The following is a 56,797-nucleotide window of genomic DNA, read 5'->3' as shown; positions in this document are numbered from 1 at the left end:
TGCGGGGCAGGGGCGGGCGCGGGGTCTGCTGCGGGGCTGCCGGCGTCCGCCGGGAGGGCCGGGGCCGAGGGGGCGGGCGCAGGCGCCTGCGGTGCGGCTTCAGCGGCTTCAGGCGCTTCGGCGGTGATGGCGGGCACTGGCGCTGCCGGGGTGTCCTGGGCCGCGGCATAGGGGGCCAGGAGCAGAAGGGCAGCCGCCGCTGCGGACAAACGAAGGGTCATGGACCGGTCTCCAGCCAGATGCGCCGCAAAGGTGCGGCGGCGGGTTTGAGGAATGGCTGGGCGGCCCCTGAGGGAGCGGGGGGTGCCTTGCTGGGTGCGTTTTCGGCCAACGCGGGGCCACGGGTAGGAAAACTGATTGGTTTTGTCAAGAATTGGTGGCGGTCACGCCGCTGCGGAGTGCCAGTCCATGGCCTCGAATTCTTCGCGGAAGGCGAAGCGGGCGAGGTGATTGTCGATGATCTGGCGGGCGTGCTCCAGCTCTTCGGCAGTCGGCGCGGTGACTTCGGCGGTCAGGGTACCGGCGCTGGCGAGGAGTGTCGCGGGCCCCATTCCCAGCGCCACTGTGCCGCGGGAGTCGTCGTGGTCCACCGCGACCTTGTGGGCGAAATGCTTGCAGAGCTGCTGCAGGTATCTGGACGCGTTCGGGGTTTCGAAACGGCCTGTGTCGGTGAGCATGGCATAATTCCTAGTTTTTTACTCAGATTTCGGCACCATACCGCTTCGCCGCGGTGCTGCAAGCAGAAAACCGGCGCGGTTTTTGCGGCGCAGGGGCGATTTTCGCTGCTGACAAGCGGGGCCGGGGTGCCTACAAGGGCAGGGCTGCGGTGCAGGCATGGTCCGCGCCCTTGCCCAATTCAGTCTCTGGTTTCCGGGGCGTCGGGCGGGCGGATACGGCAACCCACATCTCAAGCGGTTCCACGAAAATCCTTGAGAGGCTCCTCATGTTCCGGGCTTTTGAAAACCTTGTCGATCCCTTTGCGTCTGTGCATCAGGCACCGCCGCGGGCCACCTTGAGGGCCTATCTGGCGCAGCAGCTGGCGCCCTACCGCAAATGGCTGCCGCTGATGTTTGCCACCGGAGTGCTGACGGCGCTGATGGAGAGCGGGCTGATCTTCTATTCCGGCCGGGTGGTCGACCTGATGGCGGAGACCGGGGCCGGGGCGTTCTGGGCGCAGCACGGCCGGGAGATGCTGCTGGCGCTGTTCTGCGTGCTGATCCTGCGGCCGTCGCTGGTCGGGCTCAATCACCTGCTGCTGGAGCAGACGCTGTCGTCGAACCTGCAGGAGCAGGTGCGCTGGCAGGCGCACCGGCACCTGCTGGGCCAGTCGGCGGGGTTCTTTCAGAACGACTTTGCCGGGCGGCTGAGCAACCGGGTGATGCAGATGGGGCCTGCGGTGCAGGACAGCGTGCATATGCTGTTCGAGGCAGTGCTGTTTGCCGTCACCTACATGATCGGCGCGGTGGTGGTGCTGTCGCAGATCGACTGGCGGCTGGCGGTGCCGCTGGTGGCCTGGGTCGGGCTTTATGCGGTTTACGTCCGCCACACCGCGCTGAACGTGGCGGCAACGGCGGAGAAATGGTCCGATGCGCGCTCTGCCGCGACCGGGCGGATCGTCGATGCCTATGGCAATATCGAGACGGTGAAGCTGTTTGCCCGCGACGGGCAGGAGCAGGCCTATGCGCTGTCGGCGCTGCGGCGGCTGCGGACGCGCTATCAGCGGTTCCTGCGGATGATGACGCGGCTGGCGTTCGGCAGCATCGCCATCAACGGCGTGCTGATCCTGATCGTGGTGGCGCCGGCGATCTGGCTGTGGATGCGCGGGGCTGTCAGCGTCGGCGAGGTGGCGGCGGCCTCGGCGCTGACGATCCGCCTCAATGGGATGAGCGGCTGGATCCTGTGGGTGACGATCCGGCTGTTTGAGAACATGGGGGTGATCCGCGAGGGGCTGCGGTCCTTGTCGGCGGTGCATGAGGTGACGGATGCGCCGGAGGCCAAGCCGCTGGAGGTGCGCCGCGCCGAGGTGCGGATCGAGGGCCTGCGGCACCACTACGGCAACACGAAGGGCGGGGTGAACGGCATTGATCTGCATATCCCGGCGGGCCAGCGGGTGGGCATTGCCGGGCCGTCGGGGGCCGGGAAATCGACCCTGATCAACCTGCTGCTGCGGTTCCGCGACCCGGAGGGCGGGCGCATTCTGATCGACGGGCAGGACATCCGCGAAGTGACGCAAGAGAGCCTGCGCAGCCGGATCGGGGTGGTGACGCAGAACACCTCGCTGATCCACCGCTCGGTGCGGGCGAATATCATGTACGGCAACCCCGGCGCGACCGAGGCGGAGATGATCGCCGCTGCCAAGCGGGCGGAGGCGCATGAGTTCATCATGGGCTTGCGCGACCAGCAGGGGCGCACCGGCTATGACGCCCATGTGGGAGAGCGCGGCGTGGCGCTGTCGGGCGGCCAGCGGCAGCGGATCGCGATTGCGCGGGTGGTCCTGAAGAACGCGCCGATCCTGATCCTGGACGAGGCGACCTCGGCGCTGGACAGCGCGGTGGAGGAAGCGATTCAGAAGACGCTGCTGGACGTGATGCAGGGCAAGACGGTGATCGCGATTGCCCACCGGCTGTCGACGATTGCGCAGATGGACCGGATTGTGGTGCTGCAGGAGGGCGCAATCGCCGAGGACGGCAGCCACGCGGAGCTGCTGGCGCGGCAGGGGGTCTATGCCGGGCTGTGGCAGCGCCAGGCGGGCGCGGCGGAGCAGGTGCCGGAAGCGGTGTGACGACGCACAGGCGGAATGCAGAAACAGGAAACCCGGCAGGCTGGAAGGCGTGCCGGGTTTCTTTTGTCAGGACCGGGTTCCCGGGTTTTCAGACCGCTTCCGCGGTCTCGGGTACCGCCTGCCGGATCCGGGTGCGGATCTGGGCATTATCGCTTTTCAGGGTCTGGAATACAGCGTCCCCGAACCATTCCAGCGAGGCTTCGCAGGCGGGGTCCTGCGCCATTGCCGCCAGCAGCCGGGTGTAGTCATAGGCGCCTTCGAACAGCGGCACCATGCCGTCGCGGCTGCCTGCGGCGCTGTAGACATTGCCGGGGGCGAAGACGTCCAGCCGGTCGCGGGCAGAGACGTTTTTCAGGTGGTAATGGGCGATGCGGGGCAGAAGGATTCGGCGGGCCTCTACCGGGTCGTCGCCGCCTTCCCAGACGTGCAGCGCGTCGAAGTTGATGGCGAGCGAGTCGTGGTTTGTGGCGTCGATCAGGCCGCAGGTGGCGGCCAGTGAGTCGGCCAGGGTGCCGGGGTGGGTCTCCACCAGCAGCCGCAGACCGTGGTCGGCGGCGATGACGCAGGCCTCGCGCAGGGCGCGGATGGTCTGGCGGCGCTCGTCGGGCGTCGCGGCGGCGCTGGCCTGCTGGCCTGCGAAGGTGCGCATCTTGCCCGCCCCCCAGGTGCGGGCCTGGGCGCAGAGCGCCAGGGTGCGGTCGCGCAGAAGATCCGGGTCATGCAGCGGCAGGTAGTCGCTGATCATCGGCACCGCCAGCCCGTGCGATGCCATCCACTGGGCGTTGTGGATCGCCAGCGGCGGCTGGTTGCGGGCGTGAACGCCCCAGAGCTCGATGCCCTGAAAGCCGTTGTCGCGGGCCCAGAAGGCAATGTCCTTGAGCCCGATCAGCTGATGGCGGAAGGAAATGGTGCAAAGCGAGATCTTCATGCCGGAACCTCCTGCGGCTGGGGGCTGGCCGGCAGGCAAGTCTGAGGATTGGCCTGGGCTGGCAGGTTGGCGGCGCGCCAGTCATCAAACTGGGCGTGCAGCGCGGATTTGATGGTGAACTCTAGCTGGTCCAGCGCCTCCAGCGCCGCGAACAGGTCGGGGATCATGGAGCGGTCGCCGGTATGGGCGATGCGGGCCGCCAGATAGTGCAGGCTGCGGAAGCCTTCGCAGAGTGCCTCGACCCGGTCGCATTCGGCGTCGAAGGCCGCGAAGTCCGTGTCCAGCTCCTGCCAGAAGAAGGCAAAGGCGTGCTCGTAGGCGTATTTGCGCAGGGAGAGCACCGGCATTTCCCGCACTGCGCGGCCCAGGTCCGCCAGCGCCAGCGGCCGGGCGGGATTGCAGTGGTAGTCGAAGATCCGGCGCAGGGCGGAGGTTAGCAGGTTGTCGCCGCCCCGGAAGGTTTCGGTGAAATAGGCGGCCAGGTCGGCGGGCCGAGGTGCCTGCGCGCGGCCGCTGTTCAGGATATAGCCGCCCGCGACGGTGGGCTGCGCCATCGCGTTGAGGATGGTTTCGCGCGGCAGGTCGCCGCGCCAGCGGTAGTCCGGGTCATAGAGATGCCAGAGATCCGGATCGTCTGTCAGCTCGATAATGACATAATGCGGGAAGGGGTTCTGGTTGTACTTGTTCTCGCGCTCCGGCAGGTGGAACATGTCGAGGAAGACCACCAGCTGCTCGTCGCCGGATTTGGTCGACAGGAGCTGTTCGAAGCGGATCAGGTTCGCTTCCTTGGATTTGCCGTGGTCGTACCATTCGCGCACCGGGATGTTGTAGAGCCGCTCGACCCAGTCGGCGAAGTGGTCCTGGGTGATCTCCTCGCTGTGGTAGGCGAGCTGCATCGCGGGCGTCACCGCAAAGCTGCTGTCCCAGGTGCCGAAGTAGAACGGGCGGAAGTTCAGGTGCGCGTGGCGGCGGATCGCGGCGCAGAGGCAGCTGACGAAGCAATGCACGGTGATTTCGCTGGGGGCGGGGGCGTTGGAGGTGTCTTCGGCGGCTTCAGGGGCCTCGCCCAGCAGCATGCGGATCAGCCCGTCGACGGTGGCGAAATCGCTCTTGGACAGCTCGCGCTCCGGCATCTCGATGCCGTGATCGGTTTCCAGATGCAGCATCAGGTTGATCAGGATCACCGAGTCGACGTGCAGGTCGTCGTTCAGCACCGCCTGCGCGGAGAAGTTCTGCATGTGCGGATTGGCGAGCGGACCGGCCAGGGTCTGGCGGATGGCCTCGAGAATGCTGTCGTAGGTCATGCGGGGACGGCCTCCTGTGCGTATTGGGCCGAGACTTCGCGGCGGCTGATCTTGCCGTTGGCCTGGCGGGGCAGGGCGGGGAGGTGTTTGATCAGGGCGGGCTGCTGGTAGTCGGCCAGCGCGTTGCGGCAGGCCTGGCGGATGGTGTCTTCACTTGCGGTGCCGGCATACAATAGGCCGGCGCGGGCGCCGGAGTGCGGGTCGGGCAGGCGGAAGGCGACGGCGTCACTGACGCCGGGCAGCGCCATCACCGCCTTTTCCACGTCCTGCGGATAGACGTTGAGGCCCGCCACGTTGATCATGTCGTCGGCGCGGGCGGTGAACACCAGCATGCCGGATGCGTTCAGATGGCCGAGGTCGCCGGTGTCTATTTCGTGTCCGGCGACGGTGATGCGCACCGCGTCCGGGCTGCCGTCCCGGCCTGCGGCCAGGGCGGCATGCGGCAGCGGATGGCCGACGTCATAGGGGTTCTGAAGGTCCTGGTTGATGGCGACGCAGCCGGCCTCGGAGCAGCCGTACTGCTGGAACAGATGGGTGGTGCGGGCGCGGATCAGCTGGAACCAGGCCTCCGGCAGCACGGTGCCGGAGGTGTTGGCGGCATAGAGCCGCTGGTCCGCGGGCAGCAGGCGGGCCAGCGTGTGCAGCATCGCGGGCGAGGTGTAGAGCAGCGGCTGATCCGTCTCGCGCAGGCGGCGCAGGATGTATTTCGGGTTCAGGCTGTCGAGCACCACCGGCATATGGCCGCGGTGCAGCGCCACGAAAACGCCGGCAATCAGCCCGTAGGAATGGGTGACGGGGCAGGCGATCACCGGCGTCATCGCGGCGCTGGCGGTGAAGAAGGCGGCGTAGCTTTCGACCTCTGCGGCGATTTCGTCCCAGTGGCGCGTGATCACCTTGGCGGCACCGGTGGTGCCGGAGCTCATCTGCACCAGAACGCCGCCGCGCGGGGCGGTGCCGGTTTGCGGCAGGGCGGTCTGTTTCAGCCCGTCACTGAGCATCACGTCGCAGCCCGCGGCCTGCGCCATTTCGCGGGCTGTTTCGGGCGGGATGCCGGCATGGATCGGGAAGACGCCCGCATTCTGCGCCCGCAGGTACAGAAGCGCCGAAAGCGCGGCGCCGGCGTTCTGCATGTGCAGGCCGTAACGGTGCTTGGCAGGGTCTATCAGCACGCGGTCCAGCCGCGCGGCGAGGTCCGAAGGGTCGATGGGGGTGTCGTTCAGAACAAACATGTCGTCAGTCATCCTTTGCGGTGGCCAGGGCATTGGCGATCAGGTGGCCGTGCTGCGGCCTGTCGGGGTCGATCTTGCGGGTGATCAGGCTTTCGGCGCGGATCTGCGGCGCGAAGGGGGCAAATAAGTCCTGGCGGGCCTGCATCCCGTGCTCGGCGGCGTAGCGGTCCAGCCTGGTGCGGACCCGCCGCCAGAAAGTGGCCTCTGCCAGGCCGTAGTGGCGCTGCAGCAAGGCGGAGAGGTCGGCGAGGTTGAACACGAACAGCGTGTCCATCACCAGCCAGCGCAGCTCCTCGGCGCTGGACATCCGGTGGAATTTGTCCGGCGGCGCGTCCGCGTAGGCCGGATCTATTTGAGCGAGGTCCGGGCAGAGGTCCGGGCGCGAGAGCAATTCCGGCACGTACTCCAGGCTTTCATGGAAGTCGCGGGCGATGAGGCCTGTCGGCCAGCCGTTGTCATGGCGCAGGATCAGGTTCTGGCCGTGCGCCTCCAGCCCGATGCCGTGGGCCACCATCAGGTGCCAGATTGGCAGCACCGCCACCTCGATCAGCTGCGCGAGCCAGGCGTCCAGCCCGTGCGCCTCGATCCAGGGGGCAATCAGCGGCCTGCCGTCGGTTTCGGTCAGGGCGAGGCCGTTGAAGGGCATCATGCTGCCGGCGGGCAGGCCGAGCGACTCCGGGCTCTGGCGCCAGATCGCGGCCAGATGCCCGTCCAGCGCGGTGCCGCGGCCGGCGGTGATGGCGGCGTATTCCGGCAGGATGGTCAGCGGGTAGCGGCTGGCGAACAGCGGGTCGCTGTCCAGCACCGCCGCCAGCCATTGGGAGACCGCCGGGGCGACGGCGACCGATTCCGGCGCGAGGGTGCGCAGCGAGGACGTGTTGCGCATCGCCATCGCGGTTTTCACATGGGCGCGGGCAGGGGTTCCCGCGCGCATCAGGGTGCGCACCGACTGGGTGGCGCGGTAGGCTTCGCCGATGGGGCCGGTTTCTGCCAGCCGGCCTGCGGTGCGCCATGCGTTGAACAGCGGATCGTCCTGCAGCTTGGCGTGCTGCCAGGGGTGCAGGGGCAGCAGGCAGTGGGCGCCGAGCGGGGTGCCCCGTGTATCGGCCAGCGCGGCGATGCGGCGCCATTCGGCGGTGCCCAGCTCCTGTTCCCAGAAGCTGTCCGCGGGCAGGGACTGCTGCACCAGCGACCGGTGGAACAGCACGCCGGTCAGGCGGAAGGCCGCGCCGCCCTCCGGCCCGTAGGCGAGGTGGTCGGCATCGGAAAACCCGCTGCGGGCCTTGAAGCAGGGGTGGTAGGGGTGGCCCTCGTGCAGCGCGGTTTCCAGCGCCGAGATTCCCAAACGGTGCCGCCGCGCTGCGGCGGGGATGTGCAGCGCGGTCAGGTCGCTGAGGTGTTCGGTATGGCAGAGGTCGGCGCGCAGGATGTCCAGTGCGGGGGAGGGGGCCGCGGCCGCCGCCAGCACGTCCGCGGCGGCGGCGGGGCGCCAGCGGCTGCCGTCCCGGATCTCGATGCTTCCCTCCTGCAACCGGTAGCGGCCGAAGGCGCCGCGGCGGCCGCGGGCGCGGAACCGGGTCTGGCGCAGCGACCAGCTGACGGTCTGGCCGCGGTCCAGCTGCAGCGCGGCAGCCCAGCCCTCGCAGAGCAGCGCCTCGCACAGCTGGCGCAGGACGCGGGGCGCGGAGGCAGTGCGGCTCAGCGGCTCATGCAGGGACATCGGCAAGCTCCTGCACCAGCTTCGGCCGGGCCGCGGCGATGGGGTTCGGCATCTGCAGGAACAGTCCTTCCTGTGTTTCGGTCTGCAGCTCGTCCACGTTGTGGGCGCGGGTCAGCAGGTTGGCCTTGGCGGTGAGGGACGGGGCGGTCAGCAGGTAGCGGGCGAATTCCGCCCCGGCGCCGGTGAGGCGGTCGGCGGCGGCGGACAGGCGGCGGCGCAGCAGCAGCAGCAGCGCGGGTTCGCTGGCCAGGCCGTCGCGGCCGAGGCGGCGGATCACGGCGAAGATCTGGTTGACCACATGGTAGTACGCCAGCCGCTCGTTGATGTGCGCGCGGGGGTAGACCAGCGCCGGCTGGCCGGCCAGCGAGGGTTCCAGCGCGCAAAGGCGGGGGAAGGCGTCCTGCGCGATGAAATAGCCCTGGTTGTCGCGGTAGTAGCCGCAGGACGGCAGGCCGCTGCCGAGGTCCAGCAGGCTGTTCTGCTGGTGCGCCTCCAGCGCGATGCCGTGCCGGTCGTACAGCTCCAGCACCGGGTCCAGCATGCAGTCGAGGTAGGCGTCGAACCAGCGGCAGGCGGTGTCCCCCGCGGGCTGGCCGCGATCCGATGCCAGCCGTTGGATGATGCCGGTGAGCAGCGCGCTGCGGCCGGGCAGCGGGTCGGCGGTGAGGGCGGCGAGGTTGTAGACCCCCTGGCCTGCGCGGCCGGTAAACGGGTTCTCGCGGAAGATCACCTCGAATCCGCTTTCGCTGCGGCCCGGCAGGTTCAGGGTCAGATAGGCCGGGTCGTTGATGATCCGGAACCTGGGGCTGAGCCTGGCGGCGCCGAGACCGCGCAGCAGCCGGGCCATGGAGACACCGGTTTCGAGCTCGTTGCGCTTGGTCACCCGCAGGGAGTTGGTCAGCCGCACCGGGATCGAGAATTTCAGCATCCAGGGGCATTCGGGGGCAAATAGCGTGCGCATGGAGGAGGTGGCGGCAAAGGCGCAGCCGCCCTCGCCCAGGTCGCGCAGCCGCCCCGAGGCCATCAGCGCCTGCACCGCCGGGTCCAGCCGCAGCATCTGCGCCTGCAGCGGATGCGCCGGGATCAGGGTCTCATGCGGCTGCAGCCGGAAGGCGCTGCCGGCGCCGGGGATCTGGCGGACCAGACCGGCGGCGGTGCCCTGTGCTGCGCCTTGCGCCACAAGGGCGCTGTCGGCGGCAAAGAAGGCGAGGCGGAACCGGCCCGCGTATTCAGGCGCGTAGACCGCCTGCTGCCAGCCGGTCAGCCCGTCCCGGCTTTTGGGGGTGGGGTGCAGCCAGTGGCCGTAGCTGAGCGCCTGCTCTGCGGCCAGGAAGCCGTCCGGCTCCGGCGCGTCGGCATGGCGGCACAGGATCGCTTCGATTTCGGCATTGCTGTTAAAGATGCCGCGCAGGAAGTCCGGCAGCTTGCCTGCGCCGCCGGCATTCAGCCGGGCAAAGCATTCCTGCGCGACCAGGGTGAGCACCTGCACCGGTGCCGCGGCCTGCCAGGCACTGGAGCCCGAAAAGCGGATCTGCGCCGGGCCGAAGCAGTGCGGGCCGGACTGGGAAAAATACTCGATCTGCACGCGCAGGCGGGCGGGGATATGGCTGAGCGGGATTTCGACGGAATCGCGGCTGCCGGCCAGCGTGGCGCTGCCGGCCGCGATTTCGCGCAGATAGGTGTTCAGCAGGGCCTGCAGCGAGGCGGCTTGCGCGGCAGCCGCGGCGCAGGGGCCGGGGTGAATGGCTTGCTGGAGGCTCATCTCGGGCCTCCCGGCAGGGAGGGGGAAGGGGCGGGGTGCATGGTGCTGAGTGGTCCCGTGGCCGTGCCGCGGCGCGCGAAACACCCCGGCACGGAGGCCGGGCCGTCAGGCGGGCGGTCAGTTTTTGACAAGAACTAGCGGGATGGCTGGCTGCGGAGCGGCGCGGGGCAGAGGGCTGGGCGCCGGATGTGAAGGTGCCTTCACGCCCCGTGTCTAGACTGTGCCGCGGGGCGGGAAAAGGGAATTCTTAGTATTTTAGTGGGATTTGCGGTTTCCGGCGGGCAACCGCCGGAAACCGCAGGGCCGGATGGGCCTTAGAACTTGAGCGTGGCAACAACCGAGATGTTGCGGCCCGGTTCGTTGAAGGCGGTGATGGTCGAGGACGTGTATTCAGTGCCGTAGGTCGAGCGGTCGGCGTAGCGCTTGTCGAACACGTTGTCGACGGCGGCGCGGATGGTCAGGTTGTCCAGCGACGGCGGGCTGTATTCGGCAAAGAGGTTCAGCACCCCGTAGCCCGGCTGCTTCTGGGTGTAGCTCTCGTAGACGCCGTTGTCGTTGGACAGCGCCGCCTCGACGCTGCCGCCGACCAGCAGGTTCATCGCGGCGATTTCCTGCTGCAGTTCGAAGGCCAGCACTTTTCCGATCGGGGTGCCGGAGTCGACCAGGAAGAAGCTTTCCGCCGGGCCGCCGTTGAATTCGACATCGCTGTTGTTCATGGTGAAGCGGGCGAAGCCGCTGTCCCAGCCGTAAGTGGCGGCGATGTTGAAGCCCTTGCTTTCGAAGTCGTTGGTGACAACGGCATTGCCGGAGACGCCGCGCACGTTGTCGATATTGGTCTTGAACAGCTCGCCGCCCAGGGTCCAGCTGCCGCGCTGCCAGTCGGCGCCGACGACGATGTTTTTGGCGCGCGAGGATTGCAGGTCGGAGTAGTCCCAGGCCTGATAGAACAGGAAGTTGTCTTCCAGATCGTAGCCGCCGAAGACATTGGAGTAGCCGGCCCGCAGCGACAGCGAGTCGGTCAGGTCATAGACCAGCGACAGGTTGCCGCTTGCGCCCGAGGTGGAGCCGGTGAAGGCGGTGCCGGACTGCGCGAAGTCCTGGCCGGTGAAGTCCTGCCAGTCATAGCGCAGACCCGCCGAGACGCTGAGGCGGTCGGTGGGCTCAAGCCGGGCCTGGGCGAAGATGCCGAGGTTCTTGCTTTCCTCGCCGGTCTTGCCGTTGGTCCAGGTGGCGTTCACCGAGCTTTCGCGGACCTGGTAGTCGACACCTGCCGTGATGGTGTTGCTGTCCGACAGGTGGAAGTCGTTCTGCAGCGTCAGCGCGTAGGTGTTGGAGCTGGTCGCGGTGGAATCCCCGAACGGGTCGCTGGGGCGGTCGACGTTGATTTCGGAAAAGCCGAGGGTCGCCGACGGGTCCCAGAGGCCGGTTTCATTGCCGCTTTCGTAGCGCAGCGAGGCGATGCGGCGTCTGGTGTTGTAGGGCGCGAAGCCGCGGCTGCTGGCGCCGAAGTTGGGCTGGAAGTTGCGGATTTCGTTGTCCTGCACCTCTTGCAGCGACAGTTCGATGCGGTCGCCCTGATCGCCCTCATAGGCGAATTTCAGCAGGCCCGCGGACAGGTTCGCGGCGGAGCCGGACATTTCGTTGCCGTCGCCGTCCTCGTAATTGCCGCCGGTGGCGCGCTTGGCGTAGCCGAGGATTTCAAAGCCGCCGCTGCGGCCTGCCAGGGTCAGCGAGCCCTGGGCGGTGTTGCCGTTGCTGGAATAGGACAGGCGGGACTGGCCGCCGAAGGTTTCGCCGTCCTCCAGGATGTCCTCGGCGTCGATGGTTTCCATCACCACCCGGCCGGCCAGCGCACGGGGTCCGGCATCGGCGGGGGCGACGCCGGGGTCGACGCGCACCGATTTCATCAGGCCGGGGTCGAAGGCGTTGGCGCTGACGTGGTGGAAGGTGCGGTTGTTCTGGCTGACGCCGTCGACCTGCACCGCCAGGTTCAGCATGTCGACGCCGTTGACGAAGATCTTCTGCGCAATCGGGATGCCGCCGCCGACGGAGACCGAGGCGATGCCTGCAAAAAGGTCCTTGAGATCGCCCATTGCGGCGCGTTCGATTTCGGCGTCGGCGACATAGATCGAGGTGGCGCGGTCGGCGGCGTTGCCGATCGGATCGCGCTGCTTGACCACGATCGGGTCGAGCGACAGGATCTCGTCGTCTTCTGCCAGCGCGGCGGAGGCGGTGATGAGTGTGAGCGCGGTGCTGCAGAGCAGCCCGGACAGGCGGATGCTGGAAGTTCGTGCCATGATTAACCCGTGTTCTTGGAGCTGTTAGCTTGGGTTAATTCCTGGCTCGCCTTGTCAAAGGCCTGCGCCTCATAGGCAGGAAATCGCCGGGGTGCAAGGGGGTATTGTTGACTGAATTACTTTGCCATGCGCTGTTGCAGCTTTGCCCCGACGGGCGCGCAGCGGCTGCGGGGCCGCTGCGCGCGGGCGTCACTTGGCGGACGCGAAGGACATCAGCGCATAGGTGATCTGGGCGGTGGTGAACTCCGACACCCGGCTGTCCGCCGTCGGGGCCAGCTCCACCACGTCGCAGCCTGCCAGATTGCGGCCCGCCAGCGCAGAGCGCACGATGTTGAGTGCCTGGTAGTAGCCGAGGCCGCCGGGGACGGGCGTGCCGGTGGCGGGCAGGATGGCCGGGTCCAGCCCGTCGACGTCAAAGCTGACGTAGACGTCCTGCGGGAAATCCTTGGGCAGGGTCACGGACTGGATATTGCCGGTGACAAGCTCCTCGGCGTCGATGGAGACCACGTTGCAGGCGGCGCGGCGGTCGACCTCCTCCTGGCTCATGGCGCGGACGCCGTACTGGGCGATGCGGACACCGTCTTCCTCTGCCAAGAGTTGCATCACCGAGGCGTGGGAGTGGCGTTCGTCCTGATAGGCCTTGCGCAGGTCGGCGTGGGCGTCGATCTGGACGATGCCGACGGGGCGCCCCAGCGCGCGGGCAACACCGCGCACCGCGCCGTAGCTGAGGGCGTGCTCGCCGCCCAGTGTCACCGGCACCGCGCCCGCGGCCACCGCGGCCTCGGTGCGGGCGGCGATGCGCTCCATCACCTGGGGCAGCGGGCCGGTACAGTCAACGGCGTCCTCGGTCACGATGCCGGCGGCGCAGGGTTCGCTGTCGCGGTAGAGGCGTTCCAGCTCGACGCTGGCTTCAAGGATGGCCTCCGGGCCGCCCTCGGTGCCGCCGCCGTAGGAGACGGTGCGCTCCAGCGGCACCGGGATCACCCGGAAGCGGGCAGTGGCGGGATCGCGTTCGGCGTCGCTCAGTTCGCCTTCGAGGAAATAGGTCATGACAGGCGGTCCTTGAAATCGTCATAGGAGGGGGTGCGCAGGAGTTTCAGCGCGTCGGTATCGGAGTTCCACAGCGCAATCGCGGGCAGGGGAACGCCGTTGAAAGTGTTGGTCTTGACCATCGAGTAATGCGACTGGTCGAGGAAGGCGATGCGGTCGCCGGGCTGGGGCGGCGCGGCAAAGCCGTAGTCGCCGATCACGTCGCCGGCCAGGCAGGACGGCCCGCCGAGCCGGTGCGGCGGCACGTCCGACACTTCGCCCAGGAGGTCGGGGCGGTAAGGGGCCTCGATCACGTCGGGCATGTGGCAGGTGGCGGAGATATCGGTGATCGCCAGCGGCATGGCGTTTTCCGCCACATCCAGGATCTCCCCCACCAGGATGCCGGAATGCAGCGCCACCGCCTCACCCGGTTCGATGAAGACCTCGACATCGTAGGTTTCGCGGATATGGCGGATCAGGGCGATCAGCCCGTCGCGGTTGTAATCCGGCATGGTGATGTGGTGGCCGCCGCCGAGGTTGATCCATTTCAGCTGCTTGAGGCGGGCGCCCATCTTCTCTTCCAGCGCGGCGAAGGTGCGCTGCAGCGGCTCGAACAGCTGTTCGCAGAGCGTGTGCATGTGCAGGCCCTCGACGCCCTCCCAGTCCTGTTCTGTCAACTGGGATACCGGCGTGCCGAGGCGTGAGCAGGGGGCGGTAGGGTCGTATTTCTCGTTCCAGCCCTCGGAATGCTCCGGGTTCACGCGCAGGCCGATGGAGATGCTCTCGCCGCCTGCGCGGGCCTCGGCGATCAGCGGTGCGAAGCGGCGGTGCTGGGCCGGGGAGTTGAAGATCAGGTGATCCGACAGGCGGATGATTTCCGGCAGGTCGGCGGCCTTGAAGCCCGCGGAATAGGTGGTGACCTCGCCGCCGAATTCCTCGCGCGCCAGCCGCGCCTCGTAAAGGCCGGAGGCGCAGGTGCCGGACAGGTAGCGCCGGACCAAGGGGGCGACAGCAAACATCGAGAACGCCTTGAGCGCAAGGAGGACATTGGCGCCGGAGGCATCCGCCACCTGTTTCAGGATCGTCAGGTTACGCTCGACCGCGGCCTCATCCACCACGAAACAGGGCGAGGGCACACGGTGCAGGTCGAAACGGGCAAAGCTTTCGGTGGAGAGCGCTTTGATGTCCATGGCGGGGTCTTTCGTTGCGGCGGGAACGGAAAGGGCCGGCTTCTGAAGAAACCAGCCCGAAATGTCTGGCCGCGGGCAGTGGATGCCCGCAGCCGGTGTCTTGGAGTGCCTAGAACTCCGGGTGGCCGTCCAGTTCGACCACCTGCCAGGGCAGGCCGTCGGTGTTCAGCATGTCCATGAAGGCATCCGGGTCCAGCTGTTCGGTGTTCCACACGCCCGGCTCGCGCCAAGTGCCGTTCATCACCATCGCCGCGCCGATCATCGCGGGCACGCCGGTGGTGTAGGCCACCGCCTGGCTGCCGACCTCGGCATAGCATTCCTCGTGGTCGCAGATGTTGTAGATGTAATAGGTCTTCTCTGCGCCGCCGTCCTTGGCCGGGCCGGTGATGATGTCGCCGATGCAGGTCTTGCCCTTGGTCAGCTCACCCAGTTCGGAGGGGTCCGGCAGAACGGTTTTCAGGAACTGCAGCGGGATGATTTCCTGGCCGTTGTGCATCACCGGCTCGATGCCGGTCATGCCGACGTTCTGCAGCACGGTGACGTGGTTGATGTAGGCGTCGCCGAAGGTCATCCAGAAGCGGGCGCGCTCGATCTCGGGGAAGTGGGTCGACAGCGACTCCAGCTCCTCGTGGTACATCAGGTACATGTTCTTCTTGCCCACGGCAGGGAAGTCGAACTCGTGCTTGTGGGTCATTGCCGGGGTTTCGACCCAGGCGCCGTTTTCCCAGTGGCGGGCCGGGGCGGTGACTTCGCGGATGTTGATTTCCGGGTTGAAGTTGGTGGCGAACGGCTTGCCGTTGTCGCCGCCGTTGCAGTCCAGCACGTCGATCAGGCGGATGCCCTCCAGCTTGTGCTTGCGCACCCAGGTGGCCATGATCGAGGTGACGCCCGGGTCAAAGCCTGCGCCCAGGATCGCGGTCAGGCCGGCTTTCTTGAAGCGCTCCTGATAGGCCCACTGCCATTTGTATTCGAACTTGGCCTCGTCCTCGGGCTCATAGTTGGCGGTGTCGAGATAGTGGATGCCGGCCTCGAGGCAGGCGTCCATCAGCACCAGGTCCTGGTAGGGCAGGGCCAGGTTGACCAGCAGCTCGGCGCCGGTTTCCTTGATCAGCGCCACGGTGTCGGCGACCTTCATCGCGTCCAGCTGGGCAGTGCGGATGGTGACGCCGGTGCGTTCCTTGACGTTGGCGGCAATGTCCTCGCACTTGGAGACCGTGCGGCTGGCCAGGGTGATCTCCTTAAAGATCTCCGGGTGCATCGCCATTTTGGTGACAGTGACGGATCCGACGCCGCCGGCGCCAACAACCAGAACCTTTTCCATGTGTTTGTTCCTTTGCAGAAGGGGCCGAGGCCCCGGTGTTCCGATGTGCCCCTGGGTCGTCTTCCGGGGGGCGGCTTCAGTCGAAATATGTGCTGCCGGCCAGGCTGTCCTTGTAGGCGGCAATCATTTGCCGGCGCTCTGCGGCGTTGACCTTGCCGGACTTCACGGCCCGTTCCACCCGTTTGCGGAAGGTTTCCAGGCAGAGCCGCGGGTCGTATTCGACATAGGACAGCACCTCGGCAATGGTGTCGGCCTCGGTTTCGTGCTCGATATCAAAGCCGCCCTGGCCGTCCAGCGAGATGGTGACCACGTTGGCATCGCCAAAGAGGTTGTGCAAGTCGCCGAGCGTCTCCTGGTAGGCGCCGACAAAGAACACGCCGATCAGATAGTGCTCACCCTCGCGCAGGTCGTGCACCGGCAGCGCGTTGGCGGTGCCGTCGGCGAGGATGAAGTGATCCAGCTTGCCGTCGCTGTCGCAGGTGATGTCGGTGATCATCGCGTTGCGCGACGGCAGCTCGTTCAGGCGCTGAATCGGCATCATCGGGTGCAGCTGGTCGATGGCCCAGACGTCCGGCAGCGACTGAAACAGCGAGAAGTTGCCCTGGTAGTGGTCGGTGAAGGCGCCGAGCGCGCTGGCGGCTTCGGACAGGGTCTCGTCCCCGCGCGCCGCCGCCTTGAACAGGCCCGCCAGATACAGGAACCCCTGTTCGGCGCGCGACAGCTGCTCCAGCCCGATCTGGCCGCGGCGGAACAGCGCCCGCAGCTCGTCCCGGTAATAGATCGCGTCGTTCAGCGCCTCCTGAAAGCGCGGCCCGCCGATGTAGGCCTCCACCGCCATCAGGTCCGAGACCAGGTGGTGGTCGTCGGGCCGCACCTCCGGCTTTTCCGGCGCGTCATAAAGCGTGGCGCCCAGAACCTCGAAGATGAAGATCGAGGAATGCGCCACCACGAACCGGCCGCTTTCGGTGACGATGGTGGGGTGGGCGATGCCCGCCTCATCCAGCGCGTAGCGGATGGTTTCGACGATGTTGGTGCAATATTCGTTGACGGTGTAATTGACCGAGTTCTCGTCCGGGCGGCGCTCGCCGGTGTAATCGACGCCAAGGCCGCCGCCGAGGTCCATATGGGTCAGCGGCGCGCCCATGCGGGTCAGTTCTACAAAGAAGCGGCAGGCTTCGTCCGCGGCGCGGCGGATGTCGAAGATGTTGGGCACCTGGCTGCCCAGGTGGCTGTGCTGCAGCACCAGGCAGTCGAGGAAGCCGCTGTCGCGCAGGCGGCCCATCAGCGTCACCAGGTCATGCGCGCCAAGGCCGAAGGTGGAGCGGTCGCCGGAGCTTTCCTGCCATTTGCCGGTGACGCGTTCAGTCAGCTTGACCCGCACGCCGAGCAGCGGGCGGATGCCCAGATCCTCGGCCACCCGGCGGATGATCTCGAACTCGTCCAGCGTTTCGATCACGATCACCGTGTTGTGGCCGAGCTTGCGCGACAGGATCGCCAGCCGGATGAAGGCTTCGTCCTTGGAGCCGTTGCAGATCAGCAGCGCGTCTTCGGGCAGCGGCTGCGACAGGGCGATCATCAGCTCGGGCTTGGAGCCTGCCTCCAGCCCGTAGCTGAACTTCTGGCCTGCGGCCATCAGATGCCCGATCACCTCGGCCTGCTGGTTCACCTTGATCGGGAACACGCCGCGGTAGCGGCCCTTGTAGCCCGCGTTCTCGATGGCGCTGTTGAAGGCCTCGTGCAGCTGGGTCAGGGACTGCTCCAGGAACTGATGCACCCGCAGCACCACCGGCGCCGAGATGCCGCGCGCCTCGATTGCCGCGATCACCTCCGGCAGCGGGGTCGGCTTGGCGTCCGGCGCCTGCGGCACCCGCAGCGCCACGGCGCCGTCCGGGGTGACCTCCAGCATGCCGCTGCCCCAGGCGTCGAGGCCGTAGAGGCCCTCGAAGGTCTCTGCCGCGCCGCTCATCGGCTGCGCACCCGTGCAGGGCGTTTCGAAAAATCTGAGGGGGAGAGCCGGTGCGGCATCGCGGGGCCTTTCTGTCCAGAGTTGTTGGGCTGGGAGGTGCAAAGCTGACGGTTCGGGTCGAAGCCTTATCAGGTGCAGGACCGTGCGGTGGCCGCCTCCTTACAATCGGCGTTCCGCTGCATCAAGAGGTTTTCTGCCGCCAGGACGGTGATTTGCGCGCCTTCGCCTGACTGCCGCGGCAGCAGGCCGCCAGGACGCATGCGGCGGCGGAACAGCGGATCTGGACTTTTGCAGCACTAGCCAGTAAGCCCCCCTTGATTTTGAGCAAGCCGTCACAGCCAGCCAAATTCCATCTCTTCAGAGGACAGGAAATGGCACATTGGAAGGTTTTGCAACTGGCCGCACCGGTTTTTTTCGCGCTGGCAGGCGCGGCGGCGGCGCAGGAAGTAACCATAGAAACGGCACGGGGCCGCGTCGAGCTGCCTGAAATTCCTGAAAGAATCGTGGTTCTGGACATCGCGGCCGCGGACACGCTGGCGGCGCTCGGAGTGCAGCCCGCCGGGGTGCCTGCCAACATGTATGTCAGCTATCTGGACGGTTTGCAGGCAAAGGCGGCCTCCGCGGGCACGCTGTTCGAGCCGGATTACGAGGCGATCGCCATGCTGGCGCCGGATCTCATTGTGGCGGGCGGGCGGTCCTCAACCCAGGTGGCGCCGCTGTCGGAGATCGCGCCGGCCATCGATATGACGATCTGGGGCACCGACCTGACGGTGCAGGCGCTGGCGCGGCTGCGGGACTATGGCCGGCTGACCGGGCGCGAAGCGCAGGCGGCAGACCTGGAGGCGGCCTTCAACGCCCGGCTGGAGGACGCCAGGGCGGCGGTGGCAGGGCGCGGCGATGCGCTGATCGTGATGACGAACGGGCCGCGGGTCTCGGCCTATGGCGCGCATTCGCGGTTCGGCTGGCTGCACCAGGCGCTGGAGCTGCCGGAGGCGGTGCCGGATCTGGATGCGCAGACCCATGGCGAGGCGGTGTCGTTCGAGTTCATTGCCGCCGCCGATCCCGACTGGCTGATCGTGGTCGACCGGGCGCTGGCGCTGGGGCAGAGCAATCAGGCCGCAAAGGTCACGCTGGACAATGCGCTGGTGGCTGGCACCACGGCCTGGAAGACGGGGCAGGTGATCTATCTGAACCCCGCGAATGTCTATGTGGCGGGCGGCGGCATCCAGTCGATGACGGCCACGCTGGAGGAAATCCGCAGCGGGTTTGCGCAGGGCGTTAAAGCTGGTGGCTGATCTGACCGCCCCCGTTTCAGCTGCGCCGCGCCGCTGGCTGCTGCTGGCGGCGGTGCTGCTGGTGCCGTTGGCCGTGGTCAGCCTGCTGGTGGGGGCCGGGCCGCTGCCGCTTGGCTCCTTGCTGAGCGATCCGCAGGCGCTGCAGGTGCTGGCCGTCAGCCGCATCCCGCGCACCGCCGCGGTGCTGCTGACCGGCGCCGCGATGGCGGTGGCGGGGGTGATCATGCAGCTCCTGGTGCGCAACAGGTTTGTCGAGCCGGGCACCACCGGCACCAGCGAGGCGGCGATGCTGGGCCTGTTGGCGGTGACGCTGCTGGCGCCTGCCGCCCCCATACCGGTCAAGATGCTGGCGGCGGCGGCGGCGGCGCTGGCGGGCACCGGCGTGTTCATGCTGCTGGCCCGCCGCATCCCGCCGCAGCAGGTGCTGCTGATCCCGCTTTCCGGCCTGATCTATGGCGGGCTGCTGATGGCCTGCGCCACCTTCATCGCCATCGAGGGCGGGCTGCTGCAATACCTTGGCGTCTGGATGAGCGGCGAGTTCTCCGGCATCCTGGCGGGGCGCTACGAGCTGTTGTGGCTGGCGGGCGGGCTGGCGCTGCTGAGCTATTTCGCGGCCGACCAGTTCACCATCGCGGGCCTGGGCCGTGACGTCAGCCTGAACCTGGGCCTGCGCTACGGGCAGGTGCTGGGGTTCGGCATCGTCACCGTGTCGCTGGTGTCGTCGCTGGTGATCGTGACCGTTGGAATGCTGCCCTTCGTCGGGCTGGTGGTGCCCAATCTGGTGTCGCGCCTGATGGGCGACAACCTGCGCGAAAGCCTGCCCGTGGTGGCCGCTGCCGGCGCCGGGCTGCTGCTGATCTGCGATATTCTGGGGCGGCTGCTGCGCTATCCCTACGAGATCCCGGCCGGCACCGTTTTCGGCATCTTCGGCGCCGCGGTGTTCCTCTATCTGCTGCTGGGGCGGCGGGCCGATGGCTGAGCGGCGGCTTGTTGCCCTGGGCGGCCTGCTGGCGGCGGCAGCGGCGCTGTTCTTGTTCTGGGGGCTGCGCGGGCCGAGCGCCTATATCCTGGAGCTGCGGCTGGTCAAGCTGGCGGCGCTGCTGGCGGTGGGCGCCGCGGCCGGGGTGGCGACGGTGCTGTTCCAGACCCTCAGCCAGAACCGCATCCTGACGCCTTCTATCATGGGGTTTGATGCGCTGTTCCTGCTGCTGCAGACCGGTCTGGTGGCGGGGCTGGGGGCTGCGGGCGCCAGCCGTATCAGCGGCCTGCCGGGGTTCGCGCTGGAGACCGCGGTGATGCTGGCGGCGGCGCTGGCGCTGTTCACCGCCCTGCTGGGCCGCACCCGCCATGACATCCAGCTGATGGTGCTGGCGGGTGTGGTGCTGGGGGTGATGTTCCGCACCCTCACCGCCTTTCTGCAGCGGCTGATGGACCCGTCGGAATTCACCATGGTCGAGGCCCGGATGTTTGCCCAGTTCAGCGGCATCGACCGCGCTGCGCTGCTCGCGGGGCTGGGGCTGATGGCGCTGGCGGGCCTATGGCTCCTGCGCAATCACCATGTGCTGGACGTGGCCGCCCTGGGCCGCGGTCCGGCGCGCAGCCTGGGCGTGGCCTATGACCGGCTGCAGCTGCGGGTGCTGTGCCTGATTGCGGCGCTGGTCTCGGTCGCGACCGCGCTGGTCGGGCCGATGGCCTTTCTGGGGCTGCTGGTCTCCAGCCTTGCCCACAGCCTGATGCAGAGCCACCGCCACGCGCTGCTGCTGCCCGCCGCGGCGCTCATCGGGGCGCTCATTCTGGTGGCGGGCCAGACCGTGTTCGAGCGCCTGCTGCATCTGCAATCCACCCTGGCGGTTGTCATCGAGTTCTGCGGCGGCTTCCTATTCCTGTTCCTGCTGGTGAAAGGCAAAATCCGGTGATTGAAATCTCAGGCCTCCGCTTCGGCCCCGCTGCGCATCCCATCCTGCACGGCATTGACGCCGCAATTCCGGCGGGCCGGATCACCGCGCTGATCGGCCCCAACGGCGCGGGCAAGTCGACGCTGCTGAACCTGATCGCCCGGCAGCTGGCGCCTGCCGGCGGCAGCATCCGGCTGGACGGGCAGGACCTGCTGCAGGCGGAGCCTTCGCAGCTGGCCCGCAGGATGGCGGTGGTGGCGCAGCAGGCCAGCGTCGGCAGCCGGGTCCGGGTCCGGGACCTGATCGGCTTCGGCCGCTGGCCGCACTGCCGGGGGCGGCTTGGCGCGGCGGACCGCGCCGCGGTCCGCGATGCGGTGGCGCTGTTCGGCCTCGAGGGGCTGGAGCAGCGGTTTCTGGATGAGCTGTCGGGCGGCCAGCGGCAGCGGGCCTTCATCGCGATGGCCTATGCGCAGGACACGGACTGGCTGCTGCTGGACGAGCCGCTGAACAATCTCGACCTGCACCACGCCCGCAACCTGATGGCGCAGCTGCGCCAACTTGCCCAAGCGCGGGGCAAGGGCATTGTGATCGTGGTGCATGACCTGAATTACGCGATCAGCTGGTCGGATCATGTGGTTGCGCTGCAGGGCGGGCGGGTTGCCTTTCAGGGGCCGGTGGCGGAGGCCGCCACGGCGGAGCGGCTGACCGCGCTGTACCGGACGCCGGTGATGCTCACCCTATTGGACGGGCGGCCGTTCGCGCAGTACCACCGGTAGCGGCCAAAGCGGCTGCCCGGAAGCGGCAAATCCCTGCAGGCGCGGGGCTGAACGGCGCCTGATCGGTGGCATTTTAGTTAAACGCAGCTTGGCGGCGCTGCGGCGGCAACTCAAAGTTAACGCGGCCGTGCAACGGTTTATTGCATTTTCACAGGCGCCGGGTCCCACCATGAAGCTGAAGCGAACGGCGCGGGTTGCGGCAGGCATTGCCTGCCTTGGTGCCGCGTTCATGATATTTGCACCGCACGTGACGAGTTATATTTCACGGGCCGCGGTGGTCAACGCACCCATCATTTCCGTCAAAAGCCCTTTTGACGGTGCGCTGATGTCGGACGCGCTGGCGCCTGCGACGCCTGTGCTGCCGGCCACGGCAATCGTCGAGCTGCAGGCGTCGCGCTCCAGCCGGACCGAGCTTGCGCGGCTGGAAGCCAGAATCGGGATCCTGTCCCGTGAAGAGACTTCGATCAGCAGGGAAATTGCCGCCCTGACCCGGCTCGACCAGCAGCTTCTGGTTCGGATGGGGCAGGTGCAGACGCTGGCCCGGCAGGTGCTGGAGGCGCAGCTGAGCGGATTGCGCGGTGAGCTGGCGGCCGCGCGCGAGCGGCAGGAGCGGCTGGCGCGGGATGCCGAGAGGCTCGGCCGGTTGTCGGACAACGGGTCGGTGCCGCAGACCCAGGCCGACACGGCGGTTTCGCTCGCGGCGGAGGCAAACGGCGAGGTGATCCGGCTGGCTGCGGCGGTGGAGGAAACGGTGCGGAGCATGGCCGGGATCAAGGACGGCATCCTGCCGGGGCTGGGCACCGAGGACGGCAGCTATGCCCGGCAGCGCCGGGACGAGGTCGCGATCCGGCTGGCAGACCTCAAGGGCCGCAAAGCCCGGGCCGCCGCACAGCGCGCCGGCCTTCTGCAGGAGGCGGAGGCGCTGCGCAAGGAAGTGGACCGGTTTGACCGGTTTGCCCCGCAACTGCCCACCGGCACGGTGGTCTGGTCGGCAACCCCGGCCAAGGGGGCGGTGATTGCCTCGGGGGACGAAGTTCTGCAGCTGCTCGATTGCTCGCGCAGGTTCGTCGAGGTGTTCGTGCATGAAACCGCGTTTGAGGCCATCCGCCCCGGCGATACCGCGCGGGTGCGGCTGCGCGGCTCTGACCAGTCGTTCCACGCCACCGTCGAGGCGCTGCGGGGCGCCGGCAGCCAGCGGGCCACCGGGCTGCTCGCCGCCGAGCCGGAGAACCTCACCGAAGGCAGCCTGTCGGTGATGCTGCGCCTTGCCCCGGCGGATGTGGCGAAGGCGGGCGTGGCGCAGAATTTCTGCGATGTCGGGCGCACCGCCGAAGTGCGCTTTGACCGCGGTTTCGGCAGCATGCTGACGGTTGCGGGCCTCTGGTTCGAGGAACTGCTGCGCGGCATCGCGCCGCCGCTCGCCGGTGCGTTGTCCCCTGAGGAGGGCGGCCCTCCGGATGCAGGCTGAATCCCTTGTCCCCCTGCTGCTGATTACTGCGGCGATCCTGCTGTTCGGCAACCGGTGGCAGAACAGCCACTGGGCCGACCGGCTGGTGGTGGCAGGGCTGGCCGTGGTGATCCTGCGCTATCTGGAGTGGCGGCTGTTCGAGACGGTGCTGCCGGCGGGCGTTTTCAGCGTCACCGGTCTGTTTGTCTGGTCGGTCTTCATCGTCGAGATGCTGGCCTGGCTCGATACCGCTGTGCTGTATGCCTACATGCTGCGCCGGACCAACCGCACGCCGGAAGCGGACCTCCACGAGGCGCGGCTGCGCGCCATGCCTGCTGCGGATCTGCCCGAGGTTGACGTTTTCATTGCCACCTACAACGAGCCCGCCGAGGTGCTGGAGAAGACAATTGTCGGCGCCGTGGAGCTGGACTGGCCGCAGGCAAAGCTCAATGTCTGGGTGCTGGATGACGGGCGGCGCGGCTGGCTGCAGCGCATGAGCGAACGGCTGGGGGCCGGCTATCTGACTCGCGCCGACAACGCCCATGCCAAGGCCGGCAATATCAATGCCGCGGTCGCGCGCACCTCCGCCCCCTTCTTCCTGGTGCTGGATGCGGATTTCATACCGCAGCGGAATTTCCTTTACCGGGCGATGGGGTTCTTTGCGGATCCTGAAATCGGGATCGTTCAGATCCCGCACAACTTCTTCAACCCCGATCCGATGCAGGCGTCGCTGAACATGAGCAAGGTCATGCCCGACGACCAGCGCTTCTTCTTCGAAGCGATCATGCCGGGGCGCGACGGCTATGACTGCGCCTTCTGCTGCGGGTCCAACGGCATCGTGCGGCGCAGCGCGCTGGAGGAGATCGGCAACAAGCTGCCCTCCGGCTCGATCACCGAGGACATGCTGCTGACGCTTGCCCTGAAGCGCAAGGGCTATGTCACCCGCTATCTGGATGAGCGGCTGGCGTTCGGCCTGGCGCCGGAGAACATCAACGCCTTTTTCATCCAGCGGGCGCGGTGGGCGCGCGGCGCGATACAGATCATGTTCCTGCGCGAAGGCCCTTTTGGCGGGCCGGGGCTGAAATGGCACGAGCGCCTGTTCTTTCTGCCGTTCCACTGGATCACCCAGTCCTTCGGCCAGACCCTTGCCATGGTGACGCCGGCGGTTTTCCTGCTGACGGGCGTGCCGCCGCTGGTCAATTCCTCTGCAGACACCGTGATGTCCTACCAGATACCCGCGATTGTCGCGGCCATTGCCGCGGTCCGGCATTTCGCGCCCGGAAAATATCATCCGCTGGCGACGATGGCGCATGGCGTGCTGCAGGCTTTCCGGCTGCTGCCGGTCGTGGTTGCCACGTTGCTGAAGCCGCATGGCCATGCGTTCAAGGTCACGCCCAAGGGCGGCGAGGGAACCGAGATACAGGACACCGCAACGGTTGCCATCTGTCTGCTGCTGTGCGGCCTGATGACGGCCGGCCTGGCGATCAATTCCAGCTACAACCACCAGATCATCGCCTTCAGCCACCTGATGCCGGTCGTCACCTTCTGGTCGATCGTCAACATGATCGTGCTGCTGCTGGTGGCGAAAATCGCCATCACGCCGCCGCTGCTGCGCAGCGAGGAGCGGTTTGAGCTGCATGAACCCGTGGTGCTGCACAGGGAGGGGGGCGCGCAGGCCCCGGGTGCAAGCCATGACATGTCGCTGAACGGTATGCAGGTGGAGCTGCAGCCGGACCCGGCGTGGCTGCCGGAGGCCGGTGAGTGGATCGGCGTGGAGATCGCCGGTGCCGGAGTCGTGCCGGCACAGTTCCGCCGCGTATTCCAGGAGACAAACGGCAGCCTGCGCGCCGGGCTGTCCTTTGCGCTGCCCGCGGCGCAGGAGCTGCCGGAGGCCCGGCAGGAGCACGTTGCAGCGGATGCGGCACTGGTGCGCCGGCGCCTGATCCGCAAGCTGTTTACCATGGACCGGGTGCGCAAGTTCGAAGATCAGGATGGCTGGCAGATCGGGTTCGCCATGCTGCAGAGCATTGTGGCGCGCGAAAAATCCGTCCCGGCGGTGCCGCAGGGCGGCCGGTCTGCCGCCCGCGCGGAGGTGCCCGATTGGCTGCGGGCGCTGCAGGTGCAGACCGAGCCGGCCCTGGATGACGAATGGCGTGCGGTGCTGCAGGCCCAGGAAGCGGGCAGGAAAGACAGTTCTGCCGCCTGAGCCCGCCCGCCGGAATGGCCGCGTCGCGCTGTTGCGCCCTGCCGCTATCCGCGGGCCGGGGGTCCGGCCCCGGCGCTGAGCCGCAGCACGCGCCGGGCTTTCTCGACCACCGGCAGGTCAATCATCTTGTTGTCGAGCGAAACGGCGCCCAGGCCCTTGGCGAGGGATTTTTCGTAGGCTTCGACAATCCGTCTGGCGTGCGTCACGGCGCCTTCGGAAGGAGTGAATGCGGCGTTCAGCGGGGACACCTGTGACGGGTGGATTGCAAAGCCGCCTTCGAATCCGAGCCGTGCGGATCTTTCCGCTGTCGTGCTGAACGCGCCGATGTCGTTGTACCGGGCGATGCTGCCGGCATAGCCCAGGGGGATCTTGCCGGCGGCGCGCGCTGCGGTCACGATCTGCTGGCTCGGGTACAGCAGGCTGTCCCAGTCCGGCTCCATGCCCATTTCCAGGCAGAAATCCTCGGTGCCGAGGTTCAGGGCAATCAAGCGCGGGTGGGCCGCGGCAATGGCAGGCGCATTGAGCAGACCGGCCGGGCTTTCGATCAGGCCGATCAGGGAGAGGCCGTCGCACCCCTCGGCTGAGATGAATTTGGCGGCTTGCCGCACAAATGCCGGGTCTTCCACCTTGGGCAGGATCACGAAATCGGCCCCGGCCCCGGTGGCCGCTTCGAGATCGTCGTCCACCAGCGAGTCCTCGTTGTTTATCCGCACGGCCACGGCTTTACCCCTGTCATGCAGACGGGCTGCAGCGGCCGGGAGCATCTGCCGCGCCTGGTCCTTTCCTGCTGGCGGCACAGCGTCTTCAAGATCCAGGATTACGACATCCGCCGCGGTTGCGGCCGCCTTGCCGACATAGGCCTCGACATGGCCGGGAATGTAGAGCAGCGATCTGAGGGCGGCGGGTTTCATCTGGCGGCCGCTCTCAACGATGGCGAGACCTGATCCAGCAATCCGGTGTCCAGCAAGGGGGTGGCGCCGTCCGCCGAGAGATAGGCCCGGGCAAGCTCTGCGGAGCAGCCGCAGGCCTGAACCTTCTGCATCAGATCGGCTTCGGTCATCGGCATGGACGAGCCGCCCGGAACAAAGGTCATGTCGTGGCTGATCACCCGGCCGCTTTTCAGTCCGATGGTGATCCTTTCGGGCGTGGTGGGGCCGATATCGCCGGTATCGCCCTTCGGCAGGTCATAGAGCTCCAGTTCGATCGATGCCGCCAGCTCCCGGCGCCGGGGATCGTTGAAGCCTTCGGGGCCGAAGTCGCCGGGCGTCACTCTGCCTTCCAGCAGGCCGACGGCGGTGCAGTAGCGGACCGAGAAGCGGGCTTCGGCATCGTTGCCGGGCACGCCGAAGCCGGCAACGCGGTGGAAGGGCGCCGGCATGCGGATATTGACCGATGCGATGTCGCTGGGCCTTTGAATCTGCCGGCTCAGTTCAATCGCGCCATGAATGGGACGCTGGGTGTAGGCGCAGCTGGGCCAGAGCTTACGGATGACCGGGTACTGCCTGACGGCCTGCCCCAGTTCCATTGTCTTCATCATTTCGCGGAACCCGATCGATTCCGGCGTGCCGTAAACCTTGGTGAAGCCGAATTCGGAGTCCCAGAGGTTGCAGTTCCCGGTGGCGTCCGCGCGGCCAAGCAGCGCGGCGCGCAGGCCGGCCTCGGCCGCCAGCCCGGTATGGAGGGCCTTGGCGTCATAGCCGATCTGGGTCAGCAGGCCGGAGGAGGAGGAGGCCGCCAGCGCCATGGCATTGGACATCTGGCGCGCCGTCAGCCCCAGCGCCTTGGAAACCGCCGCTGCGGTTCCGATCGGGCCCAGGGTGGAGGTGGAGTGCCAGCCGATGTCGTAATGGCCGTATCCCAGCGCCTTGCCCATCCAGATGATGGTCTCGTACCCGACAATCCAGGCATCGCTGATCTGGTCGATTGTCATCGGCACCTTGTGCGCCAGGCTCAGCAGAGCGCTGAGCACCGGCGCGCTGGCATGGCTCGACCCGGACAGTTCATAGTCGTCGAAGTCGAGGGCCGCCGCCCGCGCGCCGTTGGCCAGCGCCGCGCCGGTTATCGACAGCATGCTGCCGCCGCCGACCGGGGGCACCGAGCCTTGTTTCAGGCCGAACAGCATCGCATCGGATGCGGCAACGGCCTGACGCGCCGCCGCGCCGAGCACCATGCAGGACAGCGTGTCGATCAGGGTGAACCGGGCCTGTTCCCTGACGTATTCATCAATGCCCAGCTCGGCCTGCGCGGCCCATGAGGCGAGCCGCTCGGAGAAGTTCAGCACGTTGGGCTTTGCCATGGCTGGATCAGTGTCGGGTTTCGGTTGCATTGGCCGGGACCTTAGAAAGCTGCTGTCGCCTGCATCGCCTTGACCCCGTCGTGACGGCGGGCCCAAAGCTGCATGGCGTCGTTTTCGCGGTTGCCTGCGAGCTGGAACGGATCCATCCCGGCCAGAGGCGCAAGCCCCCGGAACGCGAAGGTTTTCGGTGTTTTCCCCATGGTGCGCTGCGCAAGATCGATCAGCAGGGTGGCGGTCAGCGGCCCATGGAAGACAAGCCCGCCGTAGCCTTCGACGGCGCGGGCGTAGTCGACGTCATAGTGGACCCGGTGCCCGTTGAAGGTCAGGGCGGAGTAGCGGAAAAGCATGACCTGGGACGGCGAAACGGTTTCCATGACCTCCGCGCTGGCCGGAGCTTGAGCGGCGGCAGGCTGCGGCGCGTCCGGACACGGGTCTTCGCGGTAGACAATGTCGTGCTCCTCGGTCAGGGCAAGCGTACCGTCCTCCAGGAACAGTTCGTGCAGGACGGTCACGAAGCACAGCGCGCCGCTGCGCCCGTTCTTTTCGGCAATGTGCTTGATGGTGGAGCGCTTGCTGGCCCGGGAGCCGAGCGGGATGCCGGCATGGAAAGCGAACCTGCCGCCGGCCCACATGCGGCGGGGCAGGGCGACCGGCGGCAGGAAGCCGCCCTTTTCCGGGTGGCCGTCGCGGCCGAGCTCGCTGAGCGGCTTGGCTTCGAGAAAATAGAGCCAGTGCCAAAGCGGAGGCAGCGCATCCCCGGCTTGCAGCGCCGGGTCCCGGCCGATGGTGGCCTGCATGAAGCGGGCAGGTTCGGCGCGCAGGGTGTCGTGATGGGTTTCAGAGCGTCCGATCCAGGAGTCTACGGATTGCGGCATCTGTTATGAACCTCTTGCTTCGGTCTGGCGAATTCAGCGCGCAGGGCGGCGCCGTGCTGGTTGATCGCCGGGGCGGCGGAAGGCGGGCTGGAGTGCTCAGCGTCCAGCCAGCGGATCGGCGCAGCCGGGATCGCGATCGTCTCGTTGTCTTCAGTTGTCACGTCGCGGCGGCGCAACGCGGGGTGCCGGCCCAGGTCCTCGACGCTGTTGACGGCCCCGAAGGCGATGTTTGCCGCGGCAAGCCGGCTGCGGAATTCTTCGAGGGTCAGCTCGCGGGACACCCGGGCGATCAGCTGCTCCAGCGCGCCGCGGTTGGCCACCCGGCTGTTGTTGGAGGCAAATCGCGGGTCTTTTCCGGCGGAGTCAGAACGCAGGACGTCCCGGCAGAACCGCTGCCATTCGCGCTCGTTCTGGATGGCGATCAGGGTCAGGGCGTCTTCGCGGGTCTCAAACGCTCCGTAGGGGGCCATGCTGGGGTGGCGCAGTCCCACCCGCTTGGGGGCGCCGGCGCCGTGTTCGCTGTGAATGAGCGGGACGCTCATCCAGTCGGCGGCAACGTCGAACAGGGAGACGGCCACTGCCGCGCCCTCGCCGGTGCGCCCGCGGCGCATCAGCGCCTCCAGCACGGCGGCGTGACAGGTCATGCCGGCGCCGATGTCGCAGATGGAAACGCCGATCCGCCCCATTTCATTCGCGCCGCCGCTGACGCCGGTGAGGCCGGATTCCGCCTGAATGAGAAAATCATAGGCCTTCAGGTGCTTGACCGCTTCGCTTTCGCCGTAGCCGGTGATGTCCACCGTGATCAGCTGCGGGTGTCTCCGGCGCAGGTCCGCCGAACCGAAACCGGCGCGGGCCATGGCGCCGGGCGCCAGATTCTGAATGAAGACATCGGCGCAGGCAATGATCCGGTCCAGCAGTGCGGCGTCTTCCGGGGCGCGAAAATCCAGTGCCAGCGATTCCTTGCCCTGGTTCGTCCAGGCGAAATAGGAGCTGGAGCCTCTGGCCGCGCGGTCATAGCCGCGGGCAAAGTCGCCTTCCGTGCGTTCGATCTTGATGACCCGCGCGCCGGCTTCGGCCAGCCGTGCCGTGCACAGCGGCGCTGCCAGAGCCTGTTCGACGGAGACCACGGTGATATCTTCAAGCGGCTTCATTTCAGTGTCCTAGCTTCGGCTTGTCCCGCAACGGTTTACAATGCGGCCGAATGGAAGAAAATTCATTGCTTGTGCTGTTTCTGTTTAGTTATTTCTAACAGCATGGCGATTCACAGACTTCCTCCGCTGCATGCGCTGCATGCGCTGCATGTGTTTGAAACCGTGGCCAGGCTGGGCGGGGTGCGCGCGGCCGCCGCCGAGCTGAATGTCACCCCGCCGGCGGTGAGCCACCAGCTGGACAAGCTCGAAGGCTTTCTTGGGGCGCCGCTGTTCATCCGCAGAGGGCGCAACCTGGTTTTGACCGAAGGCGCCCGCGACTACCTGACCGAAGTGCGCCCGGGCCTGGAGGCGATCAGCCGTGCCACGTCTGTTGCGACCCAGGAATCGCAGCGCGAAGTGCTGACGGTTGCGGCCCCGCCAACGCTGACGACGATGTGGCTGATACCCAAGCTGAGCGGTTTTTCGGAGGCTTTCCCGGAATATGATGTCCGGCTTCTGGACCGGATGACGTTCAATCCCGAAGAACGCGGCGTGGACATTGCCATCGAATACCGGTTCGAGCCGGATCCGGATCTGGTTTCGATGCAGGTCCTGTCCGATGAAGTGGTTGCCTTGACCAGTGCGGGCTATGCGGAAACGCATGGCATCGCGGGATTGGACGACCTTGAGGGGGTGACCCTGATCGAGACTGAGCGCCGCCTGACGTCGTGGAAGAAGATCCTGGCGGGGCGGTCCTGGCTTAAACATCAGCGGTTTCTTTCGGTCAGCTATTCGCTTCACGCGTTTGAGGCGGCCGCGCGGGGCAGCGGCGTTGCTCTGGGCAACCGTGCCAATGCCGAGCGAATGCTGGCGGAGGGGCGTTTGTGCATGCCGTTCGAACTGCCGCCGGAAATGCTGCCGCCAGCGCCCCGCTATTTCATGAGTGCCGTGTCCCACCGGCAGCGCCAGCCGAGGGTGCGGGCGTTCTGGGATTGGCTGCTTGGTGAAATCGCCAAATAGCGGGCGGGGCCGAGGGCGCGCCATTGCTGCGGCGCAAGGGCCGAAAGAGCGCCGGGCGCTAACAGGACGGGGCGCTGCGGGAGGCCACGGCCTTGCGGTCGGCGGTTGGCCGCTCCCCGAAGCGGCGGCAGTAGTGTTTCGAGAAATTGGCAACGCTGGCGAAACCGGTGGCCACGGCCGTCTCAAGGATGGACATGTCGGTCCCCAGCAGCAGCGCGCGGGCGCGATCCAGCCTCAGATTGCGGTAATACTGCAAAGGGGTCGTCTCCAGGTGCCGTTTGAACAGGCGTTCGATCTGGCGCATGGAAATGGACTCCTCCCTGACCAGATCGCTGAGCGGCACCGGGCTGTGAATGGTCTGTTCCATCTTGTTCACAAGGCTCACGATCGCGGGATGGCGGCTGCCGACCCGCTTGGAAACCGGATGCCGCTGCGCGCGGCTGTGGTCGGTGCCGAAGTCGTGCAGACAGAATTCGGCAACGCGTCGGGCGGTCTCAAAGCCGAAGTCCTCCTGGATCGCCGAGAGAGCGAAATCCAGGCTGGCGCTGCCGCCGGCGCTGCAGGAAAACGTGTCGCCGGACAGGGTGCGCGCGTTGCGGCAGTTAATGTCCTGGAACGTTTCCTCGAACACCGGGAACAGCGACCAGTGCAGGGTCAGGTCGGCATCGGCCGCAAGCCCGGCCCGGGCAAGCGTGAAGGCGCCGGTGCCGATAGCCGCCACCGCCCCCCCGAAGCGCCCATGCCTGCGCAGCCACTGCAATGTCTGTGCCGAGGCCTCCATATAGCCTGTGCCGCCCGAGCACACGACCAGGCAGTCCGGCTGCCGGGCCGCCGCCAGACGGCCGCCGACCGGGAAGCTGATTCCGTTTGAACAGGCAACCGGCTCGCCGGTTTCGGAAACCACTGACCAGGAATAGGCGGGCGCGTCGGTCAGGCTGTTGAGCACGCGGAAGGGTTCGATGGCCGCGGTGAAATCCAGCATGTTCGCGCCGGAAAGGAGCAGGAACTGGAAATGGCGTAGGCCGGCTGTCTCGGCAGCGCAGGGGGCTTCGTCGCAGCGGAACCCGGCCGCGGATTTGGGGTCCAAATACATCTGTGACGTCCCTTTCTGCTGCGGTTCAGGTTTTCAGGAGCGTTCTGAGATCGCTGCCGGGGTCGCCCACTAGGTCGGGCGAGGCGGATTTCCCGGCGTCTATCAGCCGTTTTGCGATCATGTAGGCGCGCGGGTCGTTCATGGCATCGGCGGCGATCAGGGTGTTCTCCCGGTAGTACCAGACCGAGACGCCCCCGTCGGGCGCGGCGCGCGTGACGGTGCTGTCGTATCCGGCATTGAGGCCTGCGATCTGCAGCTTGACGTCGTACTGATCGGACCAGAACCACGGTTTGGGGTCATAGACAGTGGGGATTCCGGCGATGTTCGCGGCAATCACTTCGGCCTGATCGATAGCGTTGCCGACGCTCTCGAGACGGATTCTGCTGCCCCGGAAGGGCAGGGACGCGCAATCGCCGGCGGCCCAGATATGCGGATCGGAGCTGCGGCCTCGGGCATCGGTGCAAATGCCGTTTTCCACCGCCAGCCCCGCCTTGGCGGCCAGGCTGGTTTCCGGGGTGACACCGATCCCGAAAACAACGAAATCGGCAGCAATCACTTCGCCGCCGGCGAGTTCCACGCCGGTGGCGCGGCCGCTGCCCGTGACGCGCGCCAGCTGGGTGTCTTCGAGGATCCGGACTCCGTTGGACCGGTGCAGCTCGCGGAAGAAGGCGGCGGTTTCCGGTGCCGCAACGCGCTGCAGGATGCGCGGCGCCGCCTCGATCAGCGTGACCTCAAGGTTCAGCTTGGCGGCGACAGCCGCCACTTCCAGCCCGATGTAGCCGCCGCCGGCGATGACCAGCCTGCGGCCCGGTTCGAACTCGGGCGCAATGGCGTCGATATCGGCCATGCTGCGGATTGTGTAGGTGCCGGGCAGGCGGCCTCCGAGCTCCCCGGGAAGCCGCCTGGGAGCGGCGCCTGTTGCGAGGATCAAGTGGTCGTAGGGGAGTGTTTCGGTCCCGCAGCCGATGGTCCGGCTGGCGGCCGAAATGCCCGTAACAGGCTCGTTCAGCCTCAGTGTGATCTGATACTCGCGGTAATAGGTCTCGGGACGAAGGAACAAGCGCTCGCGCGGCAGGTCCCCCAGCAGATAGGCCTTGGACAAGGGCGGCCGCTGGTACGGAGGATGCGGTTCGTCACCGATCAGGGTGATGGGCCTTTCATACCCGAGATTGCGCAGCTTGACCGCAGCGGAACAACCGGCTTGCCCCGCTCCGGCAATGATAACCCCATGGGTGCTCATGTGATCTTCCTTTGGCTGGAAATGCGCGCTCAGGCGCATTCCCGGTCAGCGATTTCCAGGGTGCGGTCCAGGATTTCGAGCCCTGTCGTCAGGTCCTCCTCGCTGATGTTGAGCGGCGGGGTCAGGCGGATGACATTCGAGTAGAAGGACAGGTACAGGCCTTCGTTCATCGCAAAGCTCATCATGTCGCTCATCGGCTTGGCGTCCGCGCCCTTGGCCGCGAACGGCACCAGCGGCTCGCGGGTGTCGCGGTTCCTGACCAGTTCGATGCCGTTGAACATGCCCTTGCCGCGGATGTCCCCGATCGAGGGGTGCTTCTCGGCCAGCCTGTGCAGCTCCGCCCGCATCTTCTCGCCCATCGCGGTGGCGTGAGCCAGTGTGCCTTCCTCCTGCATGGCGCGGATCGCGGCGACGCCGGAGGCGCAGGCGAGCGGGTGGCCTGCATAGGTGAGGCCGCCGGGCAGCGGATAGTCGCGCAGCCAGTCGTGCAGTTCGGTGCTGACCGACATGGTGCCCAGCGGGACATAGCCGGAGTTGATGCCCTTGGCCGAGGTGATGATATCCGGCTGCACGGCCCAGTGGTCGACGGCAAACCATTTCCCGGTCCGGCCGAAACCGGCCATGACCTCGTCCGCGATCAGCAGGATGCCGTATTTTTCGCAGGTTTCCTTGATCGATTGCAGGTATCCGTCCGGCGGCACCAGGATGCCGTTGGTGCCGACGATGGGTTCCAGAATGACGGCTGCCACGGTGTTGGGATTTTCATACATCAGGAGTTCCTCCAGATGCGGGCCGCCCTGGGCAACCGGGCAGTTGGCGGGATCCCTGTGGCCGGTCGGCAGCCGGTAGACATAGGGGTCGAGCATCCGCACGATGCCCGGCATGTCGGCGCGGGTGAGGTGGTGGCGCGGATCGCCGGTCAGCGACAGCGTGCCGCCGGTCGCGCCGTGATAGCTGCGGTAGCGGGCGATGATCTTGGTGCGGCCGGTTTTGTGGCGCGCCAGGCGGATCGCGGTTTCATTCGCCGCCGAACCGCCGGTGGTGAAGAAGGTCGAGGAGATGTTCGCGGGCGTGATCTCATTCATCAGCGCGGCCAGTTCCGACCGCACGTCCGACCCCATCGCCGGGCCGATGTAGCAGAGCTTGTCCGCCTGATCCTTGATCGCCTGCACGATCCTGGGGTGCTGGTGGCCGAGGTTGGCATTGACCAGCTGGGACTGGAAGTCGAGGTAACGCTTGCCGTCGCTGTCCCAGAACCAGGAGCCGCTGGCGCCGGTGATGACACGGGGCTTGCCCCCCTGTTTCGACCAGCTTTGCAGGTAGTGGTTGGCGTGCATGTCCTGCACCCAGGCGGGATCGTGCGAGGGGAATTCGGTGGAGAAGTCGTCCATGGGTGTGGTCTCTGTGGTTGGATCGGTGCGTTAGTCGATGATTGTCTTGGCCTGCCCGAGCGCGTCTGCGTCCGGGGTGACGCCGAGCCCTGCGCCTTCGGGCGGGGCGATGCGGCCGTTGCGGCGGCTGGGGGCGCTGGGGTCGAGGCGCGGCCCGACATAGTGGGACAGGTCGCAGGTGTTCATGAGGCCGCGCGCCGGCGTCGAGGCGGCAAGATGCAGCAGCGCGGCGGTGGTGATGTCGCTGCCCCAGGTGTCCTCGATGCACATCTGCGTGCCGAGGGCGAGACAGAGATCGCGGGTCCGGCGCATGGCCGAGAGGCCGCCCATCTTGGACAGCTTCAGCGCTGCGGCATCCATGCAGCCGGCCTGGTGGCCCGCCAGGATCGAGTGGATGTCATGGGCGCTTTCGTCCAGCTTCATCGGCAGGCCGGTGGCGGCGCGCACATGGGCGCATTCCGCGATTGTGGCGCAGGGCTGTTCCAGCATGATGTCGAGATGCTGCACCGCCCGGCCGGCCCGGGTTGCGGTCAGCGCATCGGCGCCGCAGTTCCAGTCGCCATAGACAAGCGGGCCCGCGCCCACCGTCTCGCGGACCAGCGTCAGACGGGCCACATCGGCCTGCCAGTCCTTGTCCGCGCCCAGCTTCACTTGGAACTGCCGCATGCCAAGGTCATGGGCCTCGCGCGCCATGCGGGCCATGTCCTCGGGCGCGACGCAGGTGATGGAATGATACAGCGGCATGTCCTCGGCCGCGCGTCCGCCAAGCAGCGCATAGAGCGGCAGGCCGGCAGCCTGTGCGGTCAGGTCCCACAGCGCGGTATCGATCGCCGACTTGGCGTAATCATGTCCGATCAGATGCTTGTTCAGGCGCTCCATCAGCGCATCGGGGCCGACCGGGTCGGCCCCGATGAGAACCGGGGCCATTTCCTCCAGTGCCGGGATCACCCCCTTGGCATAGGCAGGCAGGTAATGCGGGATCGGGCAGACCTCGCCCCAGCCGGAAAGGCCGCTGTTGGTGTCCAGGCGCAGGACCACCGACAGCGTGGTGTCGCAGGTTTTGCCTTCGGCCATATAGTAGGTTTCGTGAGAGGTCAGCGGGACTTCCCAGGCGGTGATGCGTGTGATTTTCATGTTGATGCCCTGTTTTCCGGCGGTCATGCCGGTTGGTCTGCCATTTCGAAAACCGGCGCGCCGAGACTGTCAAAGTCCGGCGTCACCCCCAGCCCCGGCGTATCTGTGGCATAGAGCTTGCCATCCCTTGCGGCCGGTCCGCCGATCCCGGTGCTGCGCGTGTTGTAATTCATCAGATCGGTGGAGTTGATCAGCATCTCCTCTGGCGTGGAAGCGGCGAAATGCGCTACCGCCGCGGTGGTGATCTGACCGCCCCAGGTATCTTCGGAAACCACCGGTATGCCGTGATCAATGAGGAAATCGCGTACCCTGCGGGCTTTGGACAGCCCGCCGAGGTTTGAGATTTTCAGACAGCACATCTCGGCGCCGCGGTCATTCACGATGCGGCGGGCCATTTCGATGCCGGTCACGCATTCGTCCAGCTTCATCGGCTGTTCCGCGACCCGGCGCACCTGCTGGCATTCGTCATAGCTGTGGCAGGGCTGTTCCAGGATAAAGTCCAGATCGCGGGTTGCCCGCGCCACGCGGATGGCATTGTCGACACGCCAGCCCTGGTTCGCGTCGGCCATTGCCTTCTCACCGGGCTTCAGCAGCGGCACGCCTTCGCGGATGCGGTCAATGTCCGTCACCCAGTCGCCGCCGACCTTGATCTGGAACTGCCGGTAGCCCGCCGCGCGGTGCTGCTCCATCTCGGCGATGGTGTCCTCCAGCACAGGCTTCTGCGGCACAACCCGGTACATCTGCGCGCCTTCGGTCAGCTTGCCGCCCATCAGCATCCACACCGGCTGACCGGCGGATTGGCCAAGAATGTCCCAGCAGGCCGCATCAAAAGGGGCCTTGGCATAGCCGTGCCCCTGCACGGTATGGTCCATCAACCGCTCGATCCGGCGCAGCTGGCGCGGGTCTTCCCCCAGGAGGTGCCGCGCGGCCAATCGGGCAAACGCCTCGACACCCTCGGAATGGGCAACCATGTAGTTTTCGCCGCAGGGGGCAAACTCGCCGCAGCCTTGCAGTCCGGCGTCGGTATCGATCACGACCACTGATGAGATCGAGGTGGTGATGGCGTTGCCCGCCCCCCAGCCATAGGAACCGCCGGCATAGGGCAGCGCGGTCTTGAATACCCGGATGCGTGTTATTTTCATGGTGTCACCACGATGTTGCCGACGTGCGATTTGGTCATGAAGGCCTGTTGCGCAGCGGCCAGGTCGCGCAGCGGGTAGGTTGCCGCCAGAAGCGGCTTCAGGGCGCCGGTCTCGATCATGCCGGCGACGCGCTGCATGGTGCCGGGCGGGCAGATCGTGGCGCCGGTCAGCTGCAGGTCCTTGTAGACCAGCTGGCGCAGGTCGAATTCGGCCATTTGCCCGGCGATGCAGCCTGAGGTCGAATAACGCCCGCCCTGGCGCAGCGCGTTGATAAGCGGCATGAACATCGGTGCGCCGACGACGTCGAGGGCGATGTCCACCAGTCCGGCTGCAGCCTCGCGGATGGCAGCTTCCAGATCGGGCGCGCTGCGGTCGATGACAACCGCGGCGCCCAGCTCTCTGAGCAGCGCGGCCTTGGCCGGGCTGGCCACGGCGATCACCTTGCAGCCCCGCAGGCGGCACAGCTGAATGGCGGCGGACCCGACTCCGCCCGATGCGCCGGTGATCACCACGGTCTCGCCCGGGCGCGGCGCAGCGCGCTGCACCAGGTTTTCGGCGGTGGTGTAGGCACAGGGGAAGGTGGCCAGTTCCGCATCGCTGAGCGCGCTGGAGACCGGAACCGCATTGGCCGCCCGCACCGTGGTGTATTCGGCAAAGCCGCCATCGGCCTCGGATCCGAAATAGCCGGAATTGCCAGGGTCAAGCCAGTCGCCATGGCCCAGCAGCCAGGGGTCGATCACAACCCGTTCGCCGATCCGCGCGGTGTCCACGCCGTCGCCGGCGGCGACGATTTCACCGGCAACATCCGCGCCCTGAATAACCGGAAAGCTCAGGGCGCCGCTGCCCCAGGTGCCGTCACCGGCATCCGCTTTTTCAAACCCGTCCGTGCTGCCGCTGCCCAGTCCGGCGTCGACGGATTTTGAATACCAGGCGGTGCGGGTGTTGATATCGGTGTTGTTCAGCCCGCAGGCGCCGACCTTGATCAGAACTTCGCCCCTTGCGGGCTGCGGCGTCGGCACGTCCGTGTACACCAGTTTGTCGAGCCCGCCGTGGCCGGTCAACACAACTGCCTTCATCGTTTGCGGGATCATCCCGGCCTCCCTGTGTCTTGTCTTTTTCCCGGATGGCGTGACGGAGCGGCGCCACCGCCGCTCCGCCTTGCTGGTCAGGCCGGGACCGCCAGGGCGTCGGTGCGCGGGCGCTCCGATTTCGGGTCGTAGGCCGGTTCGCCCAGGATGCGGCCCCTGCGCGGCGAGCCTGCGATGAGGACTTCGACCTCGGTGCCCGGCACATTCACATGCGGTTTGACGAAGGCGAAGGCGAGGATCTTGCCGACCGAGTGGCCGTAGGCGACCGACGCCGTGGCGCCGACAACCTGGCCGTTGACGCGGATGGCTTCGCCGCCGTGGCCGTCCTCGGACCCGTCCGGTTCGATTTCCAGATAGGCGCAGATCCAGGGCAGTTCGCCGGCCCCGGCCCGGGCGGCGCTGGCGCGTGTCGCCTCGGCGCCCAGATACTCCTTGTCGAGCCTGAAGAACCGGCCGACGTTTGCTTCGGGCAGGGTGACCTCATTGGTCAGCTCGCCTGCGCCGGGGAAGGCCTTTTCCATGCGCAGGCTGTTCATGGCGAAGGAGCCGTAGTTCTCAATGCCATGTTCCTCACCGGCGGCCCACAGCGCGTTGTAGACGTCGACGCAGGCCTCGTCGGGCATGTGGAGCTCCCAGCCGAGCTCGCCCGCATAGGACATGCGGAAGGCCCAGACCTTGTGGCCGGCGACGGTGATCTCCTGCGCGGACAGCCAGCGGAAACCGGCATTGGACAGATCCGCATCGGTGCATGCGGCCAGCACCTCGCGGGATTTCGGCCCGTTCAGGGACAATGCCGACCAGTCTTCGGAGAGGGTTCTGACGGTGACGGTCTCTCCCGCGAGGTTCTGATTCAGGTGGTCGAGGAGGCGCTGTTCGAAGAAGGCCGCGCAGACGAGGTAGTAGCGGTCCCGGGCCATGCGGACGACGGTGGTTTCCAGTTCGATCCGGCCCCGGCGGTTCAGCATGTGGGTCAGGGTGATCGAGCCGTCCTTCTGCGGCATCCGGTTGGCGGTCAGCCGGTCGAGATAGGCATGGGCATCCGGGCCGGAGACTTCGACCTTGGTGAAGGCGGTGACGTCCATGATGCCGACCCGCTCGCGCACGGCCTTGCATTCCTGCGCGACCATGCCGAACACCTCGTTGCGGCGGAACGAGTAGTGGTCGCGCTGCTCCACGCCGTTGCGGGCGAACCAGCGCGGGCGCTCGTGGCCGAAGACCTCCTCATAGACCGCGCCCTTTTCCTTGAGGATCTCGTAGAGCGGCGAGGGTTTGATCGGCCGGCCGGCCAGGCGGTTGAAATGCGGGAAGGGGATCTCGTGGCGCAGCTTGTAGTCCTCATGCGCCTTGATGACCTGCCAGTCCTTCTTGGCATAGGCGCCGAAGCGGCGCGGGTCGTAGTCGCGCATGTTGATGTCGGCGGCGCCGTGCACCATCCATTTGGCCAGCTCTCGGGTCAGGCCCGGTCCCCAGCCGATTCCGATCTGGGTGCCGCAGCAGCACCAGTAGTTCTTGACGCCCGGCGCCGGGCCGACCATCGGATTGCCGTCCGGCGGATGCGAGATCGCGCCGTGGACTTCGCGGGTGATGCCCAGCTCGGCGAAGATCGGCATGCGCTCCAGCGAGTTTTCCAGCCAGGGCATGACGCGGTCGTAATCGGCCTCGAACAGCCAGTTCTCGTATTCCCAGGGGCATTCGTCGTGCCAGACGGAGTTCGAGTTCTCCTTTTCGTAGATGCCGATCAGGCCCTTCTTCTGTTCCATGCGGATGTAGCCCGACACCATCTTGTCGTCGCGGATCACCGGCAGCTCTTTGTCGAGATCCTTGAACTCGGGCACGTCCTCGGTGACGAAATAATGGTGGGTCATCGAGGTCATCGGCAGCTGCAGGCCGGACCATTCGCCCATCTGGCGGGCGTAGGTGCCGCCGGCGTTGACCACATGCTCGCAGACGATCGTGCCCTGTCCGGTTTCCACCACCCATTCGCCGGCATCGTTCCGGGTAATGTTCGTCGCCCGGCACTGGCGGAAGATCTGCACGCCGTTCTGGCGCGCGCCGGCCGCCATGGCCATCGTCACGTTGGAGGGGTCAACGTGGCCGTCGTCGGGGGTGTAAAGCGCGCCGATGACGCCGTCGAGGTTATAGTAGGGGTGTTTCTCCGCGATGAAATCCGGCCCGACCAGCTCGATGTTGAAGCCAAGGGCGCGGCCGACGGATAGGGTGTGGCGCAGCCAGTCCATCTCGTCTTCGGTGTAGGCCAGGCGGAACGAGCCGCAGCCGTGCCAGGTGACGGCCTGGCCGGTCTCTTCCTCCAGTGTCTTCGAATAGAGGCCGATGTTGTAGTCGACCATCTTGCCCAGCCCGTAGGAACTGGTGGAATGGGTGATCTGGCCCGCAGCGTGCCAGGTGGAGCCTGAGGTGAGCTCCGCCTTTTCCAGCAGCACCGTTTCCCCGCCCCAGCCTTCGTGGCCCAGGTGGTAGGCCAGGCCGCAGCCCATCACGCCGCCGCCGACAATGACGACCTTGGCGCGCGCTGGCAGTTCTTTCTTGGACATCGCAGTTTTCCTGTTCGACAGACATGGATTTCAGTGGACTTCTTAATGTCACATATGTACCAGTGTCAACAAATAATGGCACATATGTACATACCGCAGGCCAGCATGAATTACACAAACGTACCAGACTCGGTTTTGAAGGCGCTGTCGTCTGATCTGGACGAGTTGACTCCCCAGCTGCGAAAGGCTGCGCATTTTGTCGTGGAAAACCCTGAAAAAATTGGTTTTTCGACAGTGCGCGAAATTGCCGAGGCCGCGGATGTGAAGCCCAATACGATGGTGCGGATGGCGCGGCAGGCCGGTTTTGAGGGGTATGATGAGTTCCGGGAGCGGTTTCGCGAGGCGATTCGCTCTGGCGGATCGTCGCTTTCCGGCAGGGCGACTTGGCTGCAGGGCGTCCGAAAACGGGGGGAGATGGGACATCTGTACGCTGAGATGGCGGAAAGCGCCTTGCGCAACATCGAGGCGACCTTTGCCGCGACCAGCGAAGTTGAAATGCAGGCTGCCGCTCAGGCGATCTGGGAGTCCCGCAATGTTTTCACCCTCGGTGCCGGAGTGAACAACGCCAATGCAAACAACTTTTCCTACCTCGCCTCGACCGGGATGACCGATTTCCATGCGATTCCGCGTCCGGGCTCGACCAGCGTTGATGACCTGGCGTGGGCGGATGAGAGAGACAGTCTCATAGCGATCACCTGTTCCCCCTACCGCACCGAGGTGGTGGAGGCTGTTCAGATCGCGAAATCCCAAGGGGTCCGGATCATTGCACTGTCGGATTCGCCTGTGTCGCCGATCATCCGGGCTGCGGAGTTCGGGTTTGTCGTCTCCACCGAAACGCCGCAGTTCTTCCCGTCTTCGGTCTCCACGATTGCACTGCTGGAGACCCTCCTGAGTTTCGTCATTGCGATGTCCTCCGAGGAGGTCGCCAGACGAGTCGAGCAGTTCCACAAACGCCGCCATCAGCTTGGCCTTTACCATGAGGACCTAACATGAACATTTCACCCCTCCGCAGCTTGGATGCCAGCTACTACACGGACCCTGCCGTCTTCGAGAAGGAGATGAACGGGCTGCTGTCGCGCACCTGGCAGTATGCAGGGCATTCGGCGGATATTCCGAATGCGGGCGACTATTTCGCGTTCCAGATCGCGGGACAGAACCTGTTCGCAATCCGCGGCCGCGACAACGTGATCCGGACATTCTACAATGTATGCCAGCACCGCGCGCATGAGATGGTCACCGGAACCGGCAACACCCGCGTCGTGGTCTGCCCCTACCACCAGTGGACCTATGAGCTGACCGGCGGATTGCGGGCAGGCCCCAACATCAAGAAGGTGCCGGGCTTTGACCGTGAAAAAATCTGCCTGACCGAAGTCCGCACCGAAGACTTCCTCGGTTTCATCTTCGTCAATCTCGACAACGACGCCGCTCCGATGGACGAATGGTACCCGGGCGTGCGCGAGGAGATCGCCGAGTTCGTGCCGCAGGTCAAGGATCTGGCCCCCCTGGAGTGGGTCGAGATCCCGGAGAACTGCAACTGGAAGGTTTCGATCGAGAATTACTCGGAATGCTATCATTGCCCGTCCAATCACCCGACTTTTGCCGAAGGTGTGATCAAGCCGGAAACCTATGACATTCAGCCCGATGCCAGCGGCGGCTACGTGCTGCGCCACACGACGGAGTGCCAGAGCCTGGACAAGATGACCTATCCGGTCGATCTGGACAGCAATGAGCATGCCGGCGATTACCAGAGCTGGTTCCTGTGGCCGATGTTCTCGTTCCAGTGCTACCCGGGCAATGTGCTGAACACATACCATTGGCGTGCCAACACCGTCGACAGCTGCACCGTCTGGCGCGGCTGGTATACCGAGGGCGGCTTTGAGAGCGACGTGATCCGCGGCCTGGCAGCCCAGGACCGCGACACCACGGTGGCCGAGGACATCCGGCTGGTGGAATCCGTCCACCGCGGCCTAAAGTCCAAGGGGTATGTGCCGGGCCCGCTGGTTCTTGATCCCGCCTGCGGCGTGATGAGCGAGCATTCTGTTGCCAAGCTGCAGCAATGGATGCGTGAGGCAGTGGACTGCAACTAAAAAACTCAAACAGCTTGTGCGGCGGGGGGCGAAATCTTGCCCTCTGACGCTTTGGAGATGCGCGAAATGCAAGATGTGAAGCCAAATTGGCAGAATTACGTGGACGGCAGCTGGATTGACGGCGGGGCAGGGCGGATTGACGTGTTCAACCCGGGCACCGGCGAGAAGCTGGCAGAGCAGGCGCTGGCCGATGCCGGCGATGTGGACCGGGCGGTCACGGCGGCCCGCCGGGTGCATCTTTCGGGTGCGCTCAGCGATCTGCGCCCTGTGGAGCGCGGGCGCATGGTGCAGGCCATGGGCCGCTACCTGCTCGGCCACATCGACGAAATCGCCCCGGTTCTGACGCTGGAACAGGGTAAGCCGCTGTGGGAAGCGCGCGTGGAGATCGAAGGGGCTGCGCGCTATTTCGAGTATTACGGCAACCAGGCCGAAACCGTCGAAGGCCGTTCTATTCCGCTTGGCGCGAATTACTTCGATTTCACCACCTATGAACCGTTCGGGGTGTCTGCCCAGATCATCCCCTGGAACTACCCGGTGGAGATGACCGCGCGCTCGCTGTCGGCGGCGCTGGCCACCGGCAACACCGCCGTGATCAAGACGCCGGAGCTGACGCCGCTGACCAATGCCTGGTTCGCCCATGCGGCCGAGGCGGCCGGTTTGCCCGAAGGAGCCGTCAACATCCTGTGCGGGCTGGGGCACGAGGCCGGGGCCGCGCTGTCGGCGCATCCGCATGTCAACCAGATCGTCTTTACCGGCTCCGTGCCGACAGGCGTTGCCATCGCCAGCGCCGCAGCGCGCAATGTGGTTCCCTGCGTGCTGGAGCTTGGGGGGAAGTCCGCCGCCATCGTGCATGACGACGCCGATCTCGACGCCTTTGAAAACGATGTCCGCTGGGGGATCTATTTCAACGCGGGCCAGGTGTGTTCGGCGATGAGCCGTGTGATCGTGCATGAAAGCCGTCATGACGAGCTGGTCGAGCGCATCGCCGGCGTGGCCCGCAGCCTGTCCGTCGGACCCGGCATCGAGCGGGCCGAGTTCGGCGCCAACATGGGGCCGATGGTCAGCGAAGCGCAGCGCGACCGTGCTGCGGGCATGGTTTCCGACGCGATTGCAGCGGGCGCCACCGCGGCCGCCGGCGGGCGCAGGATGAACATCCCCGGCGCGTATCTGGAACCTACCCTCCTGACAGGGGTCACCCCGGACATGAACATCGCCAATGAGGAAGCCTTTGCCCCGGTGCTGTCGGTTCTGAAGTTCCGTGACGATGCTCAGGCGATCGAGATTGCCAACGGCACGCCCTACGGGCTCGTCGGGGGCGTCTTCACCCGCGATATCGACCGGGCGACGCAGGCGGCACGGCAGATCCGCGCGGGCCAGGTCTTTGTTAACGAATGGTACGCGGGCGGCGTTGAAACGCCGTTCGGCGGTTACGGAAAATCCGGCTACGGGCGGGAAAAGGGACGCGAAGCGCTCTGGAACTACGTGCAGACCAAAAACGTGGCCATCCGGTTGCGGAGCTGATCCCGGAAAATCCCTTGGCAAAGACAGGGAGAAAACTTCATGCCGATTAAACCCCCGTTGACGGAGCTGCCGATCAGGACGGCGGAGAGCGGATTTTACCGCGGCTTCACAAAAGACGTGACCATCACCGGCAAACTGCTGGTCGGCGGCCTGGTGATCTGGGCCGTCGCCTTTCCGGCCAACGCCTCCAGCGTGCTGTCCAGCCTGAACGCGGTCATTCTGGGCGCGTTCAATTTCTGGTACGTTTATGCAATGGCGTTTTTCTTCCTGACCTGCATCGGCCTGGCGCTGCTGCCGGCGTCCGGGAGGATGAAACTGGGGCGCCCCGACGACGAACCGGAATTTTCCAGCTTTTCCTGGTTCTCGATGATGTTCGGTGCCGGCATCGGGATCGGGATGCTGACCTACGCAACCGGCGAGCCGATCTATCATTTTCAGACAAACCCCGATGTGATCCTGGGGGCGGTCGAAGGCGGACCCGCCGGGACCGTGCGCTCGGCCTACAAATGGTCGTCCTCGCATTGGGGGCTGCATGCCTGGGCCAGCTACGCGATCGTGGGCCTGGCGCTGGCCTATTTCTCGTTCCGCCGCGGGTTGCCGCTGACCATCCGCTCGGCCCTGACGCCGCTGTTCGGGAAGCAGCTGTCCGGGCCGCTGGGCCATGTCATTGATGTGGTGGCGGTTGTGGCAACGGTTCTCGGCGTGGCGCAAACATTGGGTTTCGGTGTGAACCAGTTCGTTGCGGGACTGCACCGGATCGGCATCGGCGACTGGCTGCTGACCGATGCTGGCGACCCGACCAAGGCGGCCATTGCGGTGGCGCTGCTGATTATCATCGGGGCGTCCACCTTGTCCGCACTGTCCGGCGTGGGCAGAGGGATCAAGTGGCTGTCCAACATCAACATGGGCCTCAGCTTTGCGCTGCTGGCATTCTTCCTGATCTTCGGTTCCACGCTTTTTGGCCTGCAGGCATTTTTTGCCGGCGTCTTCGATTATCTGGCGGCAATGCCTGCGCTGCTGTTCACCGTGTGGAGCGGCGATGGCATTGAAGGATCGGTGCAAAGCCGGCTCGCCGGCTGGCAGGGCGGCTGGACCGTATTCTACTGGGCCTGGTGGATTGCCTTCGCTCCTTTTGTCGGTGTCTTCCTGGCGCGGATTTCCAGAGGGCGCACCATCCGCGAGTACGTGCTGGGCGCGGTGATCGTGCCGTCGCTCATGTGCTTCGTGTGGTTCGCGCTTGTCGGCGGCACAGCCATTGATCTCGAACTTTCCGGCGTGGCCGGACACGCGATTATCGGCACCGGGCTCTCCGATCAGCTGTTCGCGACGCTGTCGGTCATGCTGAATGGCGGTATGGCCTGGGTTTTCTCTGTTCTGGTGGTGGTGCTTCTGCTCACCTATTTGGTGACCTCGGCGGATTCGGCGGTGCTGATCATCAACACAATCAATGCGGCCGGGGACGAAGGCCCGAAGGCGCGCCCGCATATCCTGTTCTGGGGCTGCGCTCTGGCGCTGGTCGTCGGGGCGCTGCTGATGATCGGCGGGCTGGCAGCGATTCAAACCGCCATGATCATCGGCGCGCTGCCGTTCAGTGCAGTGATGGTTCTGATGGCTGTATCGGTGCTGAAGGCGGTCTGGCGCGACAGCCAGCGCGAGAAAAACGGGCTGCCGGCATTTGACAACCATAGCGCCGGGAGCACTCCGGCCGAATAACACACCAGAACAGCCGGCCTGCGGCAGGCCGGCCAGTCCTCGCAAGGAGAATGATATGGACGACAACCTGTTTGAACACGGTCTGGCTCAGCGCAAGTCGACCCTTGGTGCGGAATATGTCGAGAAGAACCTCGCGGCCGCCGATGACTTCACCCGCCCGTTCCAGGAGGCGATGACCGCGTGGTGCTGGGGCTTCGGCTGGGGGGATGACACCATAGACCACAAGACCCGGTCCATGATGAACCTCGCCATGATCGGGGCTCTGGGCAAAATGCATGAATGGGAAGTGCACTGCAAAGGCGCCCTGAACAACGGGGTCACCAAGGAGGAAATCCGCTCGATCATTCATGTGATCGGCATCTACTGCGGCGTGCCGCAATCGCTCGAGTGCTTCCGTGTCGCGCGCAAGGTGCTGACCGAGCGCGGCCTGCTGGACTGATCCGCCATGGTGAAGATCACCTATGTGGCCTTTGACGGGGCCTCCACCGCGGTGGAGGTTCCGCTGGGATCAACCGTGATGGAAGGCGCCCGCGACAACGGCATAGCGGGAATCGATGCCGATTGCGGCGGGGCCTGCGCCTGTTCGACCTGCCATGTTTATGTGGAGAAGTCGTGGGCCGGCAGGCTGCCGGCCAAGGGCGAGCTGGAAACCGACATGCTGGACTTTGCCTTCGAGCCGGATGAGCAGCTGTCCCGGCTGACCTGCCAGCTCAAGGTGACGCCAGACCTGGACGGGCTGGTCGTGCGCTTGCCCGAAAAGCAGATCTGATCTGCTGAGACTATCCGGAACGCGCCGGTGTTGCGGCACGTTCTTTTACTGACACCGGCAATTTCTCAAGCCGCGCAAAGGCCGGCTGCGCTTGCCGACCGGGGCCCTGCCCTAGGTCCTTGCGGCTTCGAAGGCTTGCCAGGCCTTCTCGAACGCGTCGAAGTCGAACCCCGGCTGACGCGCCGGCTCCAGAACCAGCTTTTCCGTTTCAAGCAGCTTGAGGATGGCCTGTTCGAGACCTTCCAGAACCTCCGGGGGGATCACCAGGGCGCCATGGCGGTCCGCATGCACCAGGTCGCCGTCCTGAACCGTCAGCCCGAAGATGCTGACAGGGGTGCCGATCTCCTTGACGTGCACGAAACCGTGGCTGGGGCCGATGGAGCCCGCCACAACCGGGAAGCCGTCCGGCAGATCGCCAAGATCCCGCATCACCCCATTGGTCAGGGCGCCGCTGATGCCGAAGCCCTTGTGCACGGTGGTGTTGATCTCGCCCCAGTAGGCGCCGATGCAATGGGGAAAGTCCATGTCCTCGACCACGGTCACAGAAGGCCCGGTGCCGGAGGCCATGTGCCGGTAGTAGTCCATCCGGCGCTGGCGGATCACCTCGGGCGGTTCCTCCGGCGGGGCCACCGCGGCGATCCTGGCGGTGCGGGCATAGCCCACCATGGCCCCGGCCGCGGGATCGGAGCACAGCATGGTGCCGCGGGTGAAAGCGTCGAAGCCGCGTTTGCCCTGGGCAACCTCGATGGCGTTGCAGACGGTTGGCGTGTCGACCTTTTTCAGAAGGTCCAGCAGGGATTGGTTCATATCGTCTCCAGCCAGCGGAGCAGCGCCGCCGTGGTGTCTTGGGGTTGCTCCAGGGTGGGCAGGTGGCCCGCCTGTTCGATGATTTCGAGCCGGCTTTGCGGCATCAGCCGGTGCATGAGTTCATGCCGGGAGACGGGGCAGGGGATGTCCTCGCGCCCGCACAGCACCAGCGCCGGGCCCGAGTAGGCGCGCAGCGTGGCGGTCTGGTCGGCGCGGCCGCGCAAGGCCCTGGACTGGCGGATGAAGACCTCCGGCCCCAGATCCGTCGCCATCGCCATGCACAGATCGAGGATCGCGGCGTGGTCCGGCCCGTCTGCCAGGTAGTTCGGCATCATGTCCCCGGCCATCACCCGGCGCAGCCCGCCGTTGCGGACGGCTTCGATCTGCGGCCCGCGGCGGGCCTTGACCTCGTCCAGTTCGGCCAGCGGGTTGGTGTCCATCAGCGCCAGGCCGGCGATGCGGCCGGGCGCCTGGCGCAGGATTTCCATCGCCACGATGCCGCCCATGGACAGGCCCGCAAGAGCAAAGCGCGGCGGGGCATAGGACAGAACCTCCGCCGCCAGCGCCGTCATCGTGTCATGCCGGCTGATCGGTGCGGTCACAATCGGAATGCGGCCGGACAGCGCCGCGATCTGCGGGGCGAACAGCCGCGCGTCGCACATCATGCCGGGCAGGAGAACAAGCGGTGTCATCGGGCCCGCGCCGCCTTGCGGGGCGCAAAGATGCAATCCGCCGCTTTCTGCGTCCGGGGCAGCGGGTCAGTAAGGAATGCTCTGACCATTGTTCCGTCTCCCAGATTTCCGGGGCCTGACGGCCCCCCCTTTTGCAGCCCCCGTGCAGCAGCCTGGCACCGCACGGGGACCGCAGGCGTCAGCCTTGCCAGGTCGCCCCGGCGGGATCGTCGGTGGCGGTGATGCGGTAGAGGCCCGCGTTGCCGGTCATCGAGGGTTCGGCGCTGTAGCTTTCGCCGGGCAGGACCAGCGCGGTGTCGCCGTTGGACAGGGTGGTCTCGACCTCGTTGATGGCGATGCGCCAGTGGCCGCTGGCGGGCATCAGCACCACCGGCCTTTCGGCCTTGGCCTGTTCGCTCACGGCGGAGCCGCGGCCGAGGAAATCGACCTCGAAGCCGGGCTTGTCCCGGATCAGCGCCTCCTCGCCGATGACCTTGACCGGCTGCATTGCGGACAGCGCCATAAGGTCCCAGTAGCGGGCGACGTATTTGCCGATCACGTTTTCGACCGGAACTTCAGGGTAGGCTTTCAGCTCTTCCTCGGTCAGCACCGGCATCGGCTGCACGTTGTGCGGCAGTTCCTGGCCTTTCTTGCTGTCATAGAGCACGCCGTTGTTGCCCAGCATCAGGCCGTGGGCCTGCGCGTCCTCGATCACCTGCGGCGCCCAGATCACACCGCCGCCGGCATCGTCGCCGCCAAGGATCGACATGATCATGCCGTAGTCCTGGCCGACGTTTTCAAAGCCGCGGAACATGCCGGTGGGGATGTTGAAGATATCGCCTTCCTCGGCGATGAACTCGCCCGCGGTGCCGTAGCGGCCCCAGAAGAAGCGCCAGCGGCCCTTGGCGACAAAGAACACCTCGGCGGTGGTGTGGCTGTGCAAGGAGTTGCGGCATTTCGGCGGCTGGCCCGCAGCACCGATGTTGAAGCCGATCTTGTCGGTGATGTGGACGTGCTGGTCGGGGCTTTCGCTGACGCCGCCGCCGATGATGGTGAAGTTCTCCTTCTGGTCGGAGCCCGGGGTGTGGGCGTCGATGAAGGCGGTCTTGCAGGGTTTCAGCTCGCCGTAGCGGACGATGCGGTTCTGGATGGTGCTCATGTCGTTGATCCTCTTGAAATCTGGTTTGAAACGGCCGGTTCAGCCCGCCGCGCCGGGCGGGCGGTTGTTCAGCCGCCGGGCGCGCAGGCTGGCACGGTGGGTGTGAAACCGCCGTGCCGCCTCGCTGGCGTCCAGAGGAGAGGCACCGGGCCTCATTCAGAGATCGCCCGTCTGCAGCAGGATCTGCTTCCAGACCGAGGTCTCGTCGAACAGCGCGTATTCGCGGCGCAGGCCCCAGGGGCCGAACTCGGCGTGGCTGGCGCCCAGCACAAACACCTCGGCGCCGGTCGGCTTGCCGAAGACGCCCCAGCCGTCGTGCTTGCCATGCAGCGTCCAGCGCAGCGCGGCGCGCGGCGGCATCATCGGGTCGTCGCGGCCGATCTGGTGGCGGATCTTGAACTCGGCGTTCGGGAAGGAGGCGCGCAGCCCCATCCAGAAGCGGTCCACCGGGCCGACGCTGTGGCCGGTGACGCCGCCGGGATATTCCGACTGCACCGCGCGGTCGTATTCGCTTTCGATCACCCGCATGTCGGCATTCATGATCCGGGTCAGGATACCGGCGTATTTCTGGCCCCATTCATTGTTATTGCCGGTGCCCTTGTAGGGGCCGGGCTGCTCGTTGGCGGGGGTGTAGGGCTGCACGCAGTTTTCCGGCCCGCCCTCGCGCGCGATCAGGTCGCGGGCGTAGTCCTTGGGGTCCCAGCCCATCTGGCGCACGATCGCGCCCTGGTCGCGGATCAGCCATTCGTCGTTGATCTGGTTGTTGATCGCGTGGCAGTCGGCGAGGATCCGGTAGGTGAGCTTCTTGCCGGTCGCCTTGCCGTAGACACCGTCGCCCAGGTGGGTCGCGGTGGACAGGAGCCGGTGCGAGGACAGCATGCCCTCCTCCGGGGTGCCGGACCAGATCACGTCCTCGCCCAGGAGGGTGCGGTCGGGGAATTCGGCCAGCGTCGCCATGGTCGCGGCGATCACGCCCTCGTTGCCGGTCACCACCGAGGCGGGCGAGCGCACGACGATATCGGGCGCGTAGTAGTCATGCAGCGTGGCGATGCCGCGGTCTTCCCAGATCTCCTTGGTGATGCCAATGATGTAATCGGGGAAATCTTTGAACTTGGGGTCAAATCCCTTCATGTCTTCCATCCTTCAGGTATGCGGGCGGAGCCGCGAACAATGAGTGGCCCGTCGATCTCGACCCGGCGCGGGCGCACGTCGGCGTCCTCGATCTTGGCCAGGATGATGTCGACGGTTTCGGCCACCATGCGGTTGGCGGGCTGGCGCACGGTGGTAAGGCTGTAGGTGGGCCAGGCGGCAACGGATACATCGTCGTAGCCCACCACCGAGACATCGCCCGGCACGCTGAGGCCCAGTTCAAAGCGCAGCGTGTCCATTACCGCGATGGCCATGTGATCATTGGCCACAAAAACCGCATCCGGCGGGTCGCTTGCGAACATGCGGCGGGTGGCTTCCTGGGTCTGTTCGGTGACGAAATTGCCGACCTCGCGGGCATGCAGCGTGGCGCCGCCCGCTTCCAGCCCGGCACGGAAGCCCGCCTCGCGGTCGCGCTGGGTGGAGGCGCCTTCCCAGCCCGCGATATAGCCGATTTTCTTGTGGCCTCCGGCTAGTAGGAATTCGGCTGCCTTGCGCCCGCCTGTGATGTTGTCGGAGGTTACGGCTGACATCGACGGATCATCCTGCGCCCGGTTGAACAGCACCATGGGCACGCCGGCCGCCTGGCAGCGGGCGGAGAGGTCAGAAGAGAGCGCAACCGAGGCGGCGATGATACCGTCGACCTGGAAGTCCAGGATCTCCTCGACGACGCGGTCGATGTTGCCGGCCGAATGGGAGGCCAGGAAGACCAGCACGTGATAGCCGCGCTCCTGCAGCGCGTTGGTGAGCTTCTCCAGCGCCTCCGGGTAGAACTGGTTGTTCAGATAGGCGACCACCAGCCCGATGATGCCGCTTTTGCCGGAGACCATCGCGCGGGCCAGCACGTTGGGGCGGTAGCCGAGTTCCTCGGCCGCCTTGCGGACCTTTTCGATGGTCTTTTTCGATGCCGAGGCGCCGGGGGTGAACACCCGGCTGACCGCGGACTGGCTGACACCCGCGAGGCGGGCAACGTCCATGGATGTGACTTTACTTGTAGCCATCAGTCTGCCGTCCAGCCGCCGTCAACCATCAGCGCGGTGCCGGTCACCAGCGAAGCGGCGTCGGACGCGAGGTAAGCCACCGCCCCCATGATGTCCTCGACCTCGCCCGGGCGGCCGAGCTTGATCTTGTCCAGCACCCAGGCCCGTTTTTCCGGGTCTTCAAACGTCGGACGGGTCAGATCGGTGAGGATGAAAGTCGGGCAAACCGTGTTGACGCGGATCTTGTGCGGGCCGAATTCCAGCGCCATCGCCTTGGTGAAGCCCTCGACCGCGAATTTCGACGCGCAGTAGACCGCGCGCTCGCGGCCGCCGACATGGCCCATCTGGCTGGAGATATTGATCAGCGAGCCTGGGCGGCCGGCCGCGAGCAGGCCCTTGGCCACCGCCTGGGTCAGGAAATAGGCGCCGCGGACGTTCACATCCATTACCGCGTCGAAGTCCTCCGGCGCGGTCTCCACCGCCTTGCCGTGCCGGGCGGTTCCGGCGGAGTTCACCAGGATGTCGAAAGGCCCGTTGGCCGCCACCGCCTCTGCCGTGGCGGCGACGTCGCCCACATCCAGTTGAAGCACCTTCGCCACCCAGTCGCGGGCGGTCATTTCCGCGGCGATGTCCTGCAGCGCGTCAGTGCGGCGCGCTGCAAGAGTGACCTCAGCACCCTGTTCCGCCAAGGCCACGGCGCAGGCCGTTCCGATGCCGGAAGATGCGCCGGCAACCAGGGCGCGCTTGCCCTTTAGGCTGAAACTGGGGGTGCTGGGGAAGGTGGGCATGTCAAACCTCGCTGACAGGGAAGGGGATTTCGCCAGCCACGCGGGCCTTGTTGAACTCGCGCAGGCGGGCAAAGACATCTACGCCCAACTGACGGTAGGCGTCCAGAATGTCCACCGTGACCCAGTTTTCGCGGATCTTGCCGTTCTCCAGCCGCCAGAAATCCAAGGAGCGCATGGTGATGCGCTGGCCCGAGGGGGCGATGCCCATCCAGCCGTCGTGGGTGACTGTCTGGATCATGTTGGGCCAGCCGGTCACCGCGGCGTATTCGCCGTCGCCGAAGAAGTGATAGGTGATCTCGTCCAGGTACTGGCCGCGGTCGGGCATGCCGTTCAGGAACGGGATCTGGTGCCAGTTGCGGAAGCCTGCGATGCCGCGGCCGGTGCCGATGCCGGCAGGGCCGTACCAGTTCATCCGCTCATGCCAGAATTTCGGCATCTCCATCACTTCCGGGCCGCCCTGGCTCGGGTGCTTCTTCAAGTGGGCCAGCATGTCGACGATGCGGCTGCAGGAGGTCTGCGACTTGTCCTCGTCCCAGGGGCCTGGGACAATGCCGTCGTGCGTTGCCGGGCCAGGGATGCAGAACTCGAGGCCGAGCGAGGGCGCCATCGGCCAGGCCTTTGCCTGCATCATCACCTCGGGAATATCCCAGATGGTCTGGATCTCCACCACGCGGCCTTCTTTGAGGCGGTAGAACTCGTGGTAGCGCATGTGGGTCAGATGGCCGGTTGGAGGGATGTCCAGCCAGGGCCGCACGAAAGTGCCGTAGTAGTGGCCGCCGCAGCCGATCCAGTCGCCGCCGTGCTCGGTGCGCCCGCCCATGACGATCCAGTCGCGGCGCTCGAGGTCCGGCATGGACTTCAGCAGCGGCGCATAGCAGGTGTCATAGAGCTCCGCGGGCCCGGTCAGGTCGCCGAAGGGATGGCACATATGCACCACCGCGTCCGGCGCGATCAGCTCCTCCAGAGCGGCGCGCACGCCTTTTTCGGTGAAGTCGCGCATCGCGTCCCGCATCGGGGCGATCAGCGCCTTGTTCCGGGTGTGAGTATCGGTGGTCATTCTGCTGCAGTCCCGTAAGGCACGTTCTTGCCGCCGTAGCGGCGGACGCGGATGTTGCACTGCTCGGCGTGGCCGACGAAGCCTTCGAGCATGCAGAGCCGAGAGCCGTACTCGCCGATCATGGTCGCCGCCTCGTCGGTGGTGACTTTCTGATAGCTGTGGGTTTTCAGGAACTTGCCCACCCAAAGCCCGCCGGTGTAGCGGCCCGCCTTCTTGGTCGGCAGGGTGTGGTTGGTGCCGATTACCTTGTCGCCGTTGGAGACATTGGTGCGGGGCCCGAGGAACAGCGCGCCGTAGCAGGTCATGTTTTCCAGGAACCAGTCGTCGCGGTCGGTCATCACCTGCACGTGCTCGGAGGCGATGTCATCGGCGACCTGCAGCATCTCGTCGTAGGTGTCGCAGACGATCACCTCGCCGTATTCCTCCCAACTGACTTTGGCGGTGTCCGCGGTCGGCAGGATGCCCAGCAGGCGGTCGATCTCGCTCAGCGTCTCCTCGGCCAGCTTGCGCGAGTTGGTCAGCAGTACGCAGGGAGAGTTGTAGCCGTGTTCGGCCTGGCCCAGCAGATCGGTGGCGCAAAGCTCGGCATCGGCGGCGGTCTCGTCCGCGATCACCATGGTTTCGGTCGGGCCTGCAAACAGGTCGATGCCGACGCGGCCAAACAGCTGGCGTTTGGCTTCGGCGACAAAGGCGTTGCCGGGGCCGATCAGCATGTGAACGGGGTCGATGGTTTCGGTGCCGATGGCCATGGCACCGACCGCCTGAATGCCGCCCATCACGTAGATCTCATGGGCGCCGCCCAGGTGCATCGCGGCAATCACCGCCGCGTTCGGCTTGCCCTGGAACGGCGGGGTGCAGGCGATGATGCGCGGCACGCCTGCCACCTTGGCGGTGGCGACCGACATATGGGCCGAGGCAACCATCGGAAATTTGCCGCCCGGCACATAGCAGCCGACCGACTGCACGGGGATGTTCTTATGGCCGAGGATCACGCCGGGCAGGGTTTCCACCTCGATGTCCAGCATCGAGTCGCGCTGCGCCTGGGCGAAATTCATCACCTGCTTTTGCGCGAATTTGATGTCCTCCAGCTCGCGGTCGCTCAGCGAGGCGATCAGCGCGTCGATTTCCTGCTGGCTGAGGCGGAAGCTTTCGGGGCTGTAGTCGTCGAATTTCTCGCTCAGCTCGCGCACGGCGGCGTCGCCGCGGGCTTCAATGTCCTTCAGCGTGGCTTCGACCACGGCGCGGGTCTTGGCGTCGTCTTCGGCGCGGTCGGCCTCGGGCTTGCCGCGTTTCAGGTATTCGATGGTCATGGTCAGGTCCTCAATTGTCGGGGCGCGGAGGGGTTTTCTCTCCGCGGTCAAATGCTTCCCAGCCTTCGCCGTTGAACAGATCAACGCCGAGCTGGGCGGCGACATGGGCAAAATCGACGTTCACCCAGTTGTCGGCGATCTTGCCGTCGACGACTTTCCAGAAGTCCATGTAACGGATCTCGACACGCTTGCCGGTGGGTTCGATGCCGAGGAAGGTGCCGCTGTGGGTGGCCTCCTGGCGGCCGAAGGCGGCGGCCCATTCGCCCATGTAGAGACGGGCCTCGTCGATGCAGACCTTGTCGGAGAAGGCGGCCTGGAACGGGCGCTGCCAGTTGTCCTGGAACTCCTGCAGGCCGGTCTTGGTGCCGCAGCCCTGGTTGCCCATCCAGCGGAAGCCTTCGGAGAAGAATTCGCCGATGTCGCTGATGCGGTGGTCGTTCAGCCCGTCCACCATGTTTTCGATCACGCGGCGGGTGTCTTCGGTCTTGCTCAGGTCCGTGTCTTTGGTCAGCACGGCTTGTTCGGGGCGGGAGCCTTTCATGCTCTGTTCCTTCAATTTGTTGCCAAGGGATGATGTGATCAGACGGGGAGGAGACGGCCGTCCGTCAGAAAATCCCTTGGCATCCGGTTGAGCGCCGGGTGGCGCGCAACGGCGTTATGTCTTGCGGCGCTGCTCATCACCCTTTCACCGCGCCGGCGGTCAGTCCGCTGACGATCTGGCGCTGGAAGAACAGGATCAGCACGAACAGCGGGGCGGTGGCGGAGACCACGGCGGCGACGGCGTACATCACCTTGCCTTCGACCTGGGTGGTGCCGAGGAAGCTGTTGATCGCGGGGATGATGGTCTCATTCTCGGAGCTGAGCAGCATCGCGGTCACCGCGAAGTCGTTGTAGGCCAGCAGGAAGCTGAACAGGCCGGTGGTGATCACGCCAGGCCACATGACCGGGATGATGACGTGGCGGAAGGCCTGGAAGCGGGTGCAGCCGTCGACCATGGCGCTTTCGTCCATGTCCTTGGGGATGTTGAGGAAGAAGGAGTGCAGCATCCACAGGGTAAAAGGCTGGTTGATCGCCACCAGCACGATGATGGTGGTCGGCAGGATGCCCCAGATGTTCCACTCGAAGAACGGCAGCAGGTAGCCCGAGACAAGGGTAATGTGCGGCATGGCGCGGAACACCAGCGCGGCCATCAGCAGCCAGAAGGCATAGCGGCGCCCCGAACGGGCGAGCGCGTAGCCGCCAAGCGTGCCGAAGGTGAGCGAGATTACCACGGTGAAGAACACCACGATGCCGGAGTTGATGACATTGCGCCAGAATTCCTCGTCCACCCAGGCGCCGTGATATCCTTCGAGGGTGAAGGGGCTGCCGGTCTGCCGGATCGTGTTGACCCCGTAGATGGCGTTCTGCCAGTCGGTCTTGGAGAAGAAATCCGACTGCACCTTGAAGCTGCCCCAGAAGGTCCAGAAGAAGGGGAAAGCAGCGATGATCAGCCAGAGCGCGACGAGCGCCAGAGAGATCACGGTGAGCGGCTGGATGCGGGTCCGGGACTTCGTGCTCACTGCCGGGGCTGCGATGCGGGATTGTGCCTTGGTTGCCATGATCGTGCCCTCAGTGTGCTTTGCGGGAGAAGTCGCGCCAGGTGCGGATCAGCACCGGGGTCAGCAGGATGACAACGCCGATGATGGTCATCATCGAGGTCGCCCCGGCCGAGCCGTAGAGCGGATTGCCGCTTTCGCGCAGGTCGTTGTAGATGATCCAGCTGAGCGAGGTGGCGTGGGCCTCGGCCTTGAAGCTGACGATCGGCTCGAAGACGCGGAAGTTGTCCATCAAGAGCATCAGCGTCACGAAGGACATCAGCGGCGCCAGATGCGGCACGATCACGTGGATCATGCGCTGCCACTTCGACGCGCCGTCGATCATCGCCGCTTCCATGGTGTCCTCGGGCACGGTCTGGAGGCCTGCGTAGAAGGTGATGAAGCTGAACGGCAGGGTGTGCCAGACGCCATAGACGATCAGCATGGTCCAGGTCAGCGCAGTGGAGGCCTTGAGGCTGAGCGAGGGATCGTTGAAAATCCGCTGGATGGTGGCGCCGATGACGCCGTCGCTGTCGACCATCCAGAACAGGATCAGCGAGCCGACCAGAGGCGTTACAAGGAACGGCAGCAGCGAGATGAAGATCGACGGACCCTTGAGGAAGCGGGGCAGGTTGTTGACGCCCACTGCAATTGCCAGGCCAAGGGCGATAACGACCGGAGTGACAACCGCCGTGTAAGTCAGCGTGAAGATCAGCGCGCGGTAGAAGGGCAGGTTGATGATCTGCTTCCAGAACGCGCCGAAGGTTTCCGTGTTGCGCCAGGCCTCGCCGACCTCGGCGAAGGCCAGGTGCGAGCGGTTGATGTAGGTGTTCAGCCCATTGAACCGGCCCAGCGGCTGCTCTTCCTGCAGTGCGGCTGTGGCCGCGGTGTCGACCGTGGTCGTGGGCGTGCAGCCGAACGGGCCGCAGCTCTCGGAGACCACCAGAACCTGCTCGTGCTCGACAAACAGCGACTGGATGAAAACCGAGACGATGGGCAGCGCGATGAAGAGGATCATCGCGGATAGCGTCGGCAGGATGAACCAGAAAAAGGTGCGGTGCTTCATGGCGTGCGTCTCAGTCTTCTGTCCGGGAAAAGAGAGGGGGC

General features: G+C 66.0%; 48 protein-coding genes (1 of these 48 running past the window's edge). 14 read left to right on the top strand and 34 right to left on the bottom strand.

From position 1 onward, the window contains the following. On the bottom strand, positions 1–221 hold the start of the coding sequence (locus KUV26_RS19145; protein WP_222509593.1) for a MotA/TolQ/ExbB proton channel family protein. It extends 697 nt beyond the left edge of the window; 221 of the gene's 918 nt are visible here — the first part of the coding sequence; it begins with the start codon at positions 219–221; the stop codon falls past the left edge of the window. A gap of 162 nt (positions 222–383) precedes the next feature. Continuing rightward, on the bottom strand, positions 384–677 hold the full coding sequence (locus KUV26_RS19140; protein WP_222505130.1) for a DUF2218 domain-containing protein: 294 nt from the start codon (positions 675–677) through the stop codon (positions 384–386). A gap of 266 nt (positions 678–943) precedes the next feature. Here KUV26_RS19140 and KUV26_RS19135 point away from each other — a divergent pair, with 266 nt between their 5' ends. Further along, positions 944–2,782, top strand: coding sequence for an ABC transporter ATP-binding protein (locus KUV26_RS19135; protein WP_222509592.1), 1,839 nt, complete (start codon positions 944–946; stop codon positions 2,780–2,782). Between the two features lie 88 nt (positions 2,783–2,870). Here KUV26_RS19135 and KUV26_RS19130 read toward each other — a convergent pair whose 3' ends face one another. The 10 genes from KUV26_RS19130 to speA form a co-directional block, all read right to left on the bottom strand. Continuing rightward, a complete protein-coding gene (locus KUV26_RS19130; protein ID WP_222509591.1) occupies positions 2,871–3,710 on the bottom strand; it encodes a sugar phosphate isomerase/epimerase family protein in 840 nt (279 codons plus the stop codon). Beyond that, positions 3,707–5,014, bottom strand: coding sequence for a DUF6005 family protein (locus KUV26_RS19125; RefSeq protein ID WP_222509590.1), 1,308 nt, complete (start codon positions 5,012–5,014; stop codon positions 3,707–3,709). The genes KUV26_RS19130 and KUV26_RS19125 overlap by 4 nt, the downstream gene beginning before the upstream one ends. Beyond that, on the bottom strand, positions 5,011–6,255 hold the full coding sequence (locus tag KUV26_RS19120; protein ID WP_261399986.1) for an AMP-binding protein: 1,245 nt from the start codon (positions 6,253–6,255) through the stop codon (positions 5,011–5,013). The genes KUV26_RS19125 and KUV26_RS19120 overlap by 4 nt, the downstream gene beginning before the upstream one ends. Then, positions 6,248–7,963, bottom strand: coding sequence for an IucA/IucC family protein (locus tag KUV26_RS19115; protein ID WP_222509589.1), 1,716 nt, complete (start codon positions 7,961–7,963; stop codon positions 6,248–6,250). The genes KUV26_RS19120 and KUV26_RS19115 overlap by 8 nt, the downstream gene beginning before the upstream one ends. Further along, positions 7,950–9,725 (bottom strand): IucA/IucC family protein, encoded by a 1,776-nt coding sequence (locus tag KUV26_RS19110; RefSeq protein WP_222509588.1) that lies wholly within the window; start codon positions 9,723–9,725, stop codon positions 7,950–7,952. Before KUV26_RS19110 ends, KUV26_RS19115 begins: the two co-directional genes overlap by 14 nt. Positions 9,726–10,039: 314 nt before the next feature. Then, a complete protein-coding gene (locus KUV26_RS19105; protein ID WP_222509587.1) occupies positions 10,040–12,022 on the bottom strand; it encodes a TonB-dependent receptor plug domain-containing protein in 1,983 nt (660 codons plus the stop codon). Positions 12,023–12,211: 189 nt separating this feature from the next. Further along, entirely contained in the window at positions 12,212–13,072 is an 861-nt protein-coding gene (gene speB / locus KUV26_RS19100) for an agmatinase (protein ID WP_222505137.1), read from the bottom strand. Further along, on the bottom strand, positions 13,069–14,241 hold the full coding sequence (locus tag KUV26_RS19095; RefSeq protein ID WP_222509586.1) for a carboxynorspermidine decarboxylase: 1,173 nt from the start codon (positions 14,239–14,241) through the stop codon (positions 13,069–13,071). The genes speB and KUV26_RS19095 overlap by 4 nt, the downstream gene beginning before the upstream one ends. Positions 14,242–14,350: 109 nt before the next feature. Further along, on the bottom strand, positions 14,351–15,562 hold the full coding sequence (locus KUV26_RS19090) for a saccharopine dehydrogenase family protein (protein WP_222505139.1): 1,212 nt from the start codon (positions 15,560–15,562) through the stop codon (positions 14,351–14,353). A gap of 76 nt (positions 15,563–15,638) precedes the next feature. Continuing rightward, on the bottom strand, positions 15,639–17,528 hold the full coding sequence (speA, locus tag KUV26_RS19085) for a biosynthetic arginine decarboxylase (protein WP_222509585.1): 1,890 nt from the start codon (positions 17,526–17,528) through the stop codon (positions 15,639–15,641). A gap of 371 nt (positions 17,529–17,899) precedes the next feature. On the opposite strand from speA, the gene KUV26_RS19080 reads away from it, so the two are divergent. The 6 genes from KUV26_RS19080 to KUV26_RS19055 all read left to right on the top strand — a co-directional run bounded on the left by KUV26_RS19080 (position 17,900) and on the right by KUV26_RS19055 (position 25,147). After that, complete coding sequence (locus KUV26_RS19080; RefSeq protein ID WP_222509584.1) at positions 17,900–18,823, top strand: siderophore ABC transporter substrate-binding protein; 924 nt, start codon at positions 17,900–17,902, stop codon at positions 18,821–18,823. Further along, positions 18,816–19,802 carry an ABC transporter permease gene (locus KUV26_RS19075; RefSeq protein ID WP_222509583.1) on the top strand — a complete coding sequence of 329 codons (987 nt, stop codon included), beginning with the start codon at positions 18,816–18,818 and terminating at the stop codon, positions 19,800–19,802. Before KUV26_RS19080 ends, KUV26_RS19075 begins: the two co-directional genes overlap by 8 nt. Beyond that, entirely contained in the window at positions 19,795–20,739 is a 945-nt protein-coding gene (locus KUV26_RS19070; RefSeq protein ID WP_222509582.1) for an iron chelate uptake ABC transporter family permease subunit, read from the top strand. The genes KUV26_RS19075 and KUV26_RS19070 overlap by 8 nt, the downstream gene beginning before the upstream one ends. Next, entirely contained in the window at positions 20,736–21,494 is a 759-nt protein-coding gene (locus tag KUV26_RS19065) for an ATP-binding cassette domain-containing protein (protein ID WP_222509581.1), read from the top strand. Before KUV26_RS19070 ends, KUV26_RS19065 begins: the two co-directional genes overlap by 4 nt. Positions 21,495–21,741: 247 nt before the next feature. Further along, complete coding sequence (locus KUV26_RS23820) at positions 21,742–22,962, top strand: HlyD family efflux transporter periplasmic adaptor subunit (protein WP_222509580.1); 1,221 nt, start codon at positions 21,742–21,744, stop codon at positions 22,960–22,962. After that, complete coding sequence (locus tag KUV26_RS19055; protein ID WP_222509579.1) at positions 22,952–25,147, top strand: glycosyltransferase family 2 protein; 2,196 nt, start codon at positions 22,952–22,954, stop codon at positions 25,145–25,147. Before KUV26_RS23820 ends, KUV26_RS19055 begins: the two co-directional genes overlap by 11 nt. Before the next feature lie 44 nt (positions 25,148–25,191). Here KUV26_RS19055 and KUV26_RS19050 read toward each other — a convergent pair whose 3' ends face one another. The 4 genes from KUV26_RS19050 to KUV26_RS19035 are packed head-to-tail and all read right to left on the bottom strand — an operon-like array spanning position 25,192 to position 29,469. Further along, positions 25,192–26,058 (bottom strand): HpcH/HpaI aldolase/citrate lyase family protein, encoded by an 867-nt coding sequence (locus KUV26_RS19050; protein WP_222509578.1) that lies wholly within the window; start codon positions 26,056–26,058, stop codon positions 25,192–25,194. Continuing rightward, a complete protein-coding gene (locus KUV26_RS19045) occupies positions 26,055–27,443 on the bottom strand; it encodes an MmgE/PrpD family protein (protein ID WP_222509577.1) in 1,389 nt (462 codons plus the stop codon). Before KUV26_RS19045 ends, KUV26_RS19050 begins: the two co-directional genes overlap by 4 nt. Positions 27,444–27,484: 41 nt before the next feature. Further along, entirely contained in the window at positions 27,485–28,318 is an 834-nt protein-coding gene (locus KUV26_RS19040; protein ID WP_222509576.1) for a MaoC family dehydratase N-terminal domain-containing protein, read from the bottom strand. Continuing rightward, on the bottom strand, positions 28,303–29,469 hold the full coding sequence (locus KUV26_RS19035) for a CaiB/BaiF CoA transferase family protein (RefSeq protein ID WP_222509575.1): 1,167 nt from the start codon (positions 29,467–29,469) through the stop codon (positions 28,303–28,305). The genes KUV26_RS19040 and KUV26_RS19035 overlap by 16 nt, the downstream gene beginning before the upstream one ends. A gap of 102 nt (positions 29,470–29,571) precedes the next feature. Here KUV26_RS19035 and KUV26_RS19030 point away from each other — a divergent pair, with 102 nt between their 5' ends. Beyond that, positions 29,572–30,468, top strand: coding sequence for a LysR substrate-binding domain-containing protein (locus KUV26_RS19030; RefSeq protein ID WP_222509574.1), 897 nt, complete (start codon positions 29,572–29,574; stop codon positions 30,466–30,468). Between the two features lie 58 nt (positions 30,469–30,526). Here the strand turns inward: KUV26_RS19030 and KUV26_RS19025 are convergent, their stop codons facing one another. The 7 genes from KUV26_RS19025 to KUV26_RS18995 form a co-directional block, all read right to left on the bottom strand. After that, on the bottom strand, positions 30,527–31,561 hold the full coding sequence (locus KUV26_RS19025) for a GlxA family transcriptional regulator (RefSeq protein ID WP_222509573.1): 1,035 nt from the start codon (positions 31,559–31,561) through the stop codon (positions 30,527–30,529). Positions 31,562–31,586: 25 nt separating this feature from the next. After that, a complete protein-coding gene (locus KUV26_RS19020; protein WP_222509572.1) occupies positions 31,587–32,801 on the bottom strand; it encodes an NAD(P)/FAD-dependent oxidoreductase in 1,215 nt (404 codons plus the stop codon). A 29-nt stretch (positions 32,802–32,830) separates the two neighbouring features. After that, positions 32,831–34,192, bottom strand: a complete 1,362-nt coding sequence (locus KUV26_RS19015; protein ID WP_222509571.1) for an aminotransferase class III-fold pyridoxal phosphate-dependent enzyme — start codon at positions 34,190–34,192, stop codon at positions 32,831–32,833. Between the two features lie 30 nt (positions 34,193–34,222). Next, on the bottom strand, positions 34,223–35,326 hold the full coding sequence (locus tag KUV26_RS19010; protein ID WP_222509570.1) for a mandelate racemase/muconate lactonizing enzyme family protein: 1,104 nt from the start codon (positions 35,324–35,326) through the stop codon (positions 34,223–34,225). A gap of 23 nt (positions 35,327–35,349) precedes the next feature. Beyond that, positions 35,350–36,468 carry a mandelate racemase/muconate lactonizing enzyme family protein gene (locus KUV26_RS19005; RefSeq protein WP_222509569.1) on the bottom strand — a complete coding sequence of 373 codons (1,119 nt, stop codon included), beginning with the start codon at positions 36,466–36,468 and terminating at the stop codon, positions 35,350–35,352. Further along, positions 36,465–37,559, bottom strand: coding sequence for an alcohol dehydrogenase family protein (locus KUV26_RS19000; RefSeq protein ID WP_222509568.1), 1,095 nt, complete (start codon positions 37,557–37,559; stop codon positions 36,465–36,467). The genes KUV26_RS19005 and KUV26_RS19000 overlap by 4 nt, the downstream gene beginning before the upstream one ends. A gap of 74 nt (positions 37,560–37,633) precedes the next feature. Next, complete coding sequence (locus KUV26_RS18995) at positions 37,634–40,108, bottom strand: FAD-dependent oxidoreductase (RefSeq protein ID WP_222509567.1); 2,475 nt, start codon at positions 40,106–40,108, stop codon at positions 37,634–37,636. A gap of 105 nt (positions 40,109–40,213) precedes the next feature. On the opposite strand from KUV26_RS18995, the gene KUV26_RS18990 reads away from it, so the two are divergent. From KUV26_RS18990 to KUV26_RS18965, 6 genes are all read left to right on the top strand, one after another. Then, the gene (locus tag KUV26_RS18990; protein ID WP_222509566.1) at positions 40,214–41,101 is read left to right on the top strand and encodes a MurR/RpiR family transcriptional regulator; all 888 of its coding nucleotides are present in this window, start codon (positions 40,214–40,216) and stop codon (positions 41,099–41,101) included. Next, positions 41,098–42,195, top strand: coding sequence for an aromatic ring-hydroxylating oxygenase subunit alpha (locus KUV26_RS18985; protein WP_222509565.1), 1,098 nt, complete (start codon positions 41,098–41,100; stop codon positions 42,193–42,195). Before KUV26_RS18990 ends, KUV26_RS18985 begins: the two co-directional genes overlap by 4 nt. A 66-nt stretch (positions 42,196–42,261) precedes the next feature. Further along, complete coding sequence (locus KUV26_RS18980; protein WP_222509564.1) at positions 42,262–43,716, top strand: aldehyde dehydrogenase family protein; 1,455 nt, start codon at positions 42,262–42,264, stop codon at positions 43,714–43,716. Between the two features lie 39 nt (positions 43,717–43,755). After that, positions 43,756–45,429 carry a BCCT family transporter gene (locus KUV26_RS18975; RefSeq protein WP_222509563.1) on the top strand — a complete coding sequence of 558 codons (1,674 nt, stop codon included), beginning with the start codon at positions 43,756–43,758 and terminating at the stop codon, positions 45,427–45,429. Between the two features lie 55 nt (positions 45,430–45,484). Next, positions 45,485–45,868, top strand: coding sequence for a carboxymuconolactone decarboxylase family protein (locus KUV26_RS18970; RefSeq protein ID WP_222509562.1), 384 nt, complete (start codon positions 45,485–45,487; stop codon positions 45,866–45,868). 6 nt (positions 45,869–45,874) lie between these two features. Continuing rightward, a complete protein-coding gene (locus tag KUV26_RS18965) occupies positions 45,875–46,198 on the top strand; it encodes a 2Fe-2S iron-sulfur cluster-binding protein (RefSeq protein ID WP_222509561.1) in 324 nt (107 codons plus the stop codon). A 111-nt stretch (positions 46,199–46,309) separates the two neighbouring features. On the opposite strand, the gene KUV26_RS18960 is transcribed toward KUV26_RS18965, so the two are convergent. The 11 genes from KUV26_RS18960 to KUV26_RS18910 all read right to left on the bottom strand — a co-directional run bounded on the left by KUV26_RS18960 (position 46,310) and on the right by KUV26_RS18910 (position 56,756). Beyond that, a complete protein-coding gene (locus KUV26_RS18960; protein WP_222509560.1) occupies positions 46,310–47,005 on the bottom strand; it encodes an RraA family protein in 696 nt (231 codons plus the stop codon). Next, positions 47,002–47,697, bottom strand: coding sequence for an alpha/beta fold hydrolase (locus KUV26_RS18955; RefSeq protein WP_222509559.1), 696 nt, complete (start codon positions 47,695–47,697; stop codon positions 47,002–47,004). The genes KUV26_RS18960 and KUV26_RS18955 overlap by 4 nt, the downstream gene beginning before the upstream one ends. Positions 47,698–47,875: 178 nt before the next feature. After that, complete coding sequence (locus KUV26_RS18950; RefSeq protein ID WP_222509558.1) at positions 47,876–48,835, bottom strand: cupin; 960 nt, start codon at positions 48,833–48,835, stop codon at positions 47,876–47,878. 156 nt (positions 48,836–48,991) lie between these two features. Beyond that, a complete protein-coding gene (locus KUV26_RS18945) occupies positions 48,992–49,966 on the bottom strand; it encodes an ester cyclase (protein WP_222509557.1) in 975 nt (324 codons plus the stop codon). Then, positions 49,963–50,982: a LacI family DNA-binding transcriptional regulator gene (locus KUV26_RS18940; RefSeq protein ID WP_222509556.1), complete on the bottom strand. Its 1,020-nt coding sequence runs from the start codon at positions 50,980–50,982 to the stop codon at positions 49,963–49,965. Before KUV26_RS18940 ends, KUV26_RS18945 begins: the two co-directional genes overlap by 4 nt. Next, positions 50,982–51,749, bottom strand: a complete 768-nt coding sequence (locus KUV26_RS18935; protein WP_222509555.1) for an SDR family NAD(P)-dependent oxidoreductase — start codon at positions 51,747–51,749, stop codon at positions 50,982–50,984. Before KUV26_RS18935 ends, KUV26_RS18940 begins: the two co-directional genes overlap by 1 nt. A gap of 1 nt (position 51,750) precedes the next feature. Beyond that, the gene (locus tag KUV26_RS18930) at positions 51,751–52,806 is read right to left on the bottom strand and encodes an ester cyclase (RefSeq protein WP_222509554.1); all 1,056 of its coding nucleotides are present in this window, start codon (positions 52,804–52,806) and stop codon (positions 51,751–51,753) included. Beyond that, entirely contained in the window at positions 52,803–54,116 is a 1,314-nt protein-coding gene (gene hisD / locus KUV26_RS18925; RefSeq protein WP_222509553.1) for a histidinol dehydrogenase, read from the bottom strand. The genes KUV26_RS18930 and hisD overlap by 4 nt, the downstream gene beginning before the upstream one ends. Before the next feature lie 10 nt (positions 54,117–54,126). Beyond that, positions 54,127–54,657 carry an ester cyclase gene (locus KUV26_RS18920; RefSeq protein WP_222509552.1) on the bottom strand — a complete coding sequence of 177 codons (531 nt, stop codon included), beginning with the start codon at positions 54,655–54,657 and terminating at the stop codon, positions 54,127–54,129. 136 nt (positions 54,658–54,793) lie between these two features. After that, on the bottom strand, positions 54,794–55,714 hold the full coding sequence (locus KUV26_RS18915; RefSeq protein ID WP_222509551.1) for a carbohydrate ABC transporter permease: 921 nt from the start codon (positions 55,712–55,714) through the stop codon (positions 54,794–54,796). A gap of 10 nt (positions 55,715–55,724) precedes the next feature. Then, positions 55,725–56,756: a carbohydrate ABC transporter permease gene (locus KUV26_RS18910; RefSeq protein ID WP_222509550.1), complete on the bottom strand. Its 1,032-nt coding sequence runs from the start codon at positions 56,754–56,756 to the stop codon at positions 55,725–55,727. Between the last annotated feature and the right edge of the window lie 41 nt (positions 56,757–56,797).

The organism is Leisingera daeponensis (assembly GCF_019801465.1).
Classification (GTDB): domain Bacteria; phylum Pseudomonadota; class Alphaproteobacteria; order Rhodobacterales; family Rhodobacteraceae; genus Leisingera; species Leisingera daeponensis_A.
The sequence above is the reverse complement of the archived record's forward strand: the minus strand, read 5'-3'. Positions and strand labels throughout refer to the sequence as shown.

Excerpts from the sequence above, each read along its gene's own strand:
- KUV26_RS19140 (WP_222505130.1), bottom strand. The coding sequence starts at position 677 with ATGCTCACCGACACAGGCCGTTTCGAAACCCCGAACGCGTCCAGATAC.
- KUV26_RS19135 (WP_222509592.1), top strand. The coding sequence starts at position 944 with ATGTTCCGGGCTTTTGAAAACCTTGTCGATCCCTTTGCGTCTGTGCAT.
- KUV26_RS19130 (WP_222509591.1), bottom strand. The coding sequence starts at position 3,710 with ATGAAGATCTCGCTTTGCACCATTTCCTTCCGCCATCAGCTGATCGGG.
- KUV26_RS19125 (WP_222509590.1), bottom strand. The coding sequence starts at position 5,014 with ATGACCTACGACAGCATTCTCGAGGCCATCCGCCAGACCCTGGCCGGT.
- KUV26_RS19120 (WP_261399986.1), bottom strand. The coding sequence starts at position 6,255 with ATGACTGACGACATGTTTGTTCTGAACGACACCCCCATCGACCCTTCG.
- KUV26_RS19115 (WP_222509589.1), bottom strand. The coding sequence starts at position 7,963 with ATGTCCCTGCATGAGCCGCTGAGCCGCACTGCCTCCGCGCCCCGCGTC.
- KUV26_RS19110 (WP_222509588.1), bottom strand. The coding sequence starts at position 9,725 with ATGAGCCTCCAGCAAGCCATTCACCCCGGCCCCTGCGCCGCGGCTGCC.
- KUV26_RS19105 (WP_222509587.1), bottom strand. The coding sequence starts at position 12,022 with ATGGCACGAACTTCCAGCATCCGCCTGTCCGGGCTGCTCTGCAGCACC.
- speB (WP_222505137.1), bottom strand. The coding sequence starts at position 13,072 with ATGACCTATTTCCTCGAAGGCGAACTGAGCGACGCCGAACGCGATCCC.
- KUV26_RS19095 (WP_222509586.1), bottom strand. The coding sequence starts at position 14,241 with ATGGACATCAAAGCGCTCTCCACCGAAAGCTTTGCCCGTTTCGACCTG.
- KUV26_RS19090 (WP_222505139.1), bottom strand. The coding sequence starts at position 15,562 with ATGGAAAAGGTTCTGGTTGTTGGCGCCGGCGGCGTCGGATCCGTCACT.
- speA (WP_222509585.1), bottom strand. The coding sequence starts at position 17,528 with ATGAGCGGCGCGGCAGAGACCTTCGAGGGCCTCTACGGCCTCGACGCC.
- KUV26_RS19080 (WP_222509584.1), top strand. The coding sequence starts at position 17,900 with ATGGCACATTGGAAGGTTTTGCAACTGGCCGCACCGGTTTTTTTCGCG.
- KUV26_RS19070 (WP_222509582.1), top strand. The coding sequence starts at position 19,795 with ATGGCTGAGCGGCGGCTTGTTGCCCTGGGCGGCCTGCTGGCGGCGGCA.
- KUV26_RS19055 (WP_222509579.1), top strand. The coding sequence starts at position 22,952 with ATGCAGGCTGAATCCCTTGTCCCCCTGCTGCTGATTACTGCGGCGATC.
- KUV26_RS19050 (WP_222509578.1), bottom strand. The coding sequence starts at position 26,058 with ATGAAACCCGCCGCCCTCAGATCGCTGCTCTACATTCCCGGCCATGTC.
- KUV26_RS19045 (WP_222509577.1), bottom strand. The coding sequence starts at position 27,443 with ATGGCAAAGCCCAACGTGCTGAACTTCTCCGAGCGGCTCGCCTCATGG.
- KUV26_RS19040 (WP_222509576.1), bottom strand. The coding sequence starts at position 28,318 with ATGCCGCAATCCGTAGACTCCTGGATCGGACGCTCTGAAACCCATCAC.
- KUV26_RS19035 (WP_222509575.1), bottom strand. The coding sequence starts at position 29,469 with ATGAAGCCGCTTGAAGATATCACCGTGGTCTCCGTCGAACAGGCTCTG.
- KUV26_RS19030 (WP_222509574.1), top strand. The coding sequence starts at position 29,572 with ATGGCGATTCACAGACTTCCTCCGCTGCATGCGCTGCATGCGCTGCAT.
- KUV26_RS19025 (WP_222509573.1), bottom strand. The coding sequence starts at position 31,561 with ATGTATTTGGACCCCAAATCCGCGGCCGGGTTCCGCTGCGACGAAGCC.
- KUV26_RS19020 (WP_222509572.1), bottom strand. The coding sequence starts at position 32,801 with ATGAGCACCCATGGGGTTATCATTGCCGGAGCGGGGCAAGCCGGTTGT.
- KUV26_RS19015 (WP_222509571.1), bottom strand. The coding sequence starts at position 34,192 with ATGGACGACTTCTCCACCGAATTCCCCTCGCACGATCCCGCCTGGGTG.
- KUV26_RS19010 (WP_222509570.1), bottom strand. The coding sequence starts at position 35,326 with ATGAAAATCACACGCATCACCGCCTGGGAAGTCCCGCTGACCTCTCAC.
- KUV26_RS19005 (WP_222509569.1), bottom strand. The coding sequence starts at position 36,468 with ATGAAAATAACACGCATCCGGGTATTCAAGACCGCGCTGCCCTATGCC.
- KUV26_RS19000 (WP_222509568.1), bottom strand. The coding sequence starts at position 37,559 with ATGATCCCGCAAACGATGAAGGCAGTTGTGTTGACCGGCCACGGCGGG.
- KUV26_RS18995 (WP_222509567.1), bottom strand. The coding sequence starts at position 40,108 with ATGTCCAAGAAAGAACTGCCAGCGCGCGCCAAGGTCGTCATTGTCGGC.
- KUV26_RS18990 (WP_222509566.1), top strand. The coding sequence starts at position 40,214 with ATGAATTACACAAACGTACCAGACTCGGTTTTGAAGGCGCTGTCGTCT.
- KUV26_RS18985 (WP_222509565.1), top strand. The coding sequence starts at position 41,098 with ATGAACATTTCACCCCTCCGCAGCTTGGATGCCAGCTACTACACGGAC.
- KUV26_RS18980 (WP_222509564.1), top strand. The coding sequence starts at position 42,262 with ATGCAAGATGTGAAGCCAAATTGGCAGAATTACGTGGACGGCAGCTGG.
- KUV26_RS18975 (WP_222509563.1), top strand. The coding sequence starts at position 43,756 with ATGCCGATTAAACCCCCGTTGACGGAGCTGCCGATCAGGACGGCGGAG.
- KUV26_RS18970 (WP_222509562.1), top strand. The coding sequence starts at position 45,485 with ATGGACGACAACCTGTTTGAACACGGTCTGGCTCAGCGCAAGTCGACC.
- KUV26_RS18965 (WP_222509561.1), top strand. The coding sequence starts at position 45,875 with ATGGTGAAGATCACCTATGTGGCCTTTGACGGGGCCTCCACCGCGGTG.
- KUV26_RS18960 (WP_222509560.1), bottom strand. The coding sequence starts at position 47,005 with ATGAACCAATCCCTGCTGGACCTTCTGAAAAAGGTCGACACGCCAACC.
- KUV26_RS18955 (WP_222509559.1), bottom strand. The coding sequence starts at position 47,697 with ATGACACCGCTTGTTCTCCTGCCCGGCATGATGTGCGACGCGCGGCTG.
- KUV26_RS18950 (WP_222509558.1), bottom strand. The coding sequence starts at position 48,835 with ATGAGCACCATCCAGAACCGCATCGTCCGCTACGGCGAGCTGAAACCC.
- KUV26_RS18945 (WP_222509557.1), bottom strand. The coding sequence starts at position 49,966 with ATGAAGGGATTTGACCCCAAGTTCAAAGATTTCCCCGATTACATCATT.
- KUV26_RS18940 (WP_222509556.1), bottom strand. The coding sequence starts at position 50,982 with ATGGCTACAAGTAAAGTCACATCCATGGACGTTGCCCGCCTCGCGGGT.
- KUV26_RS18935 (WP_222509555.1), bottom strand. The coding sequence starts at position 51,749 with ATGCCCACCTTCCCCAGCACCCCCAGTTTCAGCCTAAAGGGCAAGCGC.
- KUV26_RS18930 (WP_222509554.1), bottom strand. The coding sequence starts at position 52,806 with ATGACCACCGATACTCACACCCGGAACAAGGCGCTGATCGCCCCGATG.
- hisD (WP_222509553.1), bottom strand. The coding sequence starts at position 54,116 with ATGACCATCGAATACCTGAAACGCGGCAAGCCCGAGGCCGACCGCGCC.
- KUV26_RS18920 (WP_222509552.1), bottom strand. The coding sequence starts at position 54,657 with ATGAAAGGCTCCCGCCCCGAACAAGCCGTGCTGACCAAAGACACGGAC.
- KUV26_RS18915 (WP_222509551.1), bottom strand. The coding sequence starts at position 55,714 with ATGGCAACCAAGGCACAATCCCGCATCGCAGCCCCGGCAGTGAGCACG.
- KUV26_RS18910 (WP_222509550.1), bottom strand. The coding sequence starts at position 56,756 with ATGAAGCACCGCACCTTTTTCTGGTTCATCCTGCCGACGCTATCCGCG.